The organism is Pseudomonas crudilactis (genome assembly GCF_013433315.1).
Lineage (GTDB): Bacteria > Pseudomonadota > Gammaproteobacteria > Pseudomonadales > Pseudomonadaceae > Aquipseudomonas > Aquipseudomonas crudilactis.
Genome location: NZ_WXVV01000003.1, coordinates 57,672 through 115,342, shown reverse-complemented (window position 1 = coordinate 115,342; position 57,671 = coordinate 57,672). Strand labels below are relative to the sequence as shown.

Below are 57,671 nucleotides of genomic sequence, written 5' to 3'. Positions count from 1 at the left end.
AACCCGGACAGCGCCGCCAGCGACATCACCAGCCGGTTGAGGAAGTCCAGCAGTTCGCCGAAGTCGGGTTCGTCGGTGTCCAGCTCCATCGCCTCGCGTTGCAACTCCACCAGCGCCTGCCAGTTCTCCCGTGAAAGCTTGCCACGCACCTGCGAGGCCGCCCACTGCAAACGCTGCAGGTTGGCGCGCAGGCTGAACGACCAGTCGTCGCCCAGCAGTGCCGCCAGCAGACGCTCCGGCAGTTCACCCTCGTCCGGCAGCAGCGTCAGTCGCTCGCCGAGGTCGACAGCGGCCTGCAACGCTTGCGGGTCGTCGCCGTCGACATAACGCGCGAGCATGATGCGCAGCAACCGCGCACTGTCATCACAGCGCTCGCAGTAACGACCGAACCAGAACAGGTTTTCCACCACCCGTGACGGCAGATACGGATCGCGCCGCACCAGATCATGGACCCCAACGTTGCGCTGACTCTTCCACTGCTCACCGCTGGGAGGGCGATCACCCAGTACCCAAGTGTCTTTGCTTGCCCCACCACGCTGCATCGACACCACTTCGGCATCGGCCTCGGCCGCCACCCGGGTCAGACCACCCGGAAGCACGCGGTAATCGTCAGCACCGGCCACGGCGTACATGCGCATACCGATCGCCCGTGGTTGCAGTTGACCGTTTTCCGCCTGCCAGATCGGCGCCTGGGACAGCTGAGCCAATTCTTGCGCGACATAGGCATAGGGCCGTGCCTGCATGCGCTCGGCGAGTGCCTGACGCTGTTTTTCACTCAGATCACGGCCGAAAACCGGCGCGAAGCTTTGTGAGGGAAACGCCGGTTTGATCAGCAGTTCGGGAAGTTTTTCCAGGGCTTGCGCCAAGACTGGCGCCTCACCACACCACCACGTCGCGATCGACGGCAAAATCAGCTCTTCACCAAACAGGTATTGGTTGATCTTCGGCAGAAAGCCCAACAACCCCGGCGACTCCAGCACGCCGCTACCCAGCGCATTGCCGACCAGGACTCGACCTTGGCGCACCGCCTCAAGCAACCCGGGAACGCCGAGTGCCGAGTCCGTGCGCAACTCCAGCGGATCGCAGAAATCATCATCGAGCCTGCGCATGACCGCGTGCACCCGACGCAGGCCGCTCAGGGTTTTCAGGTAGACCGTGGCATCGCGCACCGTCAGGTCACCACCCTCGACCAGCGGATAACCGAGCTGGCGAGCCAGATACAGATGTTCAAAATAACTTTCATTGAAGCGCCCCGGTGTGAGCAGCACCACCAGCGGCGCGTCATCGTCACACGGCGCCTGTCGCGCGAGGGTCTCCTGCAACGTACGGAAGAAGCCGGCCAGATGCTGCACCTTCAGATCCCGATACAACTCGGGAAAGGCGCGCGACACGATGGTGCGGTTTTCCAGGGCATAACCGGCGCCCGACGGCGCTTGGGTGCGATCGGCGGTCACCCACCAGCGCCCATCCGGCGTACGCGCCAGATCGACTGCATACAGGTGCAGAAACGTCGCTTCCGGCGGCGCAACATGCTGACACGGCCAGAGAAAATTGTTGTGGCCGAAGACCAGCTCTGCAGGTAACAGACCTTCGCTGATCAGCCGTTGCGGCCCGTACAAATCAGCCAGCACAGCATTGAGCAATCGCGCACGTTGGGCGATACCTGCCGACAGTTGCTGCCATTCATCCGCAGCAATCACATGCGGCAGCAGATCCAGCTCCCAAGGTCGATCAGCGCCCTTGGGATCGGCATAGACGTTATAGGTAACACCGTTTTCCTGAATCTGCCGCGCCAGCAAGGCCTGTCGCTGCAGCAGTTGCGCCGGGGTGCTGCGCTGCAACTGATCGAACAGCCGCCGCCAGTGCGGGCGCACCGCGCCACTGCTGTCGAGCAGTTCGTGATAAGTGCCCGCCGTCAGCGGGTAGCGGTCTAGCAGGTCAGGCATGGAAAGCTCGGCAGACAGCAGGGAACGGTCAGACTAACGCAGGCACATGACGTGCGGATAGACGAAAAATCCGCGTGTCGCGTAGGCCTTAGAAACATCGTAAATCGATTGTCATCGGTAGCTCGTCACTGATTTCCACATTCGGTATAGGAAGTTTCCCCGGCGTGTGTCCGACGCGGAAAAACCGTGCCATCCGCCGGCTCTCCGCTTCGTTGGCGTTGACCGGCAACGTCTCGTAATTGCGCCCGCCCGGATGGGCAACGTGGTACTGACAACCGCCCAGGGAACGGCCCATCCAGGTGTCGAGCAAGTCGAACACCAGCGGTGCATGCACGGGTATGGTCGGTTGCAGGCAGTTGGCCGGTTGCCAGGCGCGATAACGCACGCCCGCGACAAACTCGCCAACCCGCCCGGTCGGGTGCAACGGCACCGCGACGCCATTACAGGTCAGCAGATAGCGCTGCGGCGGCAGTCCTTTGAGTTTGACCTGCAGACGCTCAAGCGATGAATCGACATAACGCACCGTGCCGCCCGCCGCGCCCTCCTCGCCCAGCACATGCCACGGCTCCAGCGCCTGACGCAGTTCCAGTTCGATGCCGTTGACGGCGTAATCGCCGACCTTGGGAAAACGAAACTCCTGGTGCGCGGCAAACCATTCCGCGCGCAGCGGGTAACCAGCGTTGTTGAGCTCGACGATGACGTCAGCGAAATCCTGCTCGATAAAGTGCGGCAGCAGGAAACGATCGTGCAGTTCGGTGCCCCAGCGCGCCAGTTTCGGCGGCGCATAAGGTTCGCGCCAGAACCGTGCGACCAGTGCCCGCAGCAACAACTGTTGCGCCAGACTCATGCGCGCGTGGGGTGGCATTTCAAAGGCGCGCAGTTCCAGCAAGCCGAGACGCCCGGTGGCGCCATCCGGCGAATAGAGTTTGTCGATGCAGAACTCGGCACGGTGGGTGTTGCCGGTGACGTCGATCAGCAAATTGCGCAGCAGTCGATCGACCAGCCACGGTGCGCATTCCTCACCCGGCTCGGGCATCTGCGCGAAGGCGATTTCCAGTTCGTACAGGGCGTCATTGCGCGCCTCATCGACACGCGGCGCCTGAGACGTCGGGCCGATGAACAGTCCAGAGAACAGATACGACAATGACGGATGGTTATGCCAGTAACTGATCAGGCTCCGCAGCAGATCCGGGCGGCGCAGAAACGGTGAATCAGCCGGCGTCGCCCCACCGAGAACGAAATGGTTGCCGCCGCCGGTGCCGGTGTGACGGCCGTCGATCATGAATTTTTCGGTGGTCAGGCGGGTCTGGCGCGCCTCTTCATAGAGAAATTCGGTACGTTCGACTAATTCGTCCCAGGTCGCTGACGGCTGCACATTGACCTCGATCACACCGGGATCGGGGGTGATGCGGAAATTGCTCAGACGCGGATCGCTCGGCGGCTCGTAGCCTTCGAGCAACACCGGGCAATGCAGTTCTTCAGCCGTCGCCTCGATAGCTGCCACCAGTTCCAGATAATCCTCAACCTGCTCCAGCGGCGGCATGAACAGGTACAAACGCCCCTCGCGCGCCTCGGCACAGAATGCGGTGCGGGTGAGCCAGTCGGCGGATTCGTCGATTTTCGGCGCGCGTTCGTCAGCCGCGGCAGGTTCGCCATGACTGTTGAGCTGCGCGGTTTCCGGCAGCTCAGGGAAGTCCTGATTCTGATCCTGAGGATGAATGAACGGATACTCCGCGGCCTTCACCCACGGCTGCGACCCCAACGGCAGGCGATAGCCCAACGGCGAATCCCCCGGCACCAGTCGGCAATGTTCGTCACGCAGGTACCAGCGCCCGCTCTGCCATTGATCACCCTTGGCGGTGCGCGCCAGCGGCAACACCTGGCCGATTACCTTGTTCAGGCCCTGACTGAAGACCTTGCGCAGGCGTGCGCGCTCAAGAGGTTCCTCAAGACGTGAATCTTCGGCGCTGACATTGCTCGGCAACGTGCCCTCGCGCCAGAGGTAGTAGAAGTTATCCTCGTAGGCCGGGAAGACAAAACGCGTAGGCAATTTCAAGCGCTCGGCGACACTGGCCAGAAAGCGCCCGGCCAGTTCACCGTCGGCGCCGTAATCCTGTTGTTCGTCGGCAATCAGCGCGTCGTTGTGCCAGATCGGCACACCATCACGGCGCCAGTAGCAATTGAGCGACCAACGCGGCAGTTGCTCGCCGGGATACCACTTGCCCTGGCCGAAATGCACCAGGCCTTGCGGCGCGTAATGCTTGCGCATGCGCTGGAACAGTTCGGCGGACAGTCGTCGTTTGTCTGCGCCCAGCGCGGCGGTGTTCCATTCGGCGCCATCCGGATCATCGATGGAGACGAAGGTCGGCTCGCCGCCCATGGTCAAGCGCACATCATCCGCCAGCAGGTCGGCATCGATCTGCCGCCCCAGCGCCTGAATCGACAGCCACTGCTCATCGGTGTAGGGCTTGGTGACGCGCGGCGCCTCCCAGATCCGTTCGACCGACATTTCGTGGCTGAACTCACATTCGCAAGGCTCGACCAAGCCACTGATCGGCGCCGCTGAAGACGGATCGGGACTACAGGCCAGCGGGATATGTCCTTCACCGGCAAACAGCCCTGACGTCGCATCCAGACCGATCCAGCCGGCACCCGGCAAATACACTTCGCACCAGGCGTGCAGGTCGGTGAAATCCACTTCGGTGCCGGACGGGCCATCGAGGCTTTTCACATCGGCGGTCAGTTGAATCAGGTAGCCGGAGACGAATCGTGCCGCCAAACCGAGGTTGCGCAGCAATTGCACCAGCAGCCACGCCGAGTCGCGGCAGGAACCGGAGGCGTGTTCGAGGGTGTGCTCCGGAGTTTGCACACCCGGTTCCATGCGAATCAGGTAACCGATGTCTTCGCTCAGGCGCTGATTGAGCGCTACGAGGAAATCCACCGCCGGCAGCGGTGTGCGGTCGATGGCGTCCAGATAGTCTTTGAATTTCGGCGTCAGCGGCAGTGTTTCGAGGTACGGCGCCAGTTCCTTGCGTTCATCGGCGGCGTAGGCGAAAGGGATTTTCTCGGCGTAGGGTTCGAGGAAGAAATCGAATGGATTGAACACGGCCATTTCGGCGAGCAGATCGACTTCGATGCGCAGCTCATTGGTTTTCTCGGGGAACACCAATCGGGCGAGGTAGTTGCCCTGCGGATCCTGCTGCCAGTTGATGAAATGCTGCTCGGGCGAGACTTTCAGCGCATACGACAAAATCCGCGTGCGGCTGTGGGCAGCCGGGCGCAGGCGAACGATCTGCGGGCCGAGTTCGACAGCGCGGTCGTAGCGGTAATGCGTGACGTGATGCAATGCGACATGAATCGACACGGCGTGCCTCCTGCGAGCCTAAGCGTATTCGAAAGCGCGCAAGACTTATGCCATGCAGAGGGCTCGGGCGCTTTCCCGGAATGCTTAGGGCAGTACAGCACCAAAATCGGGCGATGCGGGGAAATGGTTTGGGCTGATTGCACGTAAATGTTGCGAAGAGCCCCTCACCCTAGCCCTCTCCCAGAGGGAGAGGGGACTGACCGAGGTGAATGTTAGAGATACGCCGACTTGAAAGTCTTGAGTCGAACTCAGATCTTGAAAAGCATGAAGATCTGCTCCCTTCCCCCTCGCCCCCCATGGGGGAGAGGGCTGGGGTGAGGGGGATGGATCTTGCGGCCCACATAAATCCAACGGCAGAAATGCAAAACGCCAACCCGAAGGTTGGCGTTCTGTTCAGCTCAAGCGATGTTTAGCGCGGTACGACCGGCTTGCGGGTCGGCTTCGGCCCTTTGCCTTTCGCGGCGTCTTTACGCTCTTTGGCTGCCTGCTGGTTGCGGGCAAACGCCGCCGCCTTGGCCTGTTCACGCTTGTCCCAAGGATTACCACCATCACTGGCACGTGGCGGCAAACCGGTGTGCTGGGTGAGGATCTTGGTGGTCTTCTCTTTGCCTTCCTTCGCCACTTTATGGCTGCCGGCTGGCGTCGAGTTCTTGCGACGGGCGCTCTGGTAGCTGTCGGTGGCCGGTTGATGAGTCGGGATCAACTGATCCTTGCCCGAACCGATCAGATCACCACGGCCCATGCGGATCAACGCTTCACGCAGCATTGGCCAGCCTTTCGGGTCGTGATAACGCAAGAACGCCTTGTGCAGACGACGCTGCTCTTCGCTCTTGACGATGGTCACGCCGTCACTCTTGTAAGTGACCTTGCGCAGCGGGTTCTTGCCCGAATGGTACATCGCAGTGGCGGTGGCCATCGGCGACGGGTAGAACGCCTGCACCTGGTCGGCGCGGAAGCCGTTGCCCTTGAGCCACAGCGCGAGGTTCATCATGTCTTCGTCGGTGGTGCCCGGGTGCGCAGCGATGAAGTACGGAATCAGGTACTGCTCTTTGCCCGCTTCCTTGGTGTACTTCTCGAACATGCGCTTGAACTTGTCATAGCTGCCGATGCCCGGTTTCATCATCTGGTTGAGCGGACCTTCCTCGGTGTGTTCCGGGGCGATCTTCAGGTAACCACCGACGTGATGGGTCACCAGCTCTTTGACGTATTCCGGCGACTCGACCGCGAGGTCGTAACGCAGGCCGGAGGCGATCAGAATCTTCTTCACACCCGGCAAGGCACGGGCGCTGCGGTACAGCTGAATCAGCGACGAGTGGTCGGTGTTGAGGTTCGGGCAGATGCCCGGGAACACGCAGGACGGCTTGCGGCACGCGGATTCGATTTCCGGTGTTTTGCAGGCGATGCGGTACATGTTCGCAGTCGGGCCGCCGAGGTCGGAAATGACGCCGGTGAAGCCCGGCACCTTGTCGCGGATCTCTTCGATTTCGCGAATGATCGACTCTTCGGAACGGTTCTGGATGATCCGGCCTTCGTGCTCGGTGATCGAGCAGAAGGTGCAGCCACCGAAGCAGCCACGCATGATGTTCACCGAGAAACGGATCATGTCGTAGGCCGGGATCTTCTCTTTGCCGTACGCCGGGTGCGGAACACGGGCGTAAGGCATGCCGAACACGTAGTCCATTTCTTCAGTGGTCATCGGAATCGGCGGCGGGTTGAACCAGACGTCGACTTCGCCGTGCTTCTGCACCAGCGCGCGGGCGTTGCCCGGGTTGGTTTCGAGGTGCAGCACGCGGTTGGCGTGGGCATACAGAACGGCGTCGCCACGCACCTTTTCAACCGACGGCAGGCGAATCACGGTCTTGTCGCGGGTCATGCGCGGGCTGGCCAGAATCTGTACGACCTTGGCTTCCTGCGGATCTTCAACCGGGCCTTTTTCCTGCTCGATGGCGCAGGCCTGGGTGTCCTGGGTATTCACGTACGGGTTGATGATCTTGTCGACCTTGCCCGGACGGTCGATACGCGTCGAATCGACTTCATACCAGTCTTTCGGCGTATCACGACGGATGAACGCAGTGCCGCGCACGTCGGTGATGTCTTCGATCTTGTGGCCGTAGGACAGACGCTGAGCGACCTCGACAATCGCACGTTCGGCGTTGCCGTACAGCAGAATGTCGGCGCTGGCGTCGATCAGGATCGAGTTACGCACACGATCCTGCCAGTAGTCATAGTGCGCAATGCGGCGCAGGGAAGCTTCGATGCCGCCAAGGACGATCGGTACATGCTTGTAGGCTTCCTTGCAGCGCTGACTGTAAACCAGGCTCGCGCGATCCGGACGCTTGCCGGCCATACCGCCTGGCGTGTAAGCGTCATCGGAACGGATTTTCTTGTCCGCGGTGTAGCGATTGATCATCGAGTCCATGTTGCCCGCTGCAACGCCGAAGAACAGGTTCGGCTCGCCGAGCTTCATGAAGTCGTCTTTGGACTGCCAGTTCGGCTGCGCAATGATCCCGACGCGGAATCCCTGAGACTCCAGCAGCCGGCCAATGATCGCCATGCCGAACGACGGGTGATCGACGTAGGCATCACCGGTAACAATGATGATGTCGCACGAATCCCAGCCAAGCTGATCCATCTCCTCCCTGCTCATCGGCAGGAATGGCGCTGGCCCGAAACATTCGGCCCAATATTTTGGATAGTCAAATAACGGCTTGGCTGCTTGCATGTCGACGACCGGTGTTGAAGTGAAAAATCGCGGGCGCGGAATATAGCACAAATTTTGACCAATTCCGACGGCAATGGTCGGTTTCTAGTGACAACCCGCTCTGCGCACTTCGAGCAGAAAATCTCCGGTGACTTTCAACCCGCCAGACAGCGGCAATGACGCTGAATGCCTTGCAGTACTCGATGAACGGGTGCTGCAGCCGCCACTTTTTCAAGGATGAAGAAACATGGCAGTAAAACCGCCTCGCAATGGCACCGCCTACGTGGACGTGGACGTCCATATCCGCTCGAATCGACCGGTGGACGGCGACACAAAGACATCAGATACGCCGGGCCGCAAAGGCCTCGATCCGTGGCTTCATGGCGAAACCCCGAAACCGCGGACCCCGCCACCCGGCGTTAAAGACCTCGATGCGATCCTGCCAGCAGCGACTGTCATGATTCGCCCGACCCCAGCCCCCGCTGAAGTCCGTCTCGTCACCGATCAGCCGCTAAAGCATTACTGGGTCAGTACCACGGCAAAACTGCCGCCTGCCGACAGCGAAGGATTCAGGGTGTACAACAAACGGCTGTACGTCGACGTCCCCGATGGCGGCATCGTTCTGGTCGCAGTGCAGCCGGACACGGGACTGTACCGGGCCCGGCTATCGAGCGAACTGCACCCCTCTGGGCCGCTGCTATTACGCGACGTCGACAGTGGCGTCTGGCACCCACTCAATGATGTTGACGCCGGCAACGTCCCGCCCACCGACGCAAGCCTTCAGCCGTTTCGCACTGATCTGGATTTGCGCACAGCCGAGCCCGGCAGCGATGGTTTGTTTCGCCACGACGGCAAGCTCTACGTGATCATCCACAACCACGCGTATCAGGCGATGCAAGATCTCGACGCGTCGAGCCCGGCGCACAAGGTGTGGCGTATTGTTAACCCAAAGGATCCGGTGGCCAACGACAGCGCGAACATCTACCGCGCCAGTCGCAGCGGTAAAACCCGGGCGATCACTCGCAACGAGGCAAACGTCTGGGTCTCCGTGCTTACGGGGCTGAGGGGTGGCATGCCCCGCAATGACTCGACGCAGGCCAAAATGGCCCTCCTGATGCAACGCTATGAACCCTTCCAGAATGCCCACACCGCCCTGATCGAATCATCCACGCAGTACGACGCCCTCTGGAGTCGAGCCCGACAACAGGCGGATGGCCCCGCCAGGACCGCGGCCCTGGTCGCCGTTGAAGTGCATTTGCTCAAGCACATCAGAAAACAAACGGCTTTTGTTCAGTCGCTCGTCGACAACAAGGACTGGATGACCATCCTCAAGGCAGGCGGGCTATTCAAGGAAGAACTGCACACCTTCCGGATAGAGCGCGTCGAATACCTCAACAGGCTCATGGCCGTCATGGACCTCAGAACCAGGCCTGAGGTGACAGACATGAGTGCCGACAATTGCAGGAAAATCATCACTCACCTGAACAAGAAACTGAAGATTCTCGACGAGCGCCAGGTGGTGATGGAGCAAATCAGAAAAGCGTCTCCCGGAGCGGCCGCGCAACTGACTGAACTCGGCCGGCAGGTACCCGCAGCGGATCGCATCAACTTCAACAAACTGGCGCTTTATGTGCACCTGTTTGCCGACACTCCCGACCAGCCGCCTGACACGACCATGCCCTCGCTATCAGCCCTCGACCTGATTACCGGGGATCTGGGCAATGTTCCAGAGCGCGAGCATCCCATGGCGCTGCTGCTGGCTATTGATCAGTTGAAAGGAGACCGGAGCCGCTTTGAGATGCTGCTGAGCTCGCAAAGCCCGAGGAGCCAATACCTTGAGGAGATCATTGCTCTGATCGATCCGATCGAGAAGAAAATCGAAGGCAAACTGACTGAAATACTTGACGTTTCGATGCGCCGATCCGATCTGCCGAGCCTCGATCAGGACATTGATTTCGACTTCATTCCGACGCAACCGGTCTACGCCGATACAAGCCGTCCCGCCCCCGCCAAGAAAATGTTCCGAACCCGTCAGCACGGCACTTACAGGGTACTGGTCGGGGAGACTGAAACCGCCCCGGACGGGAGCATCATCATCAAGGTTCCCGATCCGTTGCGGCCCGATTCGCCGCCCAGGCGCTACGAAAAAAGACAAGACGAGTGGCTGCCGGTGCTCCCGCCGATTGTCCGCGTACCACGCTCGCAACTGGTCGGCGAGGCAATCCGGTTACTGGCCAGCCATGAGAATCACATGCTCGATGCGAGCGCCCAGGAAGCCAGAAAAACCAACCCGACAGAGATCATCGAAAGTCTGGGCAAGGAAAGCGATTTGCTCAACGAGCAGGCCAGACGGCTGGAGAACCACGCAAGCGAGGGCGAAGATAGAGGGATCATCGATTTGGCCGCACGCCTGCGAACCGCAGCCGACTCATTGACCAGCCAAGGGCAAGAGATTCTGGTGCGGATGTACAAGAACAAAGACGTGCTGGACATCATGCGCCTGAATTATCTGCTGGATCGCGCCGAGCTCAATGTGAGCAAGACCGTTGATCGCAAGGCGTTGGGCAAAGGCAAGGACAAGTCATTCCTCGACGTTTACGCCATCTCTGATCGCGCTGACGGCGGACCGTTGTGGCAAGCCCACTTCCACTATGACAAGCAGGACAGCCACCCGCTGAATTTCACTATCAAGGGCAGCCACCTGAAAACCCTGGAACAGAGCAAACGCGGGATCGAGTCGCAGCGCCGCGATGAACTGGCCGGTCTGGTGCATGTGCCGATCTGGCGAGAGAGGTTCGATGGCAAAACAGCGCACAAGATATTCACATTGGCAGACAACGCCGCAGTGCTTGCCGAGTAAACGGCCACGCCCGAGCACCGCGCTTGCGACCCTGTGACAACCACCAGGCAATGACGCCGAACGCTGTCGGCGCCCGTTCGCGGGCCCTGATAGCAAACCTGCAAGGAAGAAAAAATGTCACCACGACTGCCTTTCAAAGGCACCGTTGAAAGCCCCGTACGACCGACCCGGCAAGAATCGGAAACAGTAAGGTCCGAGACACCACCGCATGTCGATTTCGGCCCATCGAGCTCACGAGGAACACTGAACCGTGAAGGTCTCGGCAGACCCGCGAGCGACGCCAGCCTCGATAGCATCGCGCCAATACCGGCGGTAACGATCAGTGAGTCAGCGCCACCAATAGCCGCGATCACGCGTGAGCAATGGCCACTGGAACATTACTGGATTGCCACCCCCGCTGACCTGCAAGGTCCAAATGCCGAGGGTTTCCGGGTGCACAGGGGGCGACGTTACGTCGATGTCCCCAACGGCGGCACGGTGCTTGTCGGAGTCGACACGCTGACCCGACAGTATCGAGCCCGCTTATCAATCGATCTGGAAGCGCTCGGCCCGGTGCTGCTGCGTGACACCGAAAGCGGGCTCTGGCACCCACAGGAACGCCCCCAACCCGCCCCGTCTACGTCGGCCACGCCAAGCAATCGTGGATTGCCCCGGCCCGGTGACGGGCACGTACGCCCTGCTCATCGACAATTGGCAGACCGGGTTGCCGCCATCATCAATCGGCTGCGCAGTCCACACGCTCGCGCAAAGAGGCTGTTCCGCGCCATGAGTGAGGAACAGATTGGCGCTTACATCCGCTCGCTGGGCAGCGACATCGAAGGCGGGTTGAGTCGACGCGAAACCGAATACAAAACGCTCAAGCATCAACTGACGCTCTGGAGCACCGAATCATCTTCGACGCCAGCAATAGCAAAAGACTGGGCAGAACACGTCACCCAGGAAATAAAACGCTGCTTTCGCCGAGAGACCGGGACATCATTGAAGCTTGCGCCTGGCAGCGGCCCCCTGCCGGCATTGCAGGCTGATTTCAGCCATGTCCGGGAACTGTCTCTGGACTCCATCACCTGGACGCCCGCAGCCGACACTTTTCTCAGCGGATTCTCGCGCCTGGAGCAATTGACGGTCACCCGCGCCACGCTGGATAAACTGCCGGCAGCGGTCGCGCAGATGGGCAACTTGAGAACGTTGGATTTGAGCGCCAACCGGATCCGGCTGGACACACCAACCGCAGTTGCATTCACGTCCCTCAGCAATCTTGAAACCATCAACCTGTCGAACAATCCGCTGAGCATGACGCCCGACTTCAGCGCGCTGACCGGGTTGAAAGTGTTAAACCTGAGCAATTCGCAACTGGATCAGTGGCCAACAGGTTTGCGCCACCAGACCGGTCTGCAAATCGTCGACTTGCGCAATAACCAACTGCAGGAAGTACCCCAGACGCTGCTCAATCCCCCCGCCGCGCAGCTCGAGGCCACCGTCAGACTTAACGGCGTCACCCTTATTGAGGGCAACGCCTTTGCTCCCGGCTATTGGAAAACCCTGGAACTGTATTGGCGCCGCCTCGCTGCGGATCATCCTGCATTGTCTGGCTCTGCTCATCCACAGGGTCTCAGGCTGGTCGAAAATATTCCCGAGCTGACCGCGGTGCAGCGGATGTACCCGGGCAAGGATGCGCAAGCGGCGAAGGATTACGTTCTGCAATTGGGAGATCAGGAACTGACTCGCCGCCTGCAGGATTTCGACCTGCTTGAAACGCAGCTGGAAGATTATGTCGCCGGCCATCAATACCAGGGCTCCATCGACGCGGCCACAGCAAGACGATGGGCACCGCAACGTGTCGCCAGAATCATCAAGGCCTGCTGGCTACGGGAGTCGGGGGAAATGCTCAGACTTCCGCCCGGCAGTGGACCACTGCCCGCCCTGACGGCGGATTTCAGTCATGTCCGGATGCTCGATCTGCAAGAAATGAACTGGTCGGATAGCGGCGACACCTTCCTGGCCAACTTTACCAACCTGGAAAGCCTGTCCATCAACCGTTCCAATCTTCAAAAGCTTCCAGCCAGCGTGAACGATATGAACAAGCTGACCCGACTGGATCTGAGCGCCAACAATCTTGAGCTGGATGCGCAAAGTGCTGCAGCACTGAGCACCCTGAGCCGGCTGCAGATCGTCAATCTTTCGCAGAACCCGCTGAAAACGTCCCCCGATTTCAGCGCCATGTCCGGGCTGACAAGCGTTGACTTGAACAGCACGGGAATCGATCAGTGGCCGACTGGCCTGCTGGGCAAAACTGCTTTGGCGGGCCTTGATTTGCGCAATAACCACTTGACGCAAGTGCCGCAGGCAAACATCAACCCCGCTCCCGAGCAATTGGCCTCGATCGCTCGAATCAACGGCGCTACGTTACTGGAGGGCAATGATTTTCCATCAGGTTACTGGAGAAAGTTCGACGGCTACTGGCGACGTGTGCACGTTGCGCACCCGCAACTGTTGGACGCTGCGCATCCCGCTGCTTTCGATAGCGACAACTCTCGAGCGCAGCGATATCGCCGCCTCTATCCGAACAAAAGCATCAAGGAGTGCAGAGAGTATTTGTGGAACCTTGACCAAGGCACTGCCGGTACAAGGCTGGCCAGCCTCGAACGAGAATTCACCACACTGAAAACCCATCTGGACGCGTGGGTTTTTTCGGGAGGTGGCAACCGTCAGGGTTATCTTCGCGCGAATCAGGTGTTAATCAACGCCGAGACTCGCAACGATCGCACCACGGCAAGCCAGCGGATCATCAGTTGCTGGCGACGTGAAACTCCGCAAAAACTGGCCAATGACAGGACCCCCATCGGACTTGAGCTGGACCTGCGCGGTCTGAGGCTGCAAAGCCTGCCGGATATCGACGCAGACTTCAGTCACGTCGGCTCGCTCAACCTGAGCAATATGGGCCTGAGCACATCGCCGGAAGGCTTTCTGACCCGTTTTCGCCACGTACGCTGGCTGGATCTTTCACGCAATCAACTGCGCGAATTGCCGCCCGCCGCTGGAGAAATGAACGGTCTGACCCGACTGTTTCTGCAGAACAACCAGATCGTCCTGACGGACGACACCGCCCGCGCTTTGTCAGAACGCACAACACTGCGAGCATTGTGGCTGCATGACAATCCACAATTGGCCATCGCCCCGGATTTCAGCCGGATAATCGACATGCGCTCAATCAATCTGGCCAACACAGGCATCGACACCTTTCCTGCCGGCATTGCCGATCAACCCCTATTGGATACCGTTAACCTGAGCAACAACCGGATCGAGGAAATCCCCGATCCCGTCATTGCCCCGCCGGACGAGCGACTTGCACACACGGCTCGCGTCAACAACGTGACCAACATCACCGACAATCCACTGTCGGCAGAGACACGTACCCGGCTGAACCATTACAACGACCGACTGATTGAGGCAGAGATGCCGCTGACCGGCCGGAACAACCTGCTCGACACGGCGGACGGCCACGCGCCTGTTGTGCGCCGAGTCACCACCGACAACCCAATGGCTCGCTGGACAGTCGGGATGCCAACCGATCTGCTGTCAACCCGAAGAGCCCAATGGCGAACACTGCGTAACCAGCAAGGCTCCGATGGGCTGTTCAATACCCTTGCCCGTCTGCTGCATGTTCCCGCCGGCCATAACGACCTTCAGCAACGGGTCTGGAAACTGATCGACAGCATTACCGAAAACAACCCGCAATCCGAACGCCTGCGCAGCGAATTGTTCGAACGGTCAGGCGAGGCAGCCTGCTGCGATCGGGCAGCCTTCACGTTCGCCAATCTGGAAACCCGGATGATGATGCATAACGCTCGCAGCCTGGCTCGGGATCAGGCACAAGGTCCGCAACTTACTGCATTGTCCAAGGCCTTGTTTCGCTTGCATGAGGTCGACAAAATCGCATCGGCGGACATTGCGCAACGAGAGGCGAGCATCCTCGAATCCAGGCAGGGCCAGGAGACTCAGGCGCTTCCAGCCCCGCATGTCTCAGAAGAAGTCGAAATCAGGCTTTTTTATCGCCACGGTCTGAAAGACCGTTTGCAACTGCCGGGGCAGCCCGAGCGAATGGGTTTCGGGCATCTGGTCAATGTGTCAAAAGCACAGATGGATGCCGCATACGAAAAAATCATCGCACTGGATAACTCGCCCGAAGAATTTCAGGCTCTGTTATCGAGAGAGTTCTGGCAGGAGTTTGTCATCCACAAATACCAATCGCAGTTCGAAGCTCAGCGTCAGCCGTTTCAGGACCGCCAGGCGACACTCGATGAGTCTTATGCTGCCAACGAACTATCGTTTGCCGAATACGACGCGCAATCCAGAGCGCTGCAAGCGCCGCTTGCGATCGAGGAAGCGGCCTTGATCGAAACGCTGACCCAGCTGGAACTGGCCGGGCATGCGACCCGCGACAACGTCGAAGAACCCGCGGGCGAAAGCACGTAACACAGCGCAAGAGCGGGTGTTGGCCGAATGACTTCGGCCAACACTCATTCGTCGTCGTCGAAGTTGTAGCTGCCGGGCGCTAGGTTTTCGAAACGGGTGTATTTGCCGATGAACGCCAGGCGGATAAAACCGATCGGGCCGTTACGCTGCTTGCCGATGATGATTTCGGCGATGCCCTTGTGTTCGGTTTCCGGGTGATACACCTCGTCGCGATAGACGAACATGATCACGTCGGCGTCCTGCTCGATCGCTCCGGATTCACGCAAGTCGGAGTTCACCGGACGCTTGTTGGGACGCTGTTCGAGGGAACGGTTGAGCTGCGACAGGGCGACTACCGGGCAGTTGAACTCCTTGGCCAGCGCTTTCAGAGATCGCGAGATCTCGGAAATTTCGTTGGTACGGTTGTCACCGCTGGAACCGGGGATCTGCATCAGTTGCAGGTAGTCGATCATGATCAGGCCGACGTCGCCGTGTTCACGCACCAGGCGCCGGGTCCGCGCACGCATTTCCGACGGGCTGATACCGGCGGTGTCATCGATGAACAGTTTGCGATCGTTGAGCAGGTTGACCGCTGAAGTCAGGCGCGGCCAGTCATCGTCTTCCAGTTGACCGGAACGCACTTTGGTCTGATCGATGCGCCCCAGCGAGGAGAGCATACGCATGATCAGCGATTCGCCTGGCATCTCGAGGGAGTACACCAGAACCGCCTTCTCGCTGCGCAACACAGCGTTTTCCACCAGGTTCATCGCAAAGGTGGTTTTACCCATCGACGGACGGCCGGCGACGATGATCAAGTCGGACGGCTGCAGGCCGCTGGTCTTCTCGTCGAGGTCGGTGTAGCCGGTGGACAAGCCAGTGATGGCGTTGTCAGTGTTGAACAAGGTGTCGATGCGGTCGATGGCCTTGGTCAGCAAATCGTTTACACCTACCGGGCCGCCGGTTTTAGGCCGGGCCTCGGCAATCTGGAAGATCTGCCGTTCGGCTTCGTCAAGAATCTCGGCGGCAGTACGACCTTCAGGGTTGAAGGCGCTGTCAGCGATCTCGGTGCTGATGCCGATCAACTGGCGCAAGGTCGCTCGTTCGCGAACGATCTGCGCATACGCCTTGATGTTGGCGACGGACGGCGTGTTTTTCGCCAGTTCGCCAAGGTAACCGAGACCGCCGACTTGCGAGGTCTGACCTTCCTTGTCCAATTGCTCGGCAAGGGTCACGACGTCGATCGGGGAGTTCTGATCGGCCAGTTTGGCGATCGCACGGAAAATCAGACGGTGGTCATGCCGATAGAAATCGCCGTCGGAGACTTGATCGAGCACGCGTTCCCAGGCGTTGTTGTCCAGCATCAGACCACCGAGTACAGCCTGTTCGGCTTCGATGGAATGCGGCGGCACCTTCAGGGCAGCGGTTTGCAGATCGTATTGCTCGGGAGCGGAGATATCGTTCATGGCCACTTGTGTTGTTTGGAAAAACAGGGAATTCAGAAAGACAAAGGGCACGACCTGTAAACAGGATCGTGCCCGATGTTAACCGTCTGACGGACAAGCCGCCAGCCGATCAGTGTTGCTTAAGCTGCTACCACGACAACGCGTACGGTGGCTTCAACTTCGGCGTGCAGGTGCACAGCCACGTCGAATTCACCCACGTTGCGGATGGTGCCGTTCGGCAGACGAACTTCGCTTTTCGCAACTTCAACGCCGGAGGCGGTCAGTGCGTCAGCAATGTCGTGAGTACCGATCGAACCGAACAGCTTGCCTTCGTCGCCAGCGGTGGCAGTGATGGTCACTTCCAGCTCGGCCAGTTGGGCAGCACGGCTTTCAGCCGATGCTTTACGGTCTGCGGCAGCTTTTTCCAGCTCAGCACGACGCTCTTCAAACGCAGCCAGGTTGGCAGCGGTTGCAGCGGTAGCTTTGCCGAAAGGCAGCAGGTAGTTACGGCCGTAACCGGCCTTAACGTTTACTTTGTCGCCCAGGTTGCCCAGGTTGGCGATTTTTTCCAGAAGGATCAGTTGCATGTGGAAATCCTCTTAACTTTTAACCTTCACCGTTCGCGTTATCGGTGTCTTTCGACACGTGACGACCGCGAAAATCAATCAGGCTGTCGACAATGGCCAAGACCACGAGCAACGGATAGATCAGCTGCATGAACAGCAGCAGCGTGACGTACAACCCCACCAGCCAGAAACCGGCCAGTCGCTTCTGCCCGACCAGCCCGTGAATCAGGGCAAGTCCGGCGAACACCAGCGGTACACTGCACAACGGCGTCAACATGGCCATCTGTGCACCGAGATTCGGGCCCAGAAGCATCAACGCCAGCAGTAACATCGCCGGCCGCAGCGGGATCCGGATGGCGCGAAACTCGCGACCAAAACCACCCGGGTTGTACAACAACGCCTGCCAATGCCGCCCGACAATCAGGCTCAGCACGCTGACGATCTGCAACAACGCCGCAATCAGTCCGGTCAGGACCGGTGCAATCAGGGACGCGAAACGCGCTTGCTCATCGACCGACAATTGCTTGTAGGTCTCACCGAGAAGCGCTGGCATGACCTTTATCAAGGCCTGCGCGAGCATCTCGATCTGGGCCGCAAACGCAGCCCCGAGCACCACTGAAAACACCACTCCAATCACTACGCTGACCAGCAGCGTGCGGACCCAGGACTCACTTGCGCGCAAAACCAACGCAAGTCCCGAAGACCCCAGCAGCACCAGAAGTGCGCGTGGATCATCGGCATACAGCCACCAGATCAATGCCGGCAGCAGCCCCAGAGACAGAACACCCAGGGCGTCCGTCAGTCCGCGCCGCAGCAGCACAAGGCTCCCCGCGGCAGCGCCCAACCAATACAACAACGGCAATGTTGCACATCCGGCCACCACGAGAGTGGCCTGCATACGGCCTCGCATGATGAACTCAGCTAAGGCACGCATGCATTCAATCCTTTGCTACTTGTCGACTGCCCGGTCTCAGCGGCCGTGGCTGTCGGTGTAGGCCAGCAGGGCCAGGAAGCGGGCGCGCTTGATAGCGGTGGCCAGCTGACGCTGATAACGAGCTTTGGTACCGGTGATGCGGCTTGGAACGATTTTGCCGGTCTCGGATACGTAAGCTTTCAGAGTGTTGAGATCTTTGTAATCGATCTCTTTCACGTCTTCAGCGGTGAAGCGGCAGAATTTACGACGACGGAAGAAACGTGCCATTTGATAGGCTCCTTAATAAGGTCCGTGGATTACTCGTCAGCGTTATCGCTGTTGTCGCTGTCATCACTATCGGTGCCTTCGGCGCCTTCGTGCTCAGGACGGTCGCGACGCTCACGGCGCTCACTGCGGTTTTCTTCAGCCTTGAGCATCTCGGACTGGCCAGTTACGGCTTCGTCGCGACGGATGACCAGGTTACGGATCACTGCATCGTTGTAGCGGAAGTTGTCTTCCAGCTCGGCCAGGGCCTTGCCAGTGCACTCAACGTTCAGCATCACGTAGTGAGCCTTGTGAACATTGTTGATTGCGTAGGCCAGTTGACGACGGCCCCAATCTTCCAGACGGTGGATTTTGCCGCCGTCTTCTTCGATCAGCTTGGTGTAACGCTCAACCATGCCGCCGACTTGCTCGCTCTGATCCGGGTGGACCAGAAAGATGATTTCGTAATGACGCATGAATGCTCCTTACGGGTTGTAGCCTGCCGCTCAAAAACGGTCAGACAAGGAGTGAATGACACTTATGGACTTGCTGGCGCGGGGCACATGCGTGCCTGCCGTCACAGCAAGGGGCGCAATTGTAGAGAAGGGACAGAAGAGGTGCAAGGCAATTGGTGATTATTTGAACAATCACTCAGTTATGCCACACCACAAAACACTGTGGGAGCGAGCTTGCTCGCGAATGCGGTTTGTCAGGCAACATTTACGTCGACTGACACGCCCTCTTCGCGAGCAAGCTCGCTCCCACATTTGAATCGTGTACGACTCAGGATTTCTTGGTGGCAGCCTTGGCTTTGGCACCGCGCTGACGCTGCGCTTCAAACAGGCACACGCCGGTTGCCACGGATACGTTCAGACTGCTGACGCTACCGGCCATCGGCAGCTTCACCAGATAGTCGCAGTGTTCACGGGTCAGGCGACGCATGCCTTTGCCTTCAGCGCCCATGATCAGAATGGTCGGGCCAGTCAGATCCTGGTCGTAAATGCTGACTTCAGCTTCGCCTGCCGTGCCGACAATCCACAGACCGCGCTGCTGAAGTTTTTCCAGGGTACGGGCGAGGTTGGTTACCGCCACCAACGGAATCACTTCCGCCGCGCCGCAAGCGACTTTACGCACGACTGGCGTCAGGGTCGCCGACTTGTCTTTCGGCACGATCACCGCCAGTGCACCGGCAGCATCGGCCGAACGCAGGCAGGCGCCGAGGTTGTGCGGATCGGTCACGCCGTCGAGTACCAGCAACAGTGGCGCGCCTTCAGTGCGATCAAGCAGCTCATCGAGCATCGCCTCGCCCCAGACCTGGCTCGGGCTGACTTCCGCGACCACGCCCTGATGCACGCCTTCAACCCAAGCGTCCATTTCACGGCGTTCAGCCTGGCCGACCTGGACGCGATTTTCGTTGGCCAGCTCAACCAGCGTCTGCACGCGTGGATCATTGCGGCTTTCCGCCAGCCAGATCTGCTTGACGCGTTTCGGGTGGTGACGCAGCAGCGCTTCTACCGCGTGAACGCCGTAGATTTTTTCCAACTGACTCATGACTTCGCCTTCGGTTTACGTGCCCCGCCACTTTTGGCTGGAGCAGAACCCGCTTTTGGCGGGCCTTTACGGTGTTTGCTCGGTTTCGCTGGCTTGCCGCCGGAAGCCTTTTCAGGCGCCGACCGTCCGGTCTTTCCCCCGGACGCCGCTTTACCACCGTTTTTCGCGTCGGAAAGCAGCGCTTTCTTCATTTCACGGCTTTTGCGCAACTCGGCGTTTTTCGCCACGGCGTCGCTTGGACGATAGGCTTCGGCAGCCTTTTCTTTCGCCGGACGACGACCAGCGGTTTTCGCTGGAGCCGCTTCGGCTTTTTCCTTCGCGGCGGGTGCGGCCGTTTCAGCACCACGCTTCTTGCGGCCAATCGGCGCGCTGATGGTTTTTTCGGCCATCTCGAAGTCGATCTTGCGCTCGTCGAGGTCAACGCGCATCACACGTACTTCAACGGTATCGCCGAGACGGAAACTGCGGCCGGTGCGCTCGCCCGCCAGGCGGTGATGCACAGGATCGAAGTGGTAGTAATCGCCCGGCAGCGCGGTGACGTGCACCAGGCCTTCGACGTAGATATCGGTCAGTTCGACGAACAGACCAAAACCGGTCACCGCAGTGATCACACCCGGGAACGATTCGCCCACGCGATCCTTCATGAACTCGCATTTGAGCCAGTTCACGACGTCGCGGGTCGCTTCGTCGGCACGGCGCTCGCTCATCGAGCATTGCTCGCCGAGTTGCTCCAGCGCCGCTTCGTCGTACGGATAGATGCGCGCCTTCGGAATGGACATCGCACCGGCACGGCGAACGTGCGGGGTGTCCTGTTTCGAATGGATCACGCTGCGGATTGCGCGGTGCGTGAGCAAGTCCGGGTAACGACGGATCGGCGAGGTGAAGTGGGTATAAGCTTCGTAATTCAGGCCGAAGTGGCCCTGATTGTCAGCGCTGTACACCGCTTGACTCAGCGAACGCAGCATCACCGTCTGGATCAGATGGAAATCCGGACGATCCTTGATGCTCGCCAGCAGCGCCTGATAGTCCTTCGGCGACGGGCCGTCCTTGCCTTTGTGCAGGGACAGGCCGAGCTCGCCAAGGAAGGCACGGAGTTTTTCCAGACGCTCCGGTGGCGGACCATCGTGGACGCGATACAGCGCAGGGATTTCGTGCTTCTTGAGGAATTCGGCGGTGGCCACGTTAGCCGCCAGCATGCACTCCTCGATCAGCTTGTGCGCATCGTTACGGGTGGTCGGACGGATCTCGGCAATCTTGCGCTCGGTACCGAAGATGATTCGGGTTTCCTGCGTTTCGAAATCGATCGCGCCACGGACGTGACGAGCAGCCAGCAGCACCTTGTACAGCGCATACAGCTGTTTAAGGTGCGGCAGAACGTCGTTGTACTCACCGCGAAGCTGACGCGCCTCGGTGACTTTCGGCGTTTCCAGCATCGCGCTGACTTTGTTGTATGTCAGACGAGCGTGGGAGTGAATCACCGCTTCATAGAAGCAGTAGTCGGTCATTTCGCCGGACTTGGAGATGGTCATCTCGCAAACCATGGCCAGACGATCGACATGTGGGTTCAGCGAGCACAGGCCGTTGGACAGTTGCTCAGGCAGCATCGGCACGACGCGTTCCGGGAAGTACACGGAGTTGCCGCGCACTTGCGCTTCGTTGTCCAGCGCCGAACCAATCTTCACGTAGCTGGAAACGTCGGCAATCGCCACGTACAACTTCCAGCCGCCGGAGAACAGGCGCAGCTTGCCCGGTTTGGCTTCGCAATAAACCGCATCGTCGAAGTCGCGAGCATCTTCGCCGTCAATGGTGACGAACGGCAGATGGCGCAGGTCGACGCGCTTCTCTTTGTCTTTTTCTTCGACTTCCGGCTTGAGCTTGGCCGCTTCTTTCAGCACGGCTTCAGGCCAGACGTGCGGAATGTCGTAGGTGCGCAGGGCCACATCGATTTCCATGCCCGGCGCCATGTAGTTGCCGACCACTTCGACCACGTCGCCTTGCGGCTGGAAGCGCGGCGTTGGCCAGTGGGTGATTTTCACCTCGACAAACTGACCGATCTGCGCGTTGGCGTTGCGGCCCGGGGTGACCAGCACTTCTTGCTGAATCTTCGGATTGTCCGCGACGACGAAGCCGATGCCGCCCTCTTCAAAGTAGCGACCGACGATGGTTTCGTGGGCACGGGACACCACTTCGACAATCACGCCTTCGCGGCGACCGCGACGGTCGAGACCGGAAACACGCGCCAATGCACGGTCGCCATCGAACACCAGACGCATTTGCGCCGGGCTCATGAACAGGTCGTCGCTGCCATCGTCAGGAACGAGGAAGCCGAAACCGTCACGGTGACCGCTGATGCGACCGAGGATCAGGTCGAGCTTGTCTACCGGCGCGTATGTGCCACGGCGGGTGTAGATCAGTTGAGCGTCGCGCTCCATAGCGCGCAGGCGGCGGCGCAGGGCTTCGATCTGGTCTTCTGTGGTCAGACCAAACTCTTCCACCAGTTGCTCGCGGGCAGCAGGCGAACCCCGATCGGCGAGGTGCGCCAGGATCAGTTCGCGGCTAGGAATAGGGTTTTCATATTTTTCCGCTTCACGAGCGGCCTCGGGATCGAGGGACTGCCAATCGGCCATTAGAGAGTTTTCACCTTGTCTATATGCGGGTTAGTTTGGCATAGGCGCCATGAAACGGGAAATTTCCGACTCTATAAGGCGCGTATCCGGGGCTGTAGCGTTGCTTGAAAGCCGTTTTGAACACCGCTGGTAAAAAAAATCATGTTTTTTGCTGAGAGGGGTTTACAGTTAAAAAGACGCTCCGTATAGTGCGCGCCATCGACGACGCACAGCGTTGCCGATACTGCCCAGATGGTGAAATTGGTAGACACGCCAGCTTCAGGTGCTGGTGACCGCAAGGTCGTGGAAGTTCGAGTCTTCTTCTGGGCACCAATTTCGAGCTTGAGACTAGATCAGTTTCAAGGCTCACACAAAAACCCGCGAAAGCGGGTTTTTTGCATTCTAAGCCCGGGTTTTCTTAAAACTGATTTATTAAAATTAAATCAGGGGTTTACAGATCAAAATGCGCTCCGTATAGTGCGCCACATCAACAGCGGCAACGCTAGCGATGATTGCCCAGATGGTGAAATTGGTAGACACGCCAGCTTCAGGTGCTGGTGACCTTACGGTCGTGGAAGTTCGAGTCTTCTTCTGGGCACCAATTCAAACTCAAGGTTACGACCTTGAGTTTCACAAAAACCCGCGAAAGCGGGTTTTTGCGTTTCTGGCTTGCAGAAATTTATCACTACCCCGCCTATCAAAATGCCAGCCCCGCCGCAAGGCGCACTTGAGAAACAATATCGTTTATCATTGTTGCAAGTTTTTGCAATGCGACAGTGAGGAACCCTGCGAATGACGTTTCGAAATACCCTGCGCCGAGGCCTGACCTTCACCCTCCTCGGCCTGGCGCTCGCCACTCCCCTCACCCAGGCTGCCGATGCGGTTTCCCTGACTCTCTACAACGGCCAGCACAAGGAAGTCGGCGACGCGATCGCCAAAGCCTTCGAAGCCAAGACCGGCATTCACGTCAACGTACGCAAGGGCAGCAGCAATCAGTTGGCCAGCCAGGTCATCGAAGAAGGCGATCGCTCCCCTGCCGACGTGATCTACACCGAAGAGTCGCCACCGCTCAATAATCTCGGCGAGCTGGGCTTGCTGGCCAAAACCGATGACGCCACGCTGGCTGTTCTTCCGGAAAAATATGTGGCCGGCAACGGCACCTGGATCGGCGTGACAGCGCGGGTTCGCGTTGTCGCCTACAACCCGAAACTGGTCGACGAAAAAGACCTGCCGAAATCGGTGATGGAGTTCTCCGATCCGCAGTGGCAGGGCAAAGTCGGCTTCGTACCGACCAGCGGCGCCTTCCAGGAACAAGCCGTAGCGATCATCAAGATGCACGGTCGCGACGCCGCCGAAGAATGGCTGACCGGTCTGCGCGCATTCGGCAAGACCTACAGCAACAACATGGTCGCCCTCAAAGCCGTGGAAAACGGCGAAGTCGCCACCGTGCTGGTGAACAACTACTACTGGTTCGCCCTGCAACGCGAGAAAGGCAAACTGGATTCGAAGCTGCATTACTTCACCGGCGGTGACGTCGGCGGCTTGATCACTGTGTCCAGCGCGGCCGTGCTGAAATCCAGCAAACATCCAAAAGAAGCCCAGCAGTTTCTTGCCTACATGGCCAGCGAAGAAGGCCAGCGCGTGATCACTCAGACGACCGCCGAGTATCCGCTGCACAAAGGCATGGAATCGGATCGCGGGCTCAAGCCGTTCAGCGAACTGGAAGCGCCGAACGTGACCCCGGCCGATCTGGGCAATGCTGAAGAAGCGCTGGAGCTGGAACGCGAAGTTGGCTTGAACTGATGACCGCATCGTTATCCGCCCCTGCCGCGCGCGGGGGTTACGTACCAAAGCGCAAGCGGCCATCGATCTGGCTGGTATTGCCAGTTTTGTTGCTGGTGGTACTGAGCCTGTTGCCGCTGGCCTATGTCGGACTGAAAGCTTGGCAGGCCGGCTGGGCCGAAGCGCTGCACTTGTTGTGGCGTCCGTATGTATTCGGCCTGCTGCGCAACACCTTGGCGTTAATGGTTGGCGTAACCCTTACGTGCGGCGTGATCGGTCTGTCGCTGGCCTGGCTGCTGGAGCGCAGCAACTTGCCGGGGCGACGCTTGTGGGGCGTGATTCTGTGCTTGCCGTTCGCAGTGCCAGCATTTGTCAGCAGTTTCACCTGGGTCTCTTTGAGCGCACAGTTCGAAGGGCTCGGCGGGGCGATTCTGGTGATGAGCCTGTCGAAGTACCCGCTGATCTTCCTGCCAGTGGCCGCGACGCTGCGCAATCTCGATCCCTCTCTTGAAGAATCCGCCCGCACCCTCGGCCAGAATCGCTGGGGCGTATTCTTTCGCGTCACCTTGCCTTTGCTCTGGCCATCACTATTGGCCGGTTCGTTGCTGATTGCCTTGCACATGCTGGTGGAGTTCGGCGCACTGTCGATCATCGGCCTGCAAACCTTCACCACGGCGATCTATCAGCAATTCGAACTGGAATTCAGCAACGCCAACGCAGCGATGCTCTCGGCCGTATTGCTGGCGCTGTGCCTGGTTTTGCTTTGGCTGGAGTTGCGCGTACGCGGCAAGGGCCGGCATGTGCGCACCGGCCAGGGTGCGGCGCGCCAGGCTGAACAGGTTCGGCTCGGACCATGGGCAGCCGTCGGTCAGTTGTATTGCCTGATGCTGGCGGTTGTCGGCAGCGGCATTCCGTTGGGGATGTTGGCCTATTGGCTGGCGGTCGGTTCGTCGGCGGCTTTTCCGGTGACTGCGATTACTGAAGCGTTGCTTTCATCTTTGGCGCTTTCTCTTGGCGGCGCAGCATTGTGCCTGGTGCTGGCAGTTCCGGTGGGGTTGCTGGTGGTGCGCTACAAAGGCCAACTGGCGATTTGGGCCGAGCGCTTGCCGTATCTGCTGCATGCACTGCCAGGATTGGTGATTGCGTTGACGCTGGTGTATTTCGCCCTGCATTACGTGCCGGCGCTTTATCAGACGTCGGGGCTGCTGCTGATCGCTTATGCGCTGCTGTTTCTACCACTGGCGCAGGCGCCGATCCGCACGGCACTGAACAAGGCTGCGCCACAACTGGAAGAAGCTGCGCGGACGCTGGGGGCCTCGTCGTTCACAGCATTTTGCCGAGTGACGTTGCCGATCATCTTCCCGGCATTGGGCGCGGCGTTTGCACTGGTGTTTCTGGACGCGATGAAGGAATTGACGGCGACGTTGTTGTTGAGTCCGACCGGGCTCAATACGCTGGCGACCGAGGTATGGGCGCATACCGCGAACGTCGAGTTTGCGGCGGCGGCGCCTTATGCGGCGTTGTTGATTTTGGTATCGGGGTTGCCGGTTTATCTGCTGACGACGCGGATGTATTTGAGCCGTTGAAATAGCTATCGCGAGCAGGCTCACTCCTACATTGGTATGCGTTCCCCCTGTAGGAGCGAGCCTGCTCGCGAAGAGGCCCGACCAGACAACATCAAGCCCTGAACTGCCCCAGACTCGCCTTGAGCTGCGCAGCCAATCCATCCAGCACCTTGCCACTCGCCGTGGTTTCCACCACCGCCTGCGCCGCTTTCTCGGCCTGCGCATGAATCGTCTCGACCCGCCCGCGCACAGCCTGCGCGCCTTGCGCCTGATGCGCAGCTGCCTGCGTTGCCAAGCCAATCGCCGCATGCACTTGCTCGACCGACGCCTGCACTGATTGCTGCAACCGCGCACTGTCACGCAACACCAGCAACCCTTCGCTGGCCTGACGCCCGGCCTGGCCGATCGCCTCGACCGCCTCACGCGCGCCCTGCTGCAACGCGACGATATGCGCCTGAATATCGCCAGTAGAACTTTGTGTCTTGCTCGCCAGTGCACGTACTTCGTCGGCCACCACGGCAAAGCCACGCCCGGTTTCGCCAGCGCGCGCCGCTTCAATGGCAGCGTTGAGCGCCAGCAGGTTGGTCTGCTCGGCAATTCCGTGAATCACCGTCAGCACCACTTCGATCTGCTCGCTCTGCTGCGCCAGCCGCTCGATGACTTTCGCCCCGGTATCCACCTGCCCCGCCAGCGCTTCGATCAGGCTGCCGACCTTGGCGGATGTGCGAGTGTTTTCGTCAGTGGCCTGACGAATATCCACCACCTGCTTCAGCGCCGCCTGCATGGCATGGCTTTCCGACTGCGCCTCATCAGCCATTTGCGACAGTGCACGCAGGCTTTCCGCCACTTCATCACGCTGCATGCCCGCCGCCGCATCGGCACCGGCATTGCGCAGGGTCATCGCGCCGATTTCTACGCCGGTACGCTGCGCAACATCGCCCGCCTCGCGCACGATCGGCTGCAACTTATCCACAAAGCGATTGACCGCCGAAGCCATGTCGCCGATTTCGTCCTTGCTGTTGATCTGCACACGCTTGGTCAGGTCGCCCTCGCCCGCCGCCAGGTCATCCATCGCGGCGTTGAGCATCTTCAGCCGATTGACCACGCGATGACCCAACACTACCGCCAGCAACAGCAGCACACCGCAACCGACCAGCGCCAGACCCAGGCCTATGCGCCAGCGCAAGGTTGCCGCTGCTTCCTGAACGGTATTGGCGGTATTGGATTTCATCTCGGTCGCAGTGGACTGCGCCGACTGCAGGCGCGACTGCATGGCTTTGGCACTGTCTGCGGCGGCGCCCTTGAGACTGTCGCCGACCAACTGATCACTGCTGGCGATCAACGCCGAGAAGCGCTTGTCCAGCGCCGCCAGATCGGTTTCCACCGACGCAGTGGATACACCCATCAGCACTTTGCCGATTTCCACGCCGTTGGGGTTGATCGAAGCTTCGAGGTAGTAAACCGACGGATCGTTCTTGGCCGCATCCAGCACTTTATCCAGCGCACGCTCGCCCTGGCCTTTTTCCAACAGGGCCTTGTTGATCGGGTTTTCGCGGTTGAGATAACGGGTCAGGTGCTGGCCGGTGGCGTCGTCGTACACCACAAACAGCACGTTGGGATTGCGCTGGGCACGCCGAGCGAACTCGGACAGGGTCGGTACGTCGCTGTCCCACATGGCTCGCGGCGCTACCGAGGCCAGCAACTGCGCCATGTCATTGGCCGAATCCTTCAGATCCTTTTCCAGCGTCGCACGCAGCTGCGCCTGCTCATCTTTCAGGCGCGAAGACAGGCCGGCAGTCAGTCGCTGACGGGTACTGGCGGACAAGGCATCAAGGCTCGAGGTGACCTCTCGCCCGGCCTGCTCCAGCTCGCCGGAGAGTTTCTGGCTGTCAGCGCCCAGGCGCACCGCCAGATCAGCTTCCAGCGCCGTGACGGTGCTCCGCGTCAGGGCAACGGCCACCAGCACCTGCACCAAAAGGGCGATACCAAGGGTAACGAACACGGGGCGCAACAAACGGCTTTGTAACAGTGAGAGAACGGCCGACACTGTGAATACCTCTACTTCTGACGCCATTAATTTGATGGCACTCTTGTAGACAGATTCACAGCAAAGGTCATGCCGTCCAACAGGCATAAACGACAAAGGCCCCGATGAAGGGGCCTTTGTGTTTTTACATCAACGACTTATCAAGCAAACGGATGACGCAGAACGATGGTTTCGTTGCGGTCCGGGCCCGTCGAAATAATGTCGATCGGCGCGCCGATCAGCTCTTCAACACGCTTGATGTAGGCACGAGCGTTAGCTGGCAGCTCTTCCAGGGTCTTGGCGCCCACGGTCGATTCGGTCCAGCCCGGCACTTCTTCGTACACAGGCTGCAGGCCTACGTAGCTGTCAGCGTCAGTCGGAGCAACGGCATTGCCTTCGGCATCTTTGTAGCCAACGCAGATGTTGATGGTTTCCAGACCGTCGAGCACGTCCAGCTTGGTCAGGCAGATGCCCGAGATGCTGTTCACATCGATAGCGCGACGCAGGATAACGGCGTCGAACCAGCCGCAACGACGGGCACGGCCGGTGGTGGCGCCGAACTCGTGACCTTGCTTGGCCAGGTGCGCACCGACTTCGTCGAACAGCTCAGTCGGGAATGGGCCCGAACCAACGCGAGTGGTGTAAGCCTTGGTGATGCCCAGGATGTAGTCCAGGAACATCGGGCCAACGCCCGAACCGGTCGCCACGCCACCGGCGGTGGTGTTGGAGCTGGTCACGTACGGGTAGGTACCGTGGTCGATGTCGAGCAACGAACCCTGGGCGCCTTCGAACATGATGTCTTTGCCGGCGCGACGCAGGTCGTGCAGCTCGGCAGTGACGTCGAGCATCAGCGGCTTCAGCAGCTCGGCGTATTCCTTGCACTCGGCCAGGGTCTTTTCGAACTCGATGGCCGGTTCTTTGTAGTAACCAACCAGCATGAAGTTGTGGTAATCCACCAGTTCACGCAGCTTGTCTTCGAAGCGCGGCATGTTCAGCAGGTCGCCAACACGCAGGCCACGACGAGCAACCTTGTCTTCGTACGCCGGGCCGATGCCGCGACCGGTGGTACCGATCTTCAGCTCGCCACGGGCCTTTTCACGAGCCTGGTCCAGCGCTACGTGGAAGGACAGGATCAGCGGGCAGGACGGGCTGATACGCAGACGCTCGCGCACCGGTACGCCTTTCTCTTCCAGCTTGGTGATCTCGCGCAGCAGGGCGTCAGGTGCAACCACCACGCCGTTGCCGATCAGGCACTGCACGCCTTCGCGCAGCACGCCCGACGGAATCAGGTGCAAAACGGTTTTCTCGCCGTCGATCACCAGGGTGTGACCAGCGTTGTGGCCACCCTGGTAGCGCACTACGGCGGCAGCATGTTCGGTCAGCAGATCAACGATCTTGCCTTTGCCCTCATCACCCCATTGGGTGCCCAGGACTACGACATTCTTACCCATAACACTTGTCCTCATTCGCGCAAACTTGGTGCCGGCGATGGCCGGCAGGAAAACTCAAGAAGCCAGTGGCGATACTTGCCAAAGCCCGTTCTGCTGAATCAATTGCCGGTCGCAGTCCGCATCACGGGCGGCGGCCAAAGGTTGCCCAGGCAAAGCCTGAACGACACGCTGACCCTCACTGCGCAACTGGCAAACCTGCTGCCAGAGTGCCGCATCCGTACTGTCAGGCATCCAGATACCGCCAGACGGTAGCTCGATGTCAGCACGCCCCAGGGTCACCAGGGTTTTCAAATCGGTGGAAAAGCCTGTCGCTGGACGGGCGCGACCGAAGTCGGCACCGATGTCGTCGTAACGACCGCCCTGAGCGATGGACTGACCAACGCCCGGCACGAACACCGCGAACACCACACCGGTGTGGTAGTGGTAGCCACGCAGCTCGCCCAGATCGAAGTACAACGGCAGCTCCGGGAAGCGTGCCGACAGACGCTCGGCGATCGCCAGCAAGTCTTCCAGTGCCGCCAGAACCGGCGCCGGCGCATTGGCCAGACGCTCGCGGGCAGCGCTCAACACTTCACGGCCGCCGCACAGGTCGACCAGCGCACGCAGCATGCCGGACAGATCGGCCGGCAGGCCTTCGGTCAAGGTAATGACCTCGTCGATGGCCTTGCGTTGCAACGCATCGAACAACTGCTGCTCGACTTCACCGGACAGACCGGCGGCACGCGCCAGGCCACGGTAGATGCCGACATGACCAAGATCCATGTGCACATCCGGCACATCGGCCAGTTGCAGCATGGCCAGCATCAGGCTGATCACTTCAACGTCGCTGCTCGGGCTGGCGTCGCCGTACAACTCGGCGCCCAACTGGATCGGGCTGCGCGAGGACGACAGTGCACGCGGCTGCGCGTGCAGCACGCTGCCGGCGTAGCACAGACGGCTCGGACCTTCGCGACGCAGGGTGTGCGCATCGATGCGCGCCACTTGCGGCGTGATGTCGGCACGGAAACCCATCTGCCGGCCCGACTGCGGGTCGATGACCTTGAAGGTACGCAGATCCAGGTCCTGGCCCGCGCCGGTCAGCAGGGATTCCAGGTACTCGATATGGGGAGTCACGACAAACTCGTAACCCCAGCTCTGGAACAGATCCAACACCTGACGACGCGCGACTTCAATGCGCGCCGCTTCCGGTGGCAGTACTTCTTCGATGCCATCTGGCAGCAGCCAGCGGTCTACCGTTGCCATTACGCCATTCCCCTTTGATCCGGGCGGCCAGCCTGCGGGCGAGCCTTGAGTGAAGCAGAAAATGATCGGTCCGTTCAAAACGCACGCGCATGAACGACACGGCGAAAGGCCTGTTACCGGCTTCGCCCATCACTTTCCTCGAAATACTCTCGGGCCATTGAACCCGATGTCTGCAACAAAAAACAGCAATCAAACGTGCAGACGCAAAAAAGCCGGGAATTTCCCGGCTGCCGCATCATACACACGTTTTCCCAAAGGATCACCCCGCCCGAGGCTTTAGCCGCCGGGCGGAATGATTCAGGTCAACGGCGTATCAAGGCTTGGCCTTTTCCAGGTAGTGGAAAAAGTCGCTGCTTGGGTCGAGGACCAATACGTCGGATTTGTTCGCGAAGCTTTCACGGTAGGCGCGCAGGCTACGGTAGAAACTGTAGAACTCCTGATCCTGGCCGTAGGCCTTGGAGTAGATCGCAGCGGCCTGGGCATCACCATCACCGCGAACCTCTTCGGATTCACGATAGGCTTCAGCCAGCAGCACACGGCGTTGACGATCAGCGTCGGCACGGATGCCTTCCGCCAGTTCGTTACCCTTGGCGCGGTGCTCGCGAGCTTCACGCTCACGCTCGGTGCTCATACGTTCGAACACACTGCGGTTTACTTCTTTTGGCAGATCGATGGCCTTGACCCGGACATCGACAACCTCGATACCCAGCTCTTTTTCCGCCATTTTGTTCAGCGAAGCAGTGATGTCAGCCATCAGTGCGTCACGCTCACCCGACACCACCTCGTGCAGGGTGCGCTTACCGAACTGGTCACGCAGACCGGATTCCAGACGACGGGACAGACGCTCGTCGGCGATTTGCTTCAGACCGGAAGTCGCGGTGTAGAAGCGCTCGGCATCTTTCACGCGCCACTTGGCGTAGGCATCGACCATCACGGCTTTCTTTTCCAGGGTCAGGAAACGCTGTGTCGGTGCATCCAGCGTCATCAGACGTGCGTCGAATTTACGCACCTGGTTAACGTAAGGCACTTTCACATGCAGACCCGGCTGAACATCGGCCTGAACCACACGACCGAATTGCAGCAGCACCGCACGCTCGGTCTGAGCGACGATGTAGAAGCAGTTCCAGCCCACCAGTACGACAACGACGCCAACAATAAGGGCGATCAGCGATTTATTGCTCATCAGCGGGTCTCCCTTGTACGCGACTGCGGCAGGTCAGTGACATGCGGCGTGACGTCCGTGTTGTTGCTGGCAGCAGCCGAACCGGTGACCGGTGCATTGCTGCCCGAACTGTTCTGAATCATCTTGTCCAACGGCAGGTAAAGCAGGTTGCTCTGGCCGTTCTTGTTGCCGGTCACAAGCACCTTGCTGGTGTTGCTGAAGACTTCCTGCATGGTGTCCAGGTACAGACGCTGGCGGGTAACCTCAGGTGCCTTGCGATACTCGGCGACCAGTTTGGTAAAGCGATCGGCTTCACCCTTGGCGCGCGAGACCGTTTCGTCACGATAACCGTTGGCATCTTCAAGGATGCGCTGGGCCTGACCACGGGCTTCCGGCACGACGCCGTTGGCGTAGGTTTCAGCCTGGTTGCGCGAGCGCTGCTCGTCTTCACGGGCGCGGATCACGTCGTCAAAGGCTTCCTGCACTTCACGCGGTGCCGCTGCGCTCTGTACGTTGACCTGAGTAACGGTGATACCGGTGCGATAGGTATCGAGGAAGCGTTGCAGACGCTCCTTGATTTCGCTGGCCATCAACTCACGACCTTCAGTCAGCACCTGGTCCATGGCGGTGGAACCCACAACGTGGCGCAGGGCACTGTCGGTCGCATGCTGCAGGCTGATTTCCGGCTGATCGACGTTCAGCACGAAGTCCTGCAGGTTGCTGATCTTGTACTGCACGGTCAGCGGCACTTCGACGATGTTCTCGTCTTCGGTCAGCATCTGGCCCTGCTTGGTGTAGGCACGCTCACGCGTGACGTTTTCCATGTACTTTTTATCGATCGGCGGGAAGTAGATGTTCAGGCCCGGGCCGACAGTCTCGTAGTACTTGCCGAAGCGCAGCACCACGGCCTGCTCCTGCTCGTCGACCACGTAGACCGCGCTGTACAGCCAGACAGCCGCCAGCACAACGAGACCGATGCCGAGCAGGCCGCCGAAGCCGCCACCACTCCTGCCCGAACCACCGCCGTCATCACCACCGCGTTTCTTACCACCACCGAACAACCCGTTCAGGCTTTCCTGCAGCTTTCGGAAGGCCTCGTCGAGATCCGGTGGCCCCTTGCGGTCGCCGTTATTGCGGCGTTTGCCACCCCAAGGATCCTGATTATTCGAGTTGCCACCCGGCTCATTCCAAGCCATAGCGCTCTCCATCTGATAAAGCAAAGACGCACCCACGGCGCGCCGACCAATGCTACAGAATGCCTGCCGTTGCGGCACAACCGCTTTGTCAGGCTTTTATTGCAAAGTGTGTTGCTCGATGAACTCCATCGGCTGCAATCCTTCGCGGCTTACCAGTCGATTCAACTCGACACGGGGCAAACGAACGGCCAGCAGACTGATGCCTTCTTCGTCATGCTCTTCTTTCTGCACCGCACCGAGTTCGAAAAACTGCGCACGCAGTCGCGCGAATCGTTGCGGCAAGCGCAAGGTACCGATAAACAAATCACTGCCAAGTAATTCGGCGATGGCTTGCTCAAGCAATTCCAGACCACTACCGTCACGCGCCGAAAGCCAGACCCGCTGGGGCTTGCCGTTTTCGTCGCGCTGGATTTGTGGCTCAACGCCTTCAAGCAAATCGAGTTTGTTATAGACCTCGAGGATCGGCAAGTCCTGGGCACCAATCTCGCCCAGCACCACCATCACCTGCTCGATCTGCAACATGCGATCCGGTTCGGCCGCATCGATCACGTGCAACAGCAGGTCGGAATTGCTCGACTCTTCGAGGGTAGACCGAAATGCTTCGACCAGCTTGTGCGGCAAGTGACGAATGAAGCCCACCGTGTCCGCCAGAACGATCGGCCCCAGGTCGTCAATGTCGAGACGGCGCAGGGTCGGATCCAGCGTGGCGAACAATTGGTCAGCCGCGTAGACGTCGGATTTCGTCACGTTGTTGAAGAGTGTGGATTTGCCGGCGTTGGTGTATCCCACCAGAGAAACGGTAGGAATGTCCGCACGGGAGCGACCACGTCGCGATTGCTCGCGCTGGCTGCGCACCTTCTCCAGCCGGCCCTTGATCTGGCGCAGGCGGACCCGCAGCAAACGGCGGTCGGTTTCCAGCTGGGTTTCACCCGGACCGCGCATGCCGATACCACCACCCTGACGCTCAAGGTGAGTCCAGCCGCGAACCAGCCGGGTGCTCATGTGGTCAAGCTGGGCCAGTTCAACCTGGAGCTTGCCTTCATGGGTACGCGCGCGTTGGGCGAAAATATCGAGAATCAGACCGGTACGGTCGATCACGCGACACTCGAAAACACGTTCGAGGTTACGTTCCTGACTGGGCGTGAGGATGTGATTGAAAATCACCAGATCGGCTTCTTCAGCCTTGACCAGGTCGCGCAGTTCCTCGACCTTGCCGCTGCCGATCAGGTATTTGGCGGTTGGCCGATGACGCGGCACGTTAAAAAACGCAACGGTCTCGGCGCCGGCCGAATTAGCCAATTCCTGAAACTCCTGCGGATCTTCGCGCGCCTCAGGGTCCTGTCCATCCAAGTGAACGAGGATCACTCGCTCACCACCACCGTGGCGCTCAAAGAACAAAGGAGACTCCTATCAGGCGTTACCTGGCTCAGCGTCACCTGCTTCGGATTCGGTTGCGCTAGGCAGACGAATTGGACGAACCGGCACTACTGTCGAGATAGCGTGTTTGTAAACCATCTGGCTCACGGTGTTTTTCAGCAGGATCACGAACTGGTCGAACGACTCGATCGTGCCTTGCAGTTTGATACCGTTGACCAGATAGATGGAAACCCCAACTTTCTCTTTACGTAAAGTATTCAAGTAAGGGTCTTGTAGCGAATGCCCTTTTGACATGTGCCGCACTCCTTTAAGGATTCAATAATAAAAAATGGGTAATTCAGATGGCTTTGGCCGTCACACCCCCAAGGATAGACGGCAATTGCAAGGACTCAGCTCAATATGGAGATGGTCCCAAGGTATTTCAAGGCGCGTGGCAGATTGTCGCAATCAAGACTGTCCAGCCAGTGTATATCTTCCCAGCTGCGCAGCCAGGTGAACTGGCGTTTGGCCAATTGGCGCGTGGCGATGATGCCGCGCTCCTGCATTTCGGCCAACGTCAGCTTGCCTTCCAGGTAGTCCCAGACTTGGCGGTAGCCTACCGCACGTATAGACGGCAACCCCGAATGCAGGTCACTTCTTTTACGCAGGGCTACGACCTCGTCGATGAACCCCTGTTCCAACATATTTGTGAATCTTTGTTTAATGCGCTCGTGCAGTACCTGACGATTTGCCGGAGCAATGGCCAAGTTCGCGACAGTATAGGGCAATTGTTGCAGTCCCGAAGCGGCTGCTTCAGTACTTTGCGCAGATTGTTGCTGGCGCAGCTCGGTCATGCTCTGACCACTGACCCGATAAACTTCCAGCGCGCGACTCAGGCGTTGCGGATCGTTCGGATGAATCCGCGCCGCGGACACCGGGTCGATAACCGCCAACTGGTCGTGCAGAGCTTGCCAGCCAAGACGTGCAGCCTCTTCTTCGATCTGCGCACGGACGTCAGCATCGGCCGCTGGCATATCTGCCAGACCTTCGACCAAAGCCTTGTAATAGAGCATCGTACCGCCCACCAACAGCGGAATTTTTCCGCGCGCGGTGATCTCGGCCATGGCTTGCAGGGCATCGCGACGGAAATCCGCAGCCGAATAAGCCTCAGCCGGGTCGAGAATATCGATCAAACGGTGCGGATATTCGGCCAGCAATTCTTTCGAAGGCTTGGCCGTGCCAATGTCCATGCCGCGATAGACCAGCGCCGAATCGACACTGATCAACTCGCACGGCATTACCTTGGTCAGCTCGATGGCCAGGTCGGTTTTGCCCGCAGCGGTCGGGCCCATCAGAAAAATCGCTGGAGGGAGCTGGCTCATCAACGACCGCGCAGGAACAGTTTGTCCAGATCGTCCAGGCCCAATTGGGTCCAGGTCGGTCGGCCATGGTTGCATTGACCGCTGCGCTCGGTGTTTTCCATGTCACGCAGCAGACCGTTCATTTCTGGCAGGGCCAGGCGCCGGTTGGCGCGGATCGCGCCGTGGCAGGCCATGGTGCCGAGCAATTCGTTGAGGTGTGCCTGAATCCGGTCGCTGGTGCCGTACTCCATCAGATCCGACAGCACGTCACCGACCAGACGGTTGGCTTCAGCTTGCTTGAGCAACGCCGGAATCTGGCGAATCGCCAAGGTTTCCGGGCCCAGACGCTGCAATTCGAAGCCCAGGCGCTGGAACCATGCGGCGTGTTCTTCAGCGCAATCGGCCTCGCGCTGGCTAACGGCGAGGGATTCCGGCACCAATAACGGCTGCCCACTGAGACCCTCGCTGGCCATAGCGATTTTCAGGCGTTCGTACATGATCCGCTCGTGAGCGGCGTGCATGTCCACTAGCACCAGCCCTTGGGCGTTTTCGGAAAGAATGTAGATACCTTTCAACTGCGCCAAGGCATAGCCGAGCGGAGGAATATCTTCCTGACCAGCCGGCAATGCGTTGGCATTGGCCTCAGGCAGCGGCGCGAAAAACTCGCGGTATGCAGCCTGCGCCTCAGCCGCCGGCGGCACGGCCGATTGCGGACGCGGTGTGTATTGGTACTGATAGGCGCCGCCAGCACTGGCACCGGACGAGGTATTGAACGCCGGTTGCGCCTGCGGTTGCTCCAGCAGCGCATTGGCCGCCAAACGCATTTCGCCTTGCGGTCCGAACTCCCCGGCATCGAGGCCCGTCGGCCGCACGACGGCTGTGGTCACGGAACCGGCAAGCTGGTCTTCCGGGCGCACATCGCCCAACGCGCGGTGCAAAGTGCCGTAAAGGAAGTCATGCACCATGCGCCCGTCACGGAAACGCACTTCGTGCTTGGTCGGGTGCACGTTGACGTCGACGGCCGCCGGATCAACTTCGAAAAACAGCGCAAACGTCGGGTGACGGCCGTTGAACAGCACGTCGCGATAGGCCTGACGCACCGCGTGGGCGACCAGTTTGTCGCGCACCGCCCGGCCATTCACAAAGAAGTACTGCAAATCCGCCTGGCTACGGTTGAACGTCGGCAGGCCAACCCAGCCCCACAGATGCAAGCCGTTGCGCTCGATCTCGATCGGCAGCGCCTGCTCCAGAAACCCCGAGCCGCAGATTGCCGCCACACGCCGGGCGCGGGCCGCATCATCGTGGGCTTCGTGCAGGCTGAGAATGGTCTTGCCGTTATGGCGCAGATGGAAAGCCACGTCGAAACGCGCCAGCGCCAAACGCTTGATCACTTCTTGCAGGTGATCGAATTCGGTTTTTTCGGTCTTGAGGAATTTACGCCGCGCGGGGGTGTTGAAAAACAGGTCGCGCACTTCCACCGAGGTGCCGACCGGATGCGCCGCTGGTTGAACCCGGGGCGCCATGTCGCGGCCTTCGGTTTCCACCTGCCAGGCCTGATCGGCGTCACGGGTGCGCGAGGTCAGCGTGAGGCGTGCCACCGAACTGATCGACGCCAGTGCCTCGCCACGGAAACCGAGGCTCATCACCTGCTCAAGGTCTTCCAGGTTGCGGATCTTGCTGGTGGCGTGACGAGCCAGCGCCAGCGGCAGGTCATCGGCGGAAATCCCGCTGCCATCGTCGCGCACACGGAGCAACTTGACGCCACCCTGCTCGACGTCGACATCAATGCGTTTGGCGCCGGAATCGAGGCTGTTTTCCAACAGCTCCTTGATCACCGAAGCCGGGCGTTCAACCACCTCACCGGCGGCAATCTGGTTCGCCAGCCGAGGGCTGAGCAGTTCGATGCGGGCGGCAGCGCTCAACACTTCGTTCATTCTTTGGACGCCAGTTCGGTGCCTGGAATGGTCAGGTGCTGACCAACTTTCAACTCGTCACTTTTCAGGTTGTTGGCCGCACGCAGCGTGGCCGGCGACACCTGATAGCGCACGCCGATCATCGCCAGCGTTTCACCCGGCCCGACGCGATGATCGCGCGGGCCTTGGGCGATCTTGCCGGAATCACGCAGCCAGGCGATGTACGTGCCCGGTGGCGGATTCTGCTGGAAGAACTGGCGCACGCCGCTGCTGATCGAGCGGGCCAGCGCTTGCTGGTGGCTCGATGCCGAGAGCTTGTTCGCTTCGTTGGCATTGGAGATGAAGCCGGTTTCGACCAGGATCGACGGGATATCCGGCGATTTCAGCACCATGAACCCGGCCTGCTCCACACGCTGTTTGTGCAACGGCGTGACGCGGCCGATGTTGGTCAGGACTTTCTGGCCGACGTTGAGGCTGGAGGTCAGCGAGGCAGTCATCGACAAATCGAGCAACACGCCGGCGAGCATGCGGTCCTTGTCGTCGAGGCTGACGTTGCCGGCACCACCGATCAAGTCGGAACGGTTTTCGCTGTCGGCCAGCCAACGGGCGGTCTCGGAAGTTGCGCCGCGATCAGACAAGGCAAACACCGACGCACCGAAGGCTGCAGCAGATGGCGCGGCGTCGGCGTGAATCGAAACGAACAGGTCGGCGCCCTTCTTGCGGGCAATTTCGGTACGGCCGCGCAACGGGATGAAGTAGTCGCCGGTGCGGGTCAATTCGGCGCGGAAGCCTTTCATGCCGTTGACCTGACGCTGCAATTCGCGGGCGATCTGCAATACCACGTCTTTCTCACGCTGGCCGCGCGAGCCGGACGCACCCGGGTCCTCACCACCGTGGCCGGCGTCGATCACGACAATGATGTCGCGCTTGCCGGCCGGGGCTGGCGGCAACTTGATTGCAGGTTCGGTCGGGGTTACCGGCACCGCTGGCACGGTGGCCACCTGCGGCGTTGGCGCAGGCGGCGGTGCGGCGTCGGCCGGATTGTCGAACAGGTCGACCACCAAACGGTTGCCGTACTGCGCATTCGGCGCCAGCGAGAAGCTTTTCGGGGTGACGGCTTTTTTCAGGTCGATGACCACGCGCAGGTCGGTCGGTGTGCGCTGGGCCGAACGCATTGCGGTGATCGGCGTGTTCGCGGTCTGCACATTCAGCGGCGCACCGAGGGTGGCGCCGTTGATGTCGATCACCAGTCGATCCGGAGCGGTCAGGGTAAACACGCTGTGCTGCACCGGACCGCTCAGGTCGAAGACCAGTCGCGTGTTGTCCGGCGCCCGCCACAAGCGCACGCTGTTGACCTTCGAATCGGCCACAGCGTTGACGGTTACTGCCATCAACAACAGTCCAGCGGCAGCCACCAACGCGCGAAAGCGCATACCTAACCCCATCATTTAATTGGATTCCAATGCCAAAGCGGCACACCAGGCCTCGCCACGCGAGCCCTGGGATAAAATTTTCAGCGAACGCCCGCTGTCTTGCGGGCTAATGGTAATGGTCAGGTCAGGCTTTGGCAAAAAGCCTGCACCTTTATCGGGCCACTCGATCAGGCACAGCGCATCGTCTTCGAAGTAGTCGCGGATGCCGAGAAACTCAAGTTCTTCCGGATCGACCAATCGATACAGGTCGAAGTGGAAGGCGCGGACGTCGCCGATCTCGTAGGGCTCAACCAGGGTGAAGGTCGGACTTTTTACCGCACCGACATGGCCCAAGCCGCGAATGATGCCCCGTGACAGCGTGGTTTTGCCCATCCCCAGGTTGCCTTCGAGAAAAATCAGCCCGTGGCCCTGGGTCACGCGGGCGATCCGTGCGCCAAAGTCGCTCATGGCCTGTTCATCGGCCAGGTACAGGGTTACTTCAGACACGGTGCTTGCTCCTCCAACAACTGACGAATGGCTGGAATCAGATCACTGGCCGCCAGCCCACGGCCGAATTTACCTTGTTGCAGACCAGCATTGGCGTGCAGCCAGACGGCCAGGCAGGCAGCATCGAAGCCGTCCATGCCTTGCGCCAGCAGCGCACCGGTCAAACCGGCCAGCACGTCGCCAAGGCCGGCGGTGGCCATGGCTGGATGGCCCTGGTGACACAGCGCCAGGCGGCCATCGGGATGCGCGATCAGGCTGCCTGCGCCTTTCAACACAACCACTGCTGTATATCTTTTGCTCAGCGCCAGCGCCGCCGCGGGACGATCCGCTTGCACTTCTGCAGTGCTGATTCCCAGCAAACGCGCGGCTTCGCCCGGATGCGGCGTGATCACGCAATCCTTGGGCAACTCGACCAGACCACTGGCCAACAGGTTCAACGCATCGGCGTCCCAGACTTGCGGCAGCGCGGCATTGGCGGCAGATGACAACAGCGCCCGCCCCCAACTGGCCTGTCCCAACCCCGGACCAACCACCAGTACAGAAACTTTCTCCAGCAAACTCATCAACTGATTGGCCGAGGAGGTTCCGAGCGCCATGGCTTCCGGCACTCGCGTCAGCGCCGCCGGGACGTGTTCAGGACGGGTTGCGAGCGACACCATGCCCGCACCGCTGCGCAAAGCCGTTTCGGTGCTGAGCAAAATTGCCCCGCCAAAACCGTGATCGCCACCGATCAGCAACACATGGCCGAAGCGGCCCTTGTGCGAAGTCGGGGCACGCGCCGCTAACCGCGGAAGATTAGCCGTGTTGAGCCGTTGGGCGATAACCTGAATGCCACGATAGATGTCGGCACTGGCCTGCAAATCGTTAAACAGCAATTCGCCGATGTGATCCGCCGCCTCCCCGGCGAACAAACCGAGTTTCAGGCCGATGAAGGTCACCGTCAGATCCGCTCGCACGGCGACACCCAGCACGTGTCCAGTATCGGCACACAATCCGGAAGGGATGTCGACGGCGGTCACTTGCAAACCGCTGGCGTTGATTGCCTTGATCGCGGAGACATAAGGCTCGCGCACATCCCCGCTCAGCCCCGTGCCGAGCAAGGCGTCGAGAATGACGCCGCGCAGTTCACTATCAGGCTGCCAACCCTGCACCACGACGCCTTCAGTCAAAGCCTCGGCATGTGCCCGCGCGGCATCGCCCTGCAAACGCTGCGGATCGCCGACCGCCAATATGCGCACCGACCACCCGGCCCGCTGCGCCATGGCCGCGACCAGATAACCGTCACCGGCATTGTTGCCATGCCCCGCCAGCACCGTCAGTTCAGTCGCCGACGGCCATTGCCGCACCAGCGCTCGCCAGGTCGCATGCGCTGCGCGCTGCATCAATTCGAAGCCCGGCGTACCGGCGGCAATCAGCCGTGCATCGAGTTCGCGCACCTGTGCGGCGCCATACAGCGCGTCGGGTAATTCATCTTTCGTGTGCGGCATGCGTCTTCGGGCTCCGATGTCTGGCAGAATTATACGCACCTCAGCTCCGGTTTCTCTCGCCTCATGTCCGCCATCACCACAGACCTGCCCGCCCTCGCCCAATCGATCAAGGATTGGGGCCGCGAGCTGGGCTTTCAGCAAGTCGGCATCAGCGGTCTGGATCTGGCCGAGCATGAACAGCACCTCGCGCGCTGGCTCGAGGCCGGCTACCACGGCGAAATGGACTACATGGGCGCCCATGGCAGCAAACGCTCGCACCCCGAAGAACTGGTGCCGGGCACTTTACGCGTGGTCTCGTTGCGCATGGACTACCTGCCCGGCGACACACAAATGGCGCAAATGCTCGCGCAACCGGAAAAAGCTTACGTGTCGCGTTATGCCTTGGGCCGCGATTACCACAAATTGATCCGTAAACGTGTGCAGCAATTGGCCGACAAGATTCAATCGGAGATTGGCCCGTTCGGTTTCCGCGCGTTTGTCGACAGCGCGCCGGTGCTGGAAAAAGCCATCGCCGAACAGGCCGGGCTGGGCTGGATCGGCAAAAATACCTTGGTGCTGAATCGCAAGGCTGGCAGTTATTTCTTTCTCAGTGAGCTGTTCGTCGACCTGCCATTGCCGGTGGATGAGCCGCACAGCACTGAACATTGCGGCCGCTGTACCGCGTGCCTCGACATCTGCCCGACGAATGCCTTCGTCGGCCCTTATGTACTGGACGCGCGGCGCTGTATTTCTTATCTGACCATCGAACTGAAAAACGCGATTCCCGAAGACCTGCGTCCGCTGATCGGCAACCGCGTGTTCGGTTGCGATGACTGCCAGATCGTCTGCCCGTGGAACCGGTTCGCCAAACCTTCCGGGGAAAGCGACTTCAAGCCACGGCACAATCTGGACAACGCTGAACTGGCTGAACTGTTCATGTGGGATGAAGACAAATTTCTCAGCAGTACCGAAGGCTCACCGCTGCGTCGGGCCGGGTATGAACGCTGGCTGCGCAATCTGGCCGTGGGACTGGGCAATGCGCCCTCGAGCATTCCGGTACTGGAAGCATTGAAGGCGCGCCGTGAATACCCGTCAGCGCTGGTACAAGAGCACGTCGAGTGGGCGCTGAAGCAGCACGCCCAACGTCAAGGCGCGTCGTTATAAACGAACTTGGGCATTTCCCAGTGGAAACGAATTGCCAGCAGGCGCAGCAGGAAGCCGCCGAACAACGTGATCAGAATCGCCTGCTCGCTCGGTACGTTCAGGTACAGGCAAAGCATGTAACACCACGCCGCTGCAAACGAGACGCTGGCGTATAGCTCTCGGCGGAAAATCAGCGGAATGTCGTTGCAGAAGATATCGCGCAGGATGCCACCAAAGACACCGGTAATCACGCCGCTGACAGACGCCACCAACATGCCGTGGCCCATTTCCAGCGCAGTCATGCAGCCGATCAGGGTGAACGCCACCAGACCGACGGCATCGAGCACCAGGAACAGCGAGCGCAGGTGGCGCATCCAGCGCGCGGTGAACACGGTGAACATCGCCGCGACGGAAGTCAGCACCAGGTATTCAGGGTGTTTGACCCAGGTCAGCGGGTAATGCCCAAGCAGCACATCGCGCACCGAACCGCCGCCCAATGCCGTGACGCAGGCAATCAACACCACACCGAACCAGTCCATGCCGCGACGGCCCGCAGACAGAGCGCCAGTCATGGCTTCAGCGGTAATGGCGATCAGATAGAGCATCAGCAACATGGTGGTGATCCAGGCAGGAAGGCGCGCAGTCTAGCCATTTCAGTGCAGCACCAAAAGGGGGCAGTTGCAGGGTTTGCCCCCACCGCCAGCAATCAGAACTTGATGAAGTGCTTGCGGTAGTGCTGCAGTTCGGCGATCGATTCGCGGATGTCGTCCAGCGCCAGGTGCGTGCTGCCCTTCTTGAAGCTGTCGCGCACGTCCGGTGCCCAGCGCGCGGCCAGTTCCTTGAGCGTGGAGACGTCGAGGTTGCGGTAGTGGAAGTAGCTTTCCAGCCCTTTCATGTGGGTATAAAGGAAGCGGCGATCCTGGCAGATGCTGTTGCCGCAGATCGGTGACTTGCCCTTCGGCACCCACTTCTCCAGGAAGGCGATGGTTTCCGCTTCGGCTTCAGCCATGCTGATACGGCTGTCGCGCACGCGCTGGGTCAGGCCGGAGTTGCCGTGAGTGCGCGTGTTCCATTCGTCCATGCGCGCGAGCACTTCGTCGCTGTGGTGGATGGCAATTACCGGGCCTTCAGCCAGGGTGTTGAGGTCACTGTCGGTGACGATGGTGGCCATCTCGATGATGACGTCGTTTTCCGGATCCAGACCGGTCATTTCCAGGTCGATCCAGATCAGGTTCTGCGGGTTTGGCATATTTCGGCTCCTAGGCAATGGTGCGCAGTTTAGCCTAGGCCAGTGCCCGGGCGTGCTAAACTCGCGGCCGTTTTACCTAATCGCTGCATTCTTCAGACGGAACACCCATGGCCAAACGCCAACTCAATCGTCGTCAAAACTGGCGCATCGAAAAGATTCAGGGCGAACGCGCTGCACGCGCCGCCAAACGCGAGTCCTCGGCTGTCGAAGCCCTTGAGGGCGGCGATCTGGGCCCGGAACAGACAGGTCTGGTGATCGCCCACTTCGGTGTGCAGGTCGAGGTCGAGGCCGTTGACGGTGATCAGGCCGGCCAGGTCTTCCGCTGCCACTTGCGCGCCAACCTGCCCGCACTGGTAACCGGCGACACCGTCGTCTGGCGTGCCGGTAATCAGGGCATCGGGGTAATTGTCGCGCAACTGCCGCGCACCACCGAACTGTGCCGCCCGGACAGCCGTGGCCAGCTCAAACCGGTAGCCGCCAACGTCGACATGATCGTCATCGTCTTCGCGCCGCTGCCCGAGCCGCATGCCAACCTGATCGACCGCTATCTGGTCGCGGCGGAACACGCGGGCATCCGTCCGTTGCTGCTGCTGAACAAATTCGACCTGATCGACGAGCAGAACGCCCCGGCGCTCAATGCGCTGCTGGCGGTGTACCGCACGCTGGGTTATCCGGTGCTGGAAGTGTCGGCGCACCACGGCAATGGCATGGAACAACTGCAACAGCAGCTCGATGGCCGCATCAGTGTGTTCGTCGGCCAGTCCGGTGTCGGCAAGTCTTCGCTGGTCAACAGCCTGCTGCCTGAAGTGGAAACCCGTGTCGGGCCGCTGTCCGAGTTGTCCGGCCAGGGCACGCATACGACGACCACCGCGCGCCTGTTCCACTTTCCCGGTGGCGGTGAGCTGATCGACTCCCCGGGCATCCGTGAATTCGGCCTGGGCCACGTCAGCCGCGCCGATGTCGAAGCCGGTTTCATCGAGTTCAACGACCTGCTCGGCACTTGCCGTTTCCGCGACTGCAAACACGACCGTGAACCGGGCTGTGCGCTGCTCAAGGCGCTGGAAGACGGTCGCGTGCAACAGCAACGGATGAACAGCTACCGCTCGATCATCGCCAGCCTGCCTGAAAACGGCTATTAAACAGCCGCACCGGCAGCCCTGAAGCACAGGGCTGCCGGCCGTAGGATCACCCCCTGCAAATCCCCCGAACGCTTAAACATCAGACCTTTCTGTAGGGCTTTAGCGCGCCTGCTTGCAGGACATTTCTCTTTTGCCGCCAACACCTTGTAGCCATCACGCAGGTGCCTACAGTCACTTCCTCCTTCGCACATTCGCGACTTCCGAGGAACCCCATGCAAACCTATCATCTGTTCATCAGCCATTCGTGGAACTACTCCCACGCCCACGACAATCTGGTACGCCTGCTCGGCGCGCAACCGGGTTTCACCTTCAAGAATTTTTCCGTACCGCCGCATAACCCGATTTTGGGCGCGCAAACCGACAAGCAACTGGAGGAAGCCATCGAGAACAAGATCCGCCCTTGCTCGGCGGTGCTGATCATGGCTGGCATGTACTCGACCTACAGCAAGTGGATCAACAAGGAAATCGAGATCGCCAAGCGTATGGGCAAAGTCATCATCGCGATCAAACCCTTCGGCGCCGAGCGCATTTCCACGGTCGTGCGCAACGCCGCGAACGCCGAATGCGCGTGGAGCACCAAAAGCATCGTTAGCGCGATTCGCCTGCATACGGCGGTGTAACCATGCGCAAGGGACTGTTTATCGGCATCAATCATTATCAGCACGTGGCGCCATTGAGCGGCTGCAACAACGATGCGATGGCCATGGCGTCGGTGCTGGAACGCCATGCCAACGGGCGCCCGAACTTCAGCAGTAAAGTGCTGACCTCATCTGAGGAAAACCTGACACTCAACACCCTGAAGCAACAGATTCAGAGTCTGTTTTCCGGTGATTGCGACGTGGCTCTGTTGTACTTCGCCGGCCACGGCCAGTTCGATACCAGCATCGACGAAGGGCTGCTGATTCCGCAGGACTTCAAGCACGGCGGGGAAGGCATTCGCATCAGCGACATTCTGCTGTGGGCTGATCAGGCGTCGCAGATCAAAAACAAAATCGTCATCCTCGATTGCTGCCAGGCCGGCGCGGCCGCTGCCATGCGCGGTTTGCGCGGCGGTAGCAGTGTGATTGGCGAAGGCATGACCATTCTCACGGCCTGTAAAAAAGAACAGTCCGCGCTGGAAAGTCGCGGCCATGGCGTATTCACCGACCTGTTGCTGCAAGCGCTGCACGGGGGCGCTGCCAACGTCCTCGGCAAGGTCACGCCAGGTAGCGTTTACTCGTTTGTCGACAATGCGCTGGGCGCTTGGGAGCAGCGTCCGGTATTCAAGACCAATGTTTCGCAGTTTGTACCGCTGCGTGAAGTCGCACCGCTCATTCCCGAGGAAACCCTGCGCAAACTCAAAGACTGGTTTTCCGATCCCAGCTTCGTGTTCAGGCTCGATCCAAGTTACGAGCCCACAGAGCCCTCGTTCGATCCCGATCACGGCGACATCTTCAAACAACTGCAAATGTGCAATCGCCACAGCCTGATCGAACCGGTAGACGCCGAGCACATGTATTACGCCGCCATCCACTCCACCGGCTGCCGCCTCACCGCCCTCGGCGCCTACTACCGCGAACTCGCCCTCAAAGGACACTTCTGATGCCCGTCTTCATCAGCTACCGCCACATGGACCGCGCCCACGCCATCGCCATCAACAGCCGCCTGATCCAGGCCAACATCAAGACCTACCTCGATGTGCTGGATCCTGAATCGCAAACCACCGATGACATCACCGGCGTCATCACCCGCAACATCACCGAGTGCACGCACTTGCTGGCGGTGGTATCGGAGAAGACCGCGTTGTCGTGGTGGGTGCCGTTCGAAATTGGTGAGGCGACTATCAGCAATCGAAGAATCTGTTCGTTCAAGACCGGGCCGGCGGAATTGCCGTTGTATCTGGACAAGTGGCCGAAGTTGAGCACGGATAAAGATCTGAATTTTTTTATCGATGCGTATCGTGAGGAGGTGACGAACAAGCGGTCGGTGATGCTGGATTCGATGAGTGAGTCGCTGAAGGGGACTTACAAGAAGAATGCCGAGCAGTTTCATGATCAATTGAAGAGCAGGATTCGGCGGGGGTTTTGATCGGAGGTTTACCTTTGGAGCCCCTCACCCTAGCCCTCCCGAAACTTCGGACCGCCCGGAGGGAGAGGGGACTGACCGTGGTAAATGTGCGAGGTACGCCGACCTGAAATATCGATCCGAACCTGGATTCTGAACAACATGAAGATCGGCTCCCTTCCCCCTCTACCCCTTGGGGAGAGGGCTGGGGTGAGGGGGGATGGATCTCAAGTCCCCCACAAAAACCATACCGACAGCCACAAAAAAGCCGACATCACTGTCGGCTTTTTCGTCTCTTACTGCTTCGGCGCAGGAGCTGGCGCCGCACTGCCCGGCTCCGCCGGTTTCGGCGCGGCATCGTCGAACAGGTTCAGCCGTTCGCGCAGCTCGTGTGCCGGCACCGGTTGCTGATCCGCAGGCAAGGCGTTCGGATCAACCGGTGTCGCCGGAGCGTTACCGTTCTGGCTTTCGTCTGCCGGTTTCGCCGGATCGGCACCTTGCGAACCTTCGATGGCGGCCTGGGCCTTTTTGGTCAGCACCACGATATCGATGCGGCGGTTGACCGGGTTGAACGGGTTTTCCTTGTCGAACAGCGCCGACGAGGCATAACCCACCACCCGCGCCACTTGCGCATCCGGATAGCTGCCGGCGATCAAGGCACGACGCGCGGCGTTGGCGCGATTGGCCGACAGTTCCCAGTTACCGAAATCGCCGGTGCCGGTGTACGGCTTGGCGTCGGTGTGGCCGCTGATGCTGATCTTGTTCGGCACCGCTTTGATGGTGTCGGCCATGGCCAGCAGGATGTCTTCGAAGTACGGCTTCAGGCGTGCAGAACCCGAATCGAACATCGGCCGGTTCTCGGCGTCCATGATCTGGATGCGCAAGCCGTTCGGCGTGATCTCGAAGAGGATCTGGTCCTTGAACTTCTGCAGTTGCGGGTTCTCGTCGACCTTGTTCTGCAGTTCTTGCAGGAGCAGTTCCAGACGTTCCTTTTCGACCTGCTCGGCCATGCCTTCAACCTGCTCGGTGTCGACCGTGACCTTGTCAGGCTGCGGTTGCGACTTCACTTCCGGGTTGAGGGTGTTTTCCGGGGCCAGGGTCGGCGTGCCACCCAGGTCGATGATGTACGGCGTGCCGCTTTCGGAAAAGCCGACCGGGTCTTTGAAGTAACCGGCGATGGCGATCTTCTGCTCAGGCGTGGCGGTGGACAGCAGCCACAGCACCAGGAAGAACGCCATCATCGCCGTGGCGAAGTCGGCGAAGGCGATTTTCCACGCCCCGCCGTGATGCCCGCCGGCTATGCGCTTGACGCGCTTGATGATAATCGGCTGATTATTTTCCATGACTTAGCGACCGCGAACGGCTTGTTCCAGCTCGGCAAAGCTTGGACGGTGGGCTGGGTACAGCACCTTGCGACCAAACTCGACTGCCAGCGATGGCGGCATGCCGGAAGCCGAAGCCACCAACGAAGCCTTGATGGCTTCATAGACGTTCAGTTCTTCCTTGGCATCGTGGGCCAGGGAATGCGCCAACGGGCCGAAGAAACCGTACGCCGCGAGAATACCGAAGAAGGTACCCACAAGTGCCGCACCCACGTGCAGACCGATGGACTTCTGATCGCCTTCACCCAGCGAGGCCATGGTCACCACGATACCGAGTACCGCCGCGACGATACCGAAGCCCGGCATGGCGTCGGCGATGCCGTTCACCGCATGCGATGGGTGCTCAAGGTCTTCCTTGAGGCTGTACAACTCCATGTCGAATAGGCCTTCCAACTCATGCGGGGCCATGTTGCCGGACGACATGATGCGCAGATAATCGCAGATGAACGCGGTCATGCGTTCGTCTTTGAGCACCGCCGGGTACTTGGCGAAGATCGGGCTCGCAGCAGCATCTTCGATGTCGCCTTCGATGGCCATCATGCCTTCGCGGCGGCTCTTGTTGAGGATCTCGTAGATCAGGCCGAGCACTTCCAGGTAGAAAGTGTGGCTGAAGCGCGAACTGAACATGCTCAGGGACTTCTTGAGCACGTGCATGGTCATGTAGCCAGGGTTGGCCTGCAGGAATGCACCGAGTGCAGCACCACCGATGATCAACACCTCGAAAGGCTGGATCAGGGCGGCAATCTTGCCGTGGGAGAGCACGTATCCGCCGAGCACGCTCGCGAATACGACGATGATGCCGATAATTTTAGCCATAGGTAGAAAGTACTTACTTAAGTCGGGTTCAAGGTCATATTCGGAAGTTAAAAAATCTCTTCTTCTACTTATCGGCAAAACTGCGCCAGACTATAGCCAGTTCAGGCGAAAAGCCAATTTAGCCCATGCCGGGCGCGTCTACAGTCAGTGAAGATCCCCTCCAGACATGGCTAATGAAACGAACGTCCCACACGCAAAACCGACCACCCTCGACGGCTGGGTAAAGTTGCTCGATGGCGTCCGGCTGCCCGTGCCGCAAGAGTCTCACGACAAGGTGTGTAGGGCGATTCGCGACAATCGCAGCTCGCTGCGCGACATCGCCGACCTGATGCAGGACAGCCCGGCACTGGCCTTGAGCATCATCCGTGAGGCGAATCGTCACACCCACGGCACCATGGCCGCGCCGGCGGAAAATCTTGAAGTGGCGATCAATCGCCTCGGCCTTGCCCGTACAGAAGAACTGCTGGCGCGGTTGCCCGCCGAGCCGCAGATGCAAATTCCCAAGGCCCTGCGCCAGTTGCAGATGATCAGCCAGCATGCGACGCAACAGGCCAACGGTTTTTTCGCCAGTCGCCTGGCGCGGCTGTGGCAGGACATTCATTGGGGCAGCCTGCTGTTTTTGTCGCCGCTGTGGCCATTGGCGCTGACCTATCCGCAAATGCTTGAAGAGTGGGAATTGCGGGTTATCCACAAGGGCGAGTCGGCGCGCGTCGTCGAAAAGCAATTGTTCGGCGTGCGTCTGCTGAAAATCGCAGAAGCGCTGGTGCAGGCCTGGCATCTGCCGATCTGGGTGCAGCAGGGCTATAAACTGCTGCTGAGTGAGCAACGCGAACTGGTCAAAGTGCTGCGCATTGCCCGCGACAGCGAACATCCGTTGCGCCAGCAGAATCGCCTCGACGATGACCCGACGCTGCGCCGCTGGCTTAACCAGCCAGCCAACACCGTGTTGCTGGCCAACGGTCTGGCGCTGTCGGCGCAACAGGCCTGGGACAGTCCGCACAGCGAACGCTGGCAGTACCTGACCAGCCTTTATCTGCAGATTTCCATGGATGACGTGCAGCAGCAGTTGCACCAGCAAGCCGCCAACAGCGCGCGTCATCACGCGATGCCTGACCTGTGGCACCCGGCGGTTTCGCTGCTGTGGCCGTGGGGCACGCTGCGCTTGCCGGCCGGGATGTTGCCGGCCGCCGCGCCCTCAGCTGAAGACCTGGGCCAATGGCGCAAGCAATGTGCCGAACTGCTGGCCGAACCGAGTCGCTTCACCAATGCGATGAGCCTGACCGTCGCCGCGCGCGATGCCCTGGCCGCCAGCGGCATGCGCCGGGTAATGATCCTGATGGCCGACCGCACCCAATCCAGTCTGCGCGTGCAGCAAACCTATGGTTTGCCAAAAGAAGCCGCTGCGCTGACGTTTGCCGTCAGCCAAAGTAGCGTGCTGCAACGCTTGCTCGCGCAACAAGCGCAGGTGCGCATCACTCCGGACAACAATGCACAGTTCTCCGCTCTGCTGCCGCCGAGCCTGCGCACGCTGTTTCGTGGCGAGCATCTGTTCCTGCGCTCTCTGGTCAACAATGGCCGGGTGATCATGATCGTCGTCGCCGATCAGGGCGGCGGGCCGTTCGCCGACATCACCGTGCAAGCCTTTGGCAAAACCGCGCAGTGCATCGAAAAGGCCCTGCACAGCTTTAGCAGCCGTGGCCGATGAGGCTGCGCTACAATCCTCCCCTTTGTGCTCTGGAGACCTCACATGTCTGACTTCTCTGGCTTGCCGCTCGTCATCGAGCCGAGCGACCTGCTCCCGCGTCTCGATTCCCCTGAACTGATTCTGGTGGATCTGACCAGCGCTGCCCGCTACACCGAAGGTCATCTCCCCGGCGCACGTTTTGTCGACCCGAAACGCACCCAGCTCGGCCAGCCGCCGGCGCCGGGCCTGCTGCCGGTGAAAGCTGATCTGGAGGCGTTGTTCGGTGAACTGGGCCATCGCAAAGAAGCGGTCTACGTGGTCTATGACGACGAAGGCGGCGGCTGGGCCGGGCGCTTCATCTGGCTGCTCGACGTCATCGGTCACGACCAGTACCACTATATAGACGGTGGTCTGCCGGCGTGGCTGGCAGAAGGCATGCCGATGTCGATTCAGGTGCCGCCCGCTGTCGGCGGCTCGCTGGCGCTGACCTTGCACGAAGCGCCAACCGCCACACGCGAATACCTGCAAAGCCGTCTCGGCGCTGCCGATCTGGCGATCTGGGATGCGCGCGGGCCGCTGGAGTATTCCGGCGAGAAAGTGCTGGCGGCCAAGTCCGGGCACATCCCCGGCGCGGTCAATTTCGAATGGACTGCCGGCATGGACAAGGCCCGACAGCTGCGTATTCGCACAGACATGCCGCAGATCCTCGAAGGTCTCGGGATCACCAAGGACAAAGAAATCATTACCCACTGCCAGACCCATCACCGGTCGGGCTTCACTTATCTGGTGGCCAAGTCCCTCGGTTATCCGCGGGTCAAGGGCTACGCCGGTTCCTGGGGCGAATGGGGCAACCACCCTGACACGCCTGTCGAGATTTAAGGTTTTTAAGGACAACTAATGAAAGAGCGTCTGTTTATCCTCAGCCAGTACCTGCTGCCTCATCACCTGCTGTCGCGTCTGGCCGGCTGCATTGCCGAGTGCCGCGTGCGCTGGTTCAAGAATGCCTTCACCCAGTGGTTCGCCAAGCGCTACCAGGTGGACATGTCGCAAGCGCTGGTCGAAGACCTGACTGCTTACGAGCACTTCAACGCCTTCTTCACCCGCGCCCTGAAAGACGGCGCGCGGCCACTGGACCAGACTCCGGGCGCGATCCTCAGCCCGGCCGACGGCGCAGTCAGCCAACTTGGCCCGATCGAACACGGTCGCGTGTTCCAGGCCAAGGGGCACAGCTTCAGCGTGCTGGAACTGCTCGGCGGTGATGCGGCCAACGCAGCACCGTTCATGGGCGGCGACTTCGCCACTATTTACCTGTCGCCGAAGGACTACCACCGCGTGCACATGCCGCTGGCAGGCACCCTGCGCGAGATGGTCTACATCCCGGGCCGGATCTTCTCGGTGAATCAGACCACCGCTGAAAACGTCCCGGAGCTGTTCGCCCGTAACGAGCGTGTAGCGTGCATTTTCGACACCGAGCGCGGCCCGATGGCGGTGGTGCTGGTCGGCGCGATGATCGTCGCTTCGATTGAAACCGTGTGGGCCGGTCTGGTCACGCCGCCGAAGCGTGAACTGAAAACCTTCCGCTACGACGAAGCCGCGCGTGCGCCGATCCATCTGGAAAAAGGTGCCGAACTGGGCCGCTTCAAGCTGGGTTCGACCGCGATCGTGCTGTTCGGCCCGGATCAGGTTAAATGGGCTGAAGAACTGGCGGCGGGTTCGCCAGTGCAGATGGGCCAGGGCCTGGCGCTGCCAAACGCCTGAATGCTGTGAGCCACTGATCCGCCCGTTCGCACGTCTGCGAAAGGGCGGATACGACTCGGTGGTGCCGTTACTCTATCTGCCCACGGAAGCCGATCGGGCCTTCGTTGACATAGGTATTGGTGCCACTGAGGTTTTTCCCTCCGTCACTGGACGTGACGCTCAACGCGATAACGTTCTGATTGTCCCGGCCGCCAATCACCCACTTGCCGCCCGGATGCCATGGGGCATCATTGCCACCCCACTGATTCTCGACGTTGTACTGGTTCTGACCGGTGCGTTGCGCTTTGAAGCCAATGGGACCTTCCCCGGCATAGGTCATGGTGCCAGTGAACGTTTTGCCGTCATCGTGCGACTTGATGTCGATAGCGACGACATTCTGGTTGTCCCGCCCACCCAACACCCAAGTTCCACCCGGATGCCACGGCGCCGAACTGCCACCCCATTGATTTGCCACTGCATATTTAGACATGAACCTCATCTCCTTGAAGTTTCGGGAGACCTGCCCGAGGTTGACGGCAGGCCGTGCAACCGTGCGTTTCCGATCGCACGCCTGAGAGACTAGTAGGGCTTGGGGAATGGCATCCGGCCAGCAGACCAGCGGTCAAAAAGCCTGACGCCATCCGACGAAACAGACCACAGCTGCTAGAGTTTGGGGCATTGCCCATTTCGCCGCCGGAGCCCGTCACGGCATGAGTGAGTCTCGCCCCCAAGCCTCCCTGAGCGCCCCGACCCCGACGCAAACCCGCCTGTCGTTTTGCGAAGCCGCCCCGCGCGACCTCAAGCGCTGGATCGCCGGCCTGCCCAAAGCCAACATCGGCGAAACCGCCCGCCTGCTTTATCAAGCCATGGGCGAACTCAACCAACTGCTCACGCCCAGCGACAACCGCCTCAACCTGCTGGAGTTGCTACGCCCCGAAGTGTATTTCGTCTGCCAGCACCTGGAGCGACACTTCTTGCATCAGGCGATCATGCTGGATGAACGTTCGCGCAAGATCAGCAATCTCTGTCAGGCATTACAAAGCCATCTGGCCGTCGGCTACAAACAGATCGTGTTGCGGATTGCACCGAAGTACAGCAAGGATCGCGCGGCATTGGTCAGCACCGCCCTGCAACGGGCGGCCCATGCACTCAAAGGGCAGTTGCTGCGGGCCACTCAACTGTATAGCTCGCCGCCGGAGCATCTGTGGTTCGAACTGCATCAGCTGTATCGCAGCGCCGCTGAACTACAACTGCAACACCGCCGCGTGCACGACGATCTGGCCAGCCTGACGACAGAGTTGAGCCTGGAACAGACGTACATCTGCGCACTCTTGCTGGGCAGTGCCCGCTGTAATCAATTGCGGCAGAACCAGATCGCCCGGCTCGCCGAAGTGCTGGAACCGTGGAGCGCGCTGCTCAAGCTGCATCCGGCAAGCCCGGACGCCGGTCTGCTGGCGATCAGTGCAGAACTGGATGCCGGCCCACGCTACCGCAGCATGTTTCGTAGCGAGCAACAACCCGGGTTGCTCGGTTTCGATCCACAACCGCTGGTGAATGCCATCGAAGCGCACTTGCTGCATCAGGGCAGTTCGACGCCGCTGCCCGTGCCGACCGGGTTGAGCTTCGATACCCTGCAACACTTGCACGCAACCTGGGGGCAAGCGGCTGAACGCAGTTTTCAGCGCACCGTTGGCCAAGGCAATCTGACCGTGTGCGTGGGCATGAGCGCCCTGCACTTCTACCTCGGCGGTGAGCGCAGTTTCAGCGAGCTGCTCAAGCTTCCCGGGGCGCGCTCGGCGAATTTCAGCAGTGCCGTCATCAAAGGTGAAAAGGACAGTTGGAGTCAGGCTTTCGACGCAGCCCCGCAGAGTAATGCCGAGCAGTTTTTGCCTTACGAGGAAATCCAGTACGACCAATTGCTCGAGGACGAAGGCGGCACCGACAGCACACCCCATTACCCGACCCATACCCTGCCGGTGATCAACCACAGCCCCGGCGGCTATTGCCTGGCATGGCCAGAGGAAGTGCCCGCCGAACTGCAGGCCGGAGAAATGCTCGGAATACACGACAGTGTCAGTCTGGGCTGGAGCATTGCGGTGATCCGCTGGATCCGCCAGGTACGCGGTGGCGGCACGCAAATGGGCATCGAACTGGTGGCCCCGCATGCACAGCCTTGTGGGCTGCAACTGGTGCGCTCGCGGGACGATCACAGCCAGTATTTGCGCGGATTACTGTTACCGGAAATCAGTGCGATCGATCTGCCCGCGACCTTGCTGGCACCGCGTTTGCCATTTCAGGAAGGCAGCAAGGTGATGATCAATACCCAAGGCGAAGAACACCGCGCCGGGCTGGATCGGCGAGTGGCAAGTACGCACAGCTTCAATCAGTTTGCTTACCGCTCGCTGGAGGCCGCGCAACATGGCGGGAGCGAGGAAGATTTTGATTCGTTGTGGAAGTCGCTATAGACCGAGGCGCGCCCTTCGCGAGCAGGCTCGCTCCCACAGTTGAATGCATTTCAAATGTGGGAGCGAGCCTGCTCGCGAAGAGGCCAAGTCAGGCGATAGAGATCTCAGAGCTGCCCGTCACGATCCCGGAAACCCAGCAGATACAGCACGCCATCCAGCCCTAGGGTGGAAATCGCCTGCTTCGCCGACTGCTTCACCAACGGCTTGGCACGGAATGCCACGCCCAAACCGGCAATCGCCAGCATTGGCAGGTCATTCGCGCCGTCGCCGACCGCGATGGTCTGCTCCAGACGCAAACCCTCCTTGTGTGCCAGCTCTTTCAGCAAATCAGCCTTGCGCTGCGCGTCGACAATCGGCTCGATCGCAACGCCGGTGCACTTGCCGTCGACCACTTCCAGTTCGTTGGCGAACACGTAGTCGATGCCGAGTTTGGCCTGCAATTGCTTGGCGAAATAGGTGAAGCCACCGGAGAGGATCGCAGTTTTGTAGCCCAGACGCTTGAGCTCGGCGAACAGCGTTTCCGCGCCCTCGGTCAGACGCAGCGAAGCGCCGATCGAATCCAGCACGCTGACATCCAGACCTTTGAGCAAGGCCAGACGTTCTTTGAAGCTGGCGCGGAAATCCAGTTCGCCGGCCATGGCCCGTTCAGTGATTTCGGAGACTTGTTCGCCGACCCCGGCAGCCTTGGCCAGTTCGTCGATGACCTCGGCTTCGATCAAGGTCGAATCCATGTCGAACACCGCCAGACGACGGTTGCGACGGAACAGCGAATCTTCCTGGAAGGCGATGTCGACGTTCAGCTCTTGGGCCACGCTAAGAAATTCGGCTCGCAGCGCCTGCGGATCGGCCGCCTCGCCACGCACGGAAAACTCGATACAGCCCTTGCCTTTGTCGGCCGGCGTGTCCAGCGGCATACGACCCGACAGACGGTCGATATGGTCGATATTCAAACCGTATTTAGCCGTGATCGAACTGACCGCCTGCAATTGGCCGGCAGTTACCTTGCGGGTCAGCAGGGTGACGATGTGGCGCTTTTTGCCCTGATTGCCCACCCATTGCTGGTAATCCTCTTCGGACACCGGGGTGAAGCGCACCTGCTGGTCGAGCTCGTAGCCCTTGAACAGGATGTCCTTGAGCACCGATTTGCCTTGCTCGGAATCGGGAATTTCAACCAGGATGCCGAACGACAGGGTGTCGTGGATCACCGCCTGACCGATGTCGAGAATGTTCACACCACCTTGTGCCAGAACGCCGGTAATGGCCGCAGTCAGACCCGGACGGTCGACTCCCGTGATGTTAATCAGGACGATTTCGCGCAACGCGCACCCCCGCAACTGGAAAAAAACCGCATTCTACCCACTTTCAGTGACCATCGGGCACCGCGAGCGCTTTGCCGGTCTAGGGCCTGTCGCTATACTGCGCGTCAACTTCACGGACAAAAGAGCCGAGCTCAGTGAACCGGCCCACGCCAGTTAAAACCGATAACTTCTTCCTGCTGATCTTCCGTGCACTGCGTCATCGCCGTGTACCGATTGCATTGCGCATTGCCAGCCATAACGTGATCCTGGTCGCTCTGGCCCTGGTGATTTATGCCGGGGTAATGGGCTTGCAATTCAAGCAGGCCATGCACGAGCAGGCCGATGCGCTGGGTGAAAGCCTGACCACGCAGACCGCCACCTCCGCCACGGAGCTGTTGGTGTCCAACGACATCCTCAGCCTCAACGTGCTGCTCAACAACCTGACCAAAAACAAACTGGTGGCCCACGCGGCGATCTACAGCGTGGATAACCGCATCCTCGCCGAATCCGGTCAGCGGCCCAAGCACAGCCTGTTGGGCGAAGCCGAAGGCATGTACGAGAGCAAGATCACTTTCCAGGACGTGACCGCCGGGCAACTGCGCATCAGCCTGGACATGGATCAGTTCCAGCAGCCGATGACCATCAGCCTGCAAAGCATGGGCATTCTCAGTGCGATTCTGTTGGCGCTGTCGCTGGCCTTGAGCCTGCGCATGGGCCGCTATCTGTCGACGCCGTTGCTGCAATTGCGCGTGTGGCTGCGCCGGATTGACGAGCACACGCCGGGCATCGATCGTCAGGATGAAATCGGCGATCTGGCGCGTCAGCTGCACGCCAACTACGCGCCGGAGCCTGCGCCGGAACCGGAGCCTGAGTTCGAGGACGAAGAGGACGAACCGGAATTCGAGGTGCGCAACTTGCGTGATCCAAGTTTCGACGAAACCCGTCCGATGGCGGCACAGAAGCCTGCACCGCGACATCTGGTCAGTACCGTCGAAGACGATGATGACGATGACGCATTCGCCGACCTGCGCGACGAGTCGCTCAATGGCGCGCCGCAACCCGTCGTTCGTCAGCCGTCGCCAAGCGTGCCGCAGCACACCGCCGTGCTGGCCGTGCAACTGGGTTCACAGGAGCAACTGCGCCGCTTGCCACGTGCACGTCTGGAGGAGTTGCAGGAGCGTTATCGCGACTGCCTCGATCAGGCTGCTTCGCTGTATCAGGGTGAAATCGAAACCCTCAACGACGGCAGCACGCTGATGCTGTTCCACACCGAAGACAGTGGCGATGACTACCTGACCAATGCGATCTGCTGCGGCGAACTGTTGCGGGCGCTGGGTCATCAGTTGCAGATTGAAGTCGCGGACAGCGGCATCACCCTGCAATTGCAATTGGGCCTGACCTTGGGCGATGAGTTGTTCGGTCTGAGCCAGATTGATCTGCTGCTGACCGATTCGGCGCAGGATGCACTGGCCCTGTCGCAGCACAGCCGCAACCTGCTGCTGGTTGAGCGCAAGATCAGTGATGACGCGCTGATTCGTCAGCGTGCGCGGATCCGGCCTATCGCCAGTCCTGAGGGTGCTTGCTGCGTGGAGCGGTTGATGGAGCCTTATC

Annotated in this window: 42 protein-coding genes and 2 tRNA genes (2 of these 44 cut by a window edge); 16 read left to right on the top strand and 28 right to left on the bottom strand. The window is 60.0% G+C overall.

Annotation, left to right across the window (positions count from 1 at the left end; genetic code table 11):
- The 3 genes from GTU76_RS04965 to GTU76_RS04955 all read right to left on the bottom strand — a co-directional run.
- Window positions 1-1,946, bottom strand: partial view of a circularly permuted type 2 ATP-grasp protein gene (locus GTU76_RS04965; RefSeq protein ID WP_180698172.1) — the 5' portion only. The gene continues 541 nt to the left of window position 1, outside the view; the window shows 1,946 of its 2,487 coding nt (coding positions 1-1,946); it begins with the start codon at window positions 1,944-1,946; its stop codon lies off the left edge, out of view.
- 88 nt (window positions 1,947-2,034) lie between these two features.
- Window positions 2,035-5,310, bottom strand: coding sequence for a transglutaminase family protein (locus GTU76_RS04960; RefSeq protein ID WP_180698171.1), 3,276 nt, complete (start codon window positions 5,308-5,310; stop codon window positions 2,035-2,037).
- A 409-nt stretch (window positions 5,311-5,719) separates the two neighbouring features.
- Window positions 5,720-8,032 carry a YgiQ family radical SAM protein gene (locus tag GTU76_RS04955; RefSeq protein WP_007915855.1) on the bottom strand — a complete coding sequence of 771 codons (2,313 nt, stop codon included), beginning with the start codon at window positions 8,030-8,032 and terminating at the stop codon, window positions 5,720-5,722.
- A 226-nt stretch (window positions 8,033-8,258) separates the two neighbouring features.
- Between GTU76_RS04955 and GTU76_RS04950 the strand changes: the two genes are divergently transcribed.
- Window positions 8,259-10,871 carry a hypothetical protein gene (locus GTU76_RS04950; RefSeq protein ID WP_180698170.1) on the top strand — a complete coding sequence of 871 codons (2,613 nt, stop codon included), beginning with the start codon at window positions 8,259-8,261 and terminating at the stop codon, window positions 10,869-10,871.
- 114 nt (window positions 10,872-10,985) lie between these two features.
- Complete coding sequence (locus tag GTU76_RS04945) at window positions 10,986-15,344, top strand: NEL-type E3 ubiquitin ligase domain-containing protein (RefSeq protein ID WP_246376008.1); 4,359 nt, start codon at window positions 10,986-10,988, stop codon at window positions 15,342-15,344.
- 44 nt (window positions 15,345-15,388) lie between these two features.
- Here the strand turns inward: GTU76_RS04945 and dnaB are convergent, their stop codons facing one another.
- The 7 genes from dnaB to rnr form a co-directional block, all read right to left on the bottom strand.
- A complete protein-coding gene (gene dnaB, locus GTU76_RS04940) occupies window positions 15,389-16,786 on the bottom strand; it encodes a replicative DNA helicase (protein ID WP_016983781.1) in 1,398 nt (465 codons plus the stop codon).
- 119 nt (window positions 16,787-16,905) lie between these two features.
- Complete coding sequence (rplI, locus tag GTU76_RS04935; protein WP_003186385.1) at window positions 16,906-17,352, bottom strand: 50S ribosomal protein L9; 447 nt, start codon at window positions 17,350-17,352, stop codon at window positions 16,906-16,908.
- Window positions 17,353-17,371: 19 nt separating this feature from the next.
- A complete protein-coding gene (locus tag GTU76_RS04930; RefSeq protein WP_180698169.1) occupies window positions 17,372-18,265 on the bottom strand; it encodes a hypothetical protein in 894 nt (297 codons plus the stop codon).
- Between the two features lie 36 nt (window positions 18,266-18,301).
- Window positions 18,302-18,532: a 30S ribosomal protein S18 gene (gene rpsR, locus GTU76_RS04925; protein WP_002551829.1), complete on the bottom strand. Its 231-nt coding sequence runs from the start codon at window positions 18,530-18,532 to the stop codon at window positions 18,302-18,304.
- Between the two features lie 29 nt (window positions 18,533-18,561).
- Complete coding sequence (rpsF, locus tag GTU76_RS04920) at window positions 18,562-18,984, bottom strand: 30S ribosomal protein S6 (RefSeq protein WP_016771938.1); 423 nt, start codon at window positions 18,982-18,984, stop codon at window positions 18,562-18,564.
- Between the two features lie 307 nt (window positions 18,985-19,291).
- Window positions 19,292-20,059, bottom strand: coding sequence for a 23S rRNA (guanosine(2251)-2'-O)-methyltransferase RlmB (rlmB, locus tag GTU76_RS04915; RefSeq protein WP_007915843.1), 768 nt, complete (start codon window positions 20,057-20,059; stop codon window positions 19,292-19,294).
- Window positions 20,056-22,686, bottom strand: a complete 2,631-nt coding sequence (gene rnr / locus GTU76_RS04910; protein WP_016983784.1) for a ribonuclease R — start codon at window positions 22,684-22,686, stop codon at window positions 20,056-20,058. Before rnr ends, rlmB begins: the two co-directional genes overlap by 4 nt.
- A 225-nt stretch (window positions 22,687-22,911) precedes the next feature.
- Here rnr and GTU76_RS04905 point away from each other — a divergent pair.
- The 4 genes from GTU76_RS04905 (at window position 22,912) to GTU76_RS04890 (ending at window position 26,033) form a co-directional block, all read left to right on the top strand.
- Window positions 22,912-22,998 (top strand) — tRNA-Leu (locus tag GTU76_RS04905).
- Window positions 22,999-23,179: 181 nt separating this feature from the next.
- Window positions 23,180-23,266 (top strand) — tRNA-Leu (locus GTU76_RS04900).
- A gap of 191 nt (window positions 23,267-23,457) precedes the next feature.
- Window positions 23,458-24,468: an extracellular solute-binding protein gene (locus GTU76_RS04895; RefSeq protein WP_134175845.1), complete on the top strand. Its 1,011-nt coding sequence runs from the start codon at window positions 23,458-23,460 to the stop codon at window positions 24,466-24,468.
- A complete protein-coding gene (locus tag GTU76_RS04890) occupies window positions 24,468-26,033 on the top strand; it encodes an ABC transporter permease (RefSeq protein ID WP_016984780.1) in 1,566 nt (521 codons plus the stop codon). Before GTU76_RS04895 ends, GTU76_RS04890 begins: the two co-directional genes overlap by 1 nt.
- A gap of 91 nt (window positions 26,034-26,124) precedes the next feature.
- Here the strand turns inward: GTU76_RS04890 and GTU76_RS04885 are convergent, their stop codons facing one another.
- From GTU76_RS04885 to GTU76_RS04830, 12 genes are all read right to left on the bottom strand, one after another.
- Entirely contained in the window at window positions 26,125-28,059 is a 1,935-nt protein-coding gene (locus GTU76_RS04885; RefSeq protein WP_026000582.1) for a methyl-accepting chemotaxis protein, read from the bottom strand.
- A gap of 140 nt (window positions 28,060-28,199) precedes the next feature.
- A complete protein-coding gene (locus GTU76_RS04880; RefSeq protein ID WP_016984782.1) occupies window positions 28,200-29,489 on the bottom strand; it encodes an adenylosuccinate synthase in 1,290 nt (429 codons plus the stop codon).
- Window positions 29,490-29,543: 54 nt separating this feature from the next.
- Window positions 29,544-30,731 (bottom strand): ATP phosphoribosyltransferase regulatory subunit, encoded by a 1,188-nt coding sequence (locus GTU76_RS04875; RefSeq protein ID WP_016984783.1) that lies wholly within the window; start codon window positions 30,729-30,731, stop codon window positions 29,544-29,546.
- Window positions 30,732-31,044: 313 nt separating this feature from the next.
- Entirely contained in the window at window positions 31,045-31,914 is an 870-nt protein-coding gene (gene hflC / locus GTU76_RS04870) for a protease modulator HflC (protein WP_016984784.1), read from the bottom strand.
- Window positions 31,914-33,089: an FtsH protease activity modulator HflK gene (gene hflK, locus GTU76_RS04865; RefSeq protein WP_016984785.1), complete on the bottom strand. Its 1,176-nt coding sequence runs from the start codon at window positions 33,087-33,089 to the stop codon at window positions 31,914-31,916. The genes hflC and hflK overlap by 1 nt, the downstream gene beginning before the upstream one ends.
- A 96-nt stretch (window positions 33,090-33,185) precedes the next feature.
- Window positions 33,186-34,487 (bottom strand): ribosome rescue GTPase HflX, encoded by a 1,302-nt coding sequence (gene hflX / locus GTU76_RS04860; RefSeq protein WP_077570632.1) that lies wholly within the window; start codon window positions 34,485-34,487, stop codon window positions 33,186-33,188.
- Between the two features lie 12 nt (window positions 34,488-34,499).
- Window positions 34,500-34,760: an RNA chaperone Hfq gene (gene hfq, locus GTU76_RS04855; protein ID WP_007902656.1), complete on the bottom strand. Its 261-nt coding sequence runs from the start codon at window positions 34,758-34,760 to the stop codon at window positions 34,500-34,502.
- Window positions 34,761-34,855: 95 nt separating this feature from the next.
- A complete protein-coding gene (gene miaA / locus GTU76_RS04850; protein ID WP_016985710.1) occupies window positions 34,856-35,827 on the bottom strand; it encodes a tRNA (adenosine(37)-N6)-dimethylallyltransferase MiaA in 972 nt (323 codons plus the stop codon).
- A complete protein-coding gene (gene mutL / locus GTU76_RS04845) occupies window positions 35,827-37,728 on the bottom strand; it encodes a DNA mismatch repair endonuclease MutL (RefSeq protein WP_180698227.1) in 1,902 nt (633 codons plus the stop codon). Before mutL ends, miaA begins: the two co-directional genes overlap by 1 nt.
- Before the next feature lie 8 nt (window positions 37,729-37,736).
- Window positions 37,737-39,110, bottom strand: a complete 1,374-nt coding sequence (locus GTU76_RS04840) for an N-acetylmuramoyl-L-alanine amidase (protein ID WP_371748301.1) — start codon at window positions 39,108-39,110, stop codon at window positions 37,737-37,739.
- A 57-nt stretch (window positions 39,111-39,167) separates the two neighbouring features.
- Window positions 39,168-39,638: a tRNA (adenosine(37)-N6)-threonylcarbamoyltransferase complex ATPase subunit type 1 TsaE gene (gene tsaE, locus GTU76_RS04835; RefSeq protein WP_007967425.1), complete on the bottom strand. Its 471-nt coding sequence runs from the start codon at window positions 39,636-39,638 to the stop codon at window positions 39,168-39,170.
- On the bottom strand, window positions 39,626-41,125 hold the full coding sequence (locus GTU76_RS04830; RefSeq protein ID WP_180698168.1) for an NAD(P)H-hydrate dehydratase: 1,500 nt from the start codon (window positions 41,123-41,125) through the stop codon (window positions 39,626-39,628). The genes tsaE and GTU76_RS04830 overlap by 13 nt, the downstream gene beginning before the upstream one ends.
- 63 nt (window positions 41,126-41,188) lie before the next feature.
- Here GTU76_RS04830 and queG point away from each other — a divergent pair, with 63 nt between their 5' ends.
- Window positions 41,189-42,268 (top strand): tRNA epoxyqueuosine(34) reductase QueG, encoded by a 1,080-nt coding sequence (gene queG / locus GTU76_RS04825; protein ID WP_016985705.1) that lies wholly within the window; start codon window positions 41,189-41,191, stop codon window positions 42,266-42,268.
- Here queG and GTU76_RS04820 read toward each other — a convergent pair.
- The gene (locus GTU76_RS04820) at window positions 42,250-42,861 is read right to left on the bottom strand and encodes a trimeric intracellular cation channel family protein (protein WP_095120635.1); all 612 of its coding nucleotides are present in this window, start codon (window positions 42,859-42,861) and stop codon (window positions 42,250-42,252) included. The two genes, queG and GTU76_RS04820, sit on opposite strands and share 19 nt — an antisense overlap.
- Window positions 42,862-42,953: 92 nt before the next feature.
- Window positions 42,954-43,496 carry an oligoribonuclease gene (gene orn, locus GTU76_RS04815; RefSeq protein WP_016985703.1) on the bottom strand — a complete coding sequence of 181 codons (543 nt, stop codon included), beginning with the start codon at window positions 43,494-43,496 and terminating at the stop codon, window positions 42,954-42,956.
- Window positions 43,497-43,603: 107 nt separating this feature from the next.
- Here orn and rsgA point away from each other — a divergent pair, with 107 nt between their 5' ends.
- The 4 genes from rsgA to GTU76_RS04795 all read left to right on the top strand — a co-directional run bounded on the left by rsgA (window position 43,604) and on the right by GTU76_RS04795 (window position 46,702).
- The gene (gene rsgA, locus GTU76_RS04810; protein ID WP_016985702.1) at window positions 43,604-44,635 is read left to right on the top strand and encodes a small ribosomal subunit biogenesis GTPase RsgA; all 1,032 of its coding nucleotides are present in this window, start codon (window positions 43,604-43,606) and stop codon (window positions 44,633-44,635) included.
- A gap of 212 nt (window positions 44,636-44,847) precedes the next feature.
- Window positions 44,848-45,255, top strand: coding sequence for a TIR domain-containing protein (locus tag GTU76_RS04805; protein ID WP_016985701.1), 408 nt, complete (start codon window positions 44,848-44,850; stop codon window positions 45,253-45,255).
- Between the two features lie 2 nt (window positions 45,256-45,257).
- The gene (locus GTU76_RS04800; protein ID WP_180698167.1) at window positions 45,258-46,217 is read left to right on the top strand and encodes a caspase family protein; all 960 of its coding nucleotides are present in this window, start codon (window positions 45,258-45,260) and stop codon (window positions 46,215-46,217) included.
- The gene (locus tag GTU76_RS04795; protein ID WP_016985699.1) at window positions 46,217-46,702 is read left to right on the top strand and encodes a toll/interleukin-1 receptor domain-containing protein; all 486 of its coding nucleotides are present in this window, start codon (window positions 46,217-46,219) and stop codon (window positions 46,700-46,702) included. Before GTU76_RS04800 ends, GTU76_RS04795 begins: the two co-directional genes overlap by 1 nt.
- Before the next feature lie 272 nt (window positions 46,703-46,974).
- On the opposite strand, the gene motB is transcribed toward GTU76_RS04795, so the two are convergent.
- Window positions 46,975-48,021 (bottom strand): flagellar motor protein MotB, encoded by a 1,047-nt coding sequence (motB, locus tag GTU76_RS04790; protein WP_180698166.1) that lies wholly within the window; start codon window positions 48,019-48,021, stop codon window positions 46,975-46,977.
- A gap of 3 nt (window positions 48,022-48,024) precedes the next feature.
- A complete protein-coding gene (gene motA, locus GTU76_RS04785) occupies window positions 48,025-48,876 on the bottom strand; it encodes a flagellar motor stator protein MotA (protein WP_007915795.1) in 852 nt (283 codons plus the stop codon).
- Window positions 48,877-49,042: 166 nt separating this feature from the next.
- On the opposite strand from motA, the gene GTU76_RS04780 reads away from it, so the two are divergent.
- Genes GTU76_RS04780 through asd form a run of 3 tightly spaced genes read left to right on the top strand, consistent with a single transcriptional unit; the run spans window position 49,043 to window position 52,318 of the window.
- Window positions 49,043-50,581 (top strand): HDOD domain-containing protein, encoded by a 1,539-nt coding sequence (locus GTU76_RS04780; RefSeq protein ID WP_180698165.1) that lies wholly within the window; start codon window positions 49,043-49,045, stop codon window positions 50,579-50,581.
- 42 nt (window positions 50,582-50,623) lie between these two features.
- Window positions 50,624-51,439, top strand: a complete 816-nt coding sequence (rhdA, locus tag GTU76_RS04775; RefSeq protein WP_180698164.1) for a thiosulfate sulfurtransferase — start codon at window positions 50,624-50,626, stop codon at window positions 51,437-51,439.
- A gap of 18 nt (window positions 51,440-51,457) precedes the next feature.
- Complete coding sequence (asd, locus tag GTU76_RS04770; RefSeq protein WP_175553005.1) at window positions 51,458-52,318, top strand: archaetidylserine decarboxylase; 861 nt, start codon at window positions 51,458-51,460, stop codon at window positions 52,316-52,318.
- Between the two features lie 67 nt (window positions 52,319-52,385).
- Here asd and GTU76_RS04765 read toward each other — a convergent pair whose 3' ends face one another.
- On the bottom strand, window positions 52,386-52,787 hold the full coding sequence (locus GTU76_RS04765; RefSeq protein WP_016985694.1) for a lectin OAA family protein: 402 nt from the start codon (window positions 52,785-52,787) through the stop codon (window positions 52,386-52,388).
- A gap of 220 nt (window positions 52,788-53,007) precedes the next feature.
- On the opposite strand from GTU76_RS04765, the gene GTU76_RS04760 reads away from it, so the two are divergent.
- Window positions 53,008-54,762: a molecular chaperone gene (locus tag GTU76_RS04760; RefSeq protein ID WP_180698163.1), complete on the top strand. Its 1,755-nt coding sequence runs from the start codon at window positions 53,008-53,010 to the stop codon at window positions 54,760-54,762.
- Between the two features lie 104 nt (window positions 54,763-54,866).
- On the opposite strand, the gene serB is transcribed toward GTU76_RS04760, so the two are convergent.
- Window positions 54,867-56,081, bottom strand: coding sequence for a phosphoserine phosphatase SerB (gene serB / locus GTU76_RS04755; protein WP_008079219.1), 1,215 nt, complete (start codon window positions 56,079-56,081; stop codon window positions 54,867-54,869).
- A 134-nt stretch (window positions 56,082-56,215) separates the two neighbouring features.
- On the opposite strand from serB, the gene GTU76_RS04750 reads away from it, so the two are divergent.
- Window positions 56,216-57,671, top strand: the 5' portion of a protein-coding gene (locus GTU76_RS04750) for an AhpA/YtjB family protein (RefSeq protein WP_175553003.1). It continues 50 nt past the right edge of the window; the window shows 1,456 of its 1,506 coding nt (coding positions 1-1,456); it begins with the start codon at window positions 56,216-56,218; the stop codon falls past the right edge of the window.

Excerpts from the sequence above, each read along its gene's own strand:
- GTU76_RS04955 (WP_007915855.1), bottom strand. The coding sequence starts at position 8,032 with ATGCAAGCAGCCAAGCCGTTATTTGACTATCCAAAATATTGGGCCGAA.
- GTU76_RS04950 (WP_180698170.1), top strand. The coding sequence starts at position 8,259 with ATGGCAGTAAAACCGCCTCGCAATGGCACCGCCTACGTGGACGTGGAC.
- GTU76_RS04945 (WP_246376008.1), top strand. The coding sequence starts at position 10,986 with ATGTCACCACGACTGCCTTTCAAAGGCACCGTTGAAAGCCCCGTACGA.
- dnaB (WP_016983781.1), bottom strand. The coding sequence starts at position 16,786 with ATGAACGATATCTCCGCTCCCGAGCAATACGATCTGCAAACCGCTGCC.
- rplI (WP_003186385.1), bottom strand. The coding sequence starts at position 17,352 with ATGCAACTGATCCTTCTGGAAAAAATCGCCAACCTGGGCAACCTGGGC.
- GTU76_RS04930 (WP_180698169.1), bottom strand. The coding sequence starts at position 18,265 with ATGCGTGCCTTAGCTGAGTTCATCATGCGAGGCCGTATGCAGGCCACT.
- rpsR (WP_002551829.1), bottom strand. The coding sequence starts at position 18,532 with ATGGCACGTTTCTTCCGTCGTCGTAAATTCTGCCGCTTCACCGCTGAA.
- rpsF (WP_016771938.1), bottom strand. The coding sequence starts at position 18,984 with ATGCGTCATTACGAAATCATCTTTCTGGTCCACCCGGATCAGAGCGAG.
- rlmB (WP_007915843.1), bottom strand. The coding sequence starts at position 20,059 with ATGAGTCAGTTGGAAAAAATCTACGGCGTTCACGCGGTAGAAGCGCTG.
- rnr (WP_016983784.1), bottom strand. The coding sequence starts at position 22,686 with ATGGCCGATTGGCAGTCCCTCGATCCCGAGGCCGCTCGTGAAGCGGAA.
- GTU76_RS04895 (WP_134175845.1), top strand. The coding sequence starts at position 23,458 with ATGACGTTTCGAAATACCCTGCGCCGAGGCCTGACCTTCACCCTCCTC.
- GTU76_RS04890 (WP_016984780.1), top strand. The coding sequence starts at position 24,468 with ATGACCGCATCGTTATCCGCCCCTGCCGCGCGCGGGGGTTACGTACCA.
- GTU76_RS04880 (WP_016984782.1), bottom strand. The coding sequence starts at position 29,489 with ATGGGTAAGAATGTCGTAGTCCTGGGCACCCAATGGGGTGATGAGGGC.
- GTU76_RS04875 (WP_016984783.1), bottom strand. The coding sequence starts at position 30,731 with ATGGCAACGGTAGACCGCTGGCTGCTGCCAGATGGCATCGAAGAAGTA.
- hflC (WP_016984784.1), bottom strand. The coding sequence starts at position 31,914 with ATGAGCAATAAATCGCTGATCGCCCTTATTGTTGGCGTCGTTGTCGTA.
- hflK (WP_016984785.1), bottom strand. The coding sequence starts at position 33,089 with ATGGCTTGGAATGAGCCGGGTGGCAACTCGAATAATCAGGATCCTTGG.
- hfq (WP_007902656.1), bottom strand. The coding sequence starts at position 34,760 with ATGTCAAAAGGGCATTCGCTACAAGACCCTTACTTGAATACTTTACGT.
- miaA (WP_016985710.1), bottom strand. The coding sequence starts at position 35,827 with ATGAGCCAGCTCCCTCCAGCGATTTTTCTGATGGGCCCGACCGCTGCG.
- GTU76_RS04840 (WP_371748301.1), bottom strand. The coding sequence starts at position 39,110 with ATGGCAGTAACCGTCAACGCTGTGGCCGATTCGAAGGTCAACAGCGTG.
- GTU76_RS04830 (WP_180698168.1), bottom strand. The coding sequence starts at position 41,125 with ATGCCGCACACGAAAGATGAATTACCCGACGCGCTGTATGGCGCCGCA.
- queG (WP_016985705.1), top strand. The coding sequence starts at position 41,189 with ATGTCCGCCATCACCACAGACCTGCCCGCCCTCGCCCAATCGATCAAG.
- GTU76_RS04820 (WP_095120635.1), bottom strand. The coding sequence starts at position 42,861 with ATGTTGCTGATGCTCTATCTGATCGCCATTACCGCTGAAGCCATGACT.
- orn (WP_016985703.1), bottom strand. The coding sequence starts at position 43,496 with ATGCCAAACCCGCAGAACCTGATCTGGATCGACCTGGAAATGACCGGT.
- rsgA (WP_016985702.1), top strand. The coding sequence starts at position 43,604 with ATGGCCAAACGCCAACTCAATCGTCGTCAAAACTGGCGCATCGAAAAG.
- GTU76_RS04805 (WP_016985701.1), top strand. The coding sequence starts at position 44,848 with ATGCAAACCTATCATCTGTTCATCAGCCATTCGTGGAACTACTCCCAC.
- GTU76_RS04800 (WP_180698167.1), top strand. The coding sequence starts at position 45,258 with ATGCGCAAGGGACTGTTTATCGGCATCAATCATTATCAGCACGTGGCG.
- GTU76_RS04795 (WP_016985699.1), top strand. The coding sequence starts at position 46,217 with ATGCCCGTCTTCATCAGCTACCGCCACATGGACCGCGCCCACGCCATC.
- motB (WP_180698166.1), bottom strand. The coding sequence starts at position 48,021 with ATGGAAAATAATCAGCCGATTATCATCAAGCGCGTCAAGCGCATAGCC.
- motA (WP_007915795.1), bottom strand. The coding sequence starts at position 48,876 with ATGGCTAAAATTATCGGCATCATCGTCGTATTCGCGAGCGTGCTCGGC.
- GTU76_RS04780 (WP_180698165.1), top strand. The coding sequence starts at position 49,043 with ATGGCTAATGAAACGAACGTCCCACACGCAAAACCGACCACCCTCGAC.
- rhdA (WP_180698164.1), top strand. The coding sequence starts at position 50,624 with ATGTCTGACTTCTCTGGCTTGCCGCTCGTCATCGAGCCGAGCGACCTG.
- asd (WP_175553005.1), top strand. The coding sequence starts at position 51,458 with ATGAAAGAGCGTCTGTTTATCCTCAGCCAGTACCTGCTGCCTCATCAC.
- GTU76_RS04765 (WP_016985694.1), bottom strand. The coding sequence starts at position 52,787 with ATGTCTAAATATGCAGTGGCAAATCAATGGGGTGGCAGTTCGGCGCCG.
- GTU76_RS04760 (WP_180698163.1), top strand. The coding sequence starts at position 53,008 with ATGAGTGAGTCTCGCCCCCAAGCCTCCCTGAGCGCCCCGACCCCGACG.